Source organism: Dermacoccus nishinomiyaensis (genome assembly GCF_900447535.1).
GTDB classification, from domain to species: domain Bacteria; phylum Actinomycetota; class Actinomycetes; order Actinomycetales; family Dermatophilaceae; genus Dermacoccus; species Dermacoccus nishinomiyaensis.
Map to the genome: position 1 here is coordinate 56,238 of NZ_UFXX01000002.1, position 57,671 is coordinate 113,908.

Sequence of the window (57,671 nt, forward strand, 5' to 3'; positions counted from 1 at the left end):
TCGAAGTTCGTCGGGTCGGTGTTCGCCGCCGCGCGCCCTGGAGGCGGCGATGACGCATCGATCTGCGGCCGCCCGTCGCGCCCCGCGAGGAGCACACCGGCGACCCTTCATTCTTTCACGCCCCGACACCCCTGCCGCACGCGTCACGTACGACGGCCGACGCGACACGTGCATCCAGCGCACGCGAAGAGAGCCCCACTACGATGCGAGACAGATACGCGTCGATCGGGTGTCGTCGAGCACGCGTTGTCGAACCGACGACGCATCACCCACGCCATACCGGTGGACCCGACGAGCCACTCCCCACAGGAGGCCAGCCCATGGATCTCGACCACACCCTTCGCCCCGCGGCAGAGCGCGTCAAGCAATCCGCCGTCGTCTCCGCACTGATCGTCGCCGCGCTGTGGATCATCGAGGCCCTCGACGTGCTGACGCACCACGCCATCGACGCCGCCGCCTCCCTGAAGGCCTGGGAGGTGAGCGACCTGTGGTCGATCTTCACCATGCCGTTCGCACACTACGGGTGGGCTCATCTCGAGGCGAACAGTGCGTTGCTGCTGCCGCTCGGGTTCGTCCTCGCCCTCAGCGGCCTGGCCGTCCTCGCGCGTGTGACGTTCATCGTCACCTGCACGTCGGGGCTCGCCGCGTGGCTGCTCAGCCCGCCGTACACGGCCGTCGCGGGTGCCTCGGGCGTCGTCTTCGGGTGGCTGACGTACCTCATCGTCCGAGGATTCTGGACGCGCCGCTGGCCCGAGGTCGTCGTGGGGCTCGTCCTCGCCGTCGTCTACGGCAGCGTGCTGTGGGGTGTGCTTCCGCAGAGCACCCACGCTTCGTGGCAGGGTCACCTCGGTGGCGCGATCGGCGGTGTTCTCGCCGCGAAGCTCGTCAGCGATCGGACGGCGTCCTCAGGCTGATCCGCACGGCCCGAGCGTGCCCACGATGACGGCAGAGCTGGGCGAATCAGCGCGGCCCCCTCGCGCCACCAGGGGCGCGATCAGCCTACGACGGCGGCGCGGCGCGACGTCCATGCCGAGACCAGCGTGATGACGGCGCCCGCGGCTGCGAGCACGGCACCGACGCGCGAGCACCACTCGTACCCGAGCCCCGCGTCGAGGACGACGCCGCCGAGCCAGGCGCCGAGGGCGTTGGCGGCGTTGAGCGTCGCGTGGTTGAGAGCGGCCGCGAGCGACTGGCCCTCGTGGGCGACGTCCATGAGCCGCGTCTGGATCATCGGCACCATGATCGTCGGCACGCAGCCGAGCAGGAACACGAACACGACCGCGCTGACCTTGTTGTGCGCGGCGAAGCCGAAGAGCGACAGGATGATCGCGATCGTCACGAGGCAGCCGAAGATGCCGCGCATGAGCCCGCGCATGGCGACGCGTTCGGACAGGAACGCACCCGCCGTCATGCCGATGCCGTAGATGACCAGGATGACCGGCACGACGGCGTCCGAGAAGCCGGTGAGCTCCGTCATCGTCGGCGCGATGTAGCTGAACGTCGAGAACATGCCGCCGAAGCCGACGACACCGATCGCGAGCGCGAACCACACCTGCGGGCGCGTCAACGCCTTCAGTTCACCGGTGACGGACGTGACGCCCAGGGAGCCCTGGTGCGGGATCCACAACCACACCGCAACGACGGTGAGCAACGCGATGACGGCGACGAGGGCGTACGGCCACTGCCAGCCCAGATGCTGCCCGAGCCACGTCGAGACGGGCACGCCGACGATGTTCGCCACCGTCAGGCCAGCGAGCATCATCGACACGGCCCAGGTGCGCCGGTGCTTCTCGACGAGGGTGGCCGCGACGACGGCGCCGATGCCGAAGAACGCGCCGTGCGGCATGCCCGCGACGAAGCGCGCGAGCAGCAGCATCGGGTAGCTCGAGGCGAGCGCCGAGCCGATGTTGCCGACGAAGAACGCGACCATGAGTCCGAGCAGGACGTTCTTGCGCGGCACCTTCGCGAACAGCATCGCGACGAGAGGGGCACCGACGACCACGCCGAGCGCGTACGCCGACACCGCGTGGCCTGCGCTCGGGATCGAGATGCCGATGCCCCGCGCGATCTGCGGCAGCAGCCCCATCGTGACGAACTCCGTCGTGCCGATGGCGAAACCGCCGAGCGCCAGCGCCAGGATCGCCAGACCGGCTCGCGGGTAGCTGCCGTGGCGGTTCGAGCGTTCGGCGTCGACGGCCTCGTCGTCGCAGATGTCATGCAGCGCGGTTGCTTCGGTCACCGATCCATTCTTCCGCACCCGTACCCCTACCCCGAGCCGCTGAGGGGGTGCGCACGGCGTGCGTTTCATCACCCGTCGTCACCTGCGTCCGTCGTTCGTGTGAGAGCGCAACCGGGCGGCCGGCGCGTGCCCCGCGCCCGGCGCTCGCCCGGACGGGCTACGTTCGGACCATGAACCTGCGCACCGTCGCCGTCCGCCTCTCCCGCGCCCTCGCACGTGGGGGCATGAATGCGCTCCTCGACCCCGAGCGCCGTGGAACGTCGTCCACGCGGCGCCGCGCCGACGCCACGGTCGGGCCCGACGGACGCCGCGCGGGTGCACCGACGTCGCACCGTCACGACGACGCGCCCAGCGCTCGTCCGGCCGGCTCCGCGCACCCATATGGTGGCGACTGGACGGCCCCGCTACCCGCGACGGCCTATGCGCCGCATGACGACGGGAATCCCGATCCGGGTGAGGTCGTGTGGGCGTGGGTGCCGTACGAGGAGGACCACTCGCAGGGCAAGGATCGTCCGGTTCTCGTCATCGCCCGGCACCCGGAGCTGGAAGACGTCGTCCTCGCGCTTCCACTGACGAGCAAGGATCACGACCGTGACGCCGCGCAGGAAGCTCGGGCGGGGCGTCACTGGATGGACGTCGGCTCCGGCGCCTGGGACAACCGCGGACGACACAGCGAGGTGCGCCTCGACCGAGTCCTGCAACTCGACGTCACCAGGGTGCGACGCGAGGGTTCACACATCGACGAGCAGACGTTCGACGCCGTCATCGCCGCCGCCCGCACCCGCTCCGTGGGCCGCTGAGCACACCGCCGCAACGGCGAACCCGTCCACATCGGCGATTTTCGTCCACATTCGCAAACGGCGCCCACCTCCGCGATTCTCGTCCACCTCTGCGAATCTCGGTCACATTAGCGCGACGTCATCGACGCAGCGGGCGGCCGAGAGTCACAACGCCATCGACAGGTGCTGGAACGGCCCTTCGTCGCTGAAACCGGCCTTGCGGTAGAGCGCGTCGCCGCTCTCGGTGGAGAACAGCGAGACCCAGCCGGCCTCCTGCTCGCGACACCACTGCAGTGCGGCGTCGAGCAGTGCCGTGCCGCAGCCGCGGCCGCGGAACTCGGCCTCGGTGCACATGTCGCCGACGTACGCCGAGCGGCCCGAGCCGTCGGGGCCGGGCAGGTGCTGTTCGACGGTCGCCGTCACGCACGACGCGAGCGGCGAGCCGGGGCCCGCGCCCTCGACGCGGTCGACGACGAAGCACGCGTACCCGTCGGAGGCGAGCAGCTGACGCGCGACGCGGGCGCACCGTTCGCGCCACGCGTCGTCGAGTTCGATGTCGAAGGGCCACCCGTCGATCATGAGCAGCGCCTTGAGGCGCACGATCTCGGGGACGTCATCCTGGGTGGCGCGGCGAATGTTCACGATCCGCACCCTAGCGCGGCACGCCCCGGAGCGGGTCATCCTTGCCCGCACGCCAGTTCCCGGTTACCGATACCGCGCGTACCTACGTTCAGGTAACCTCGGCTTCAGCCTCGTGTCACGCCGCCTCGAACGGCGCTCGCACACCCCGACGCACCGTCACTCATGGAAAGGGCCGAGATGACTTCGACCACCAACCAGGCCTCCCTCGCCGACAAGGGCCAGGCCATCGCACTGCGCCTTCTCGCCAAGGCCGGCGGGCACGATCTGCTCAAGAACCCGGCGATCCGCTCCAAGGTCGAGCGTGCCCTCTACCAGGGCAGCAAGTCCGGTTTCAAGGCTCAGACGGTGGCCGGGCGCGCCTTCACCAAGAAGGCCGGCTCGGGCGACGCGGCACGCACCGCCCCGACGAAGCCGCGCCGCGAGTTCGACCTGACGCCCACCGAGGATCAGGAGACGATCGCCGCCGTCGCCGCCGAACTGGCCGACGAACTGCTGCGTCCCGCCGCGGCGAAGGCCGACGCGGAGCGCGCCCTGCCCGACGAGATCCGTGCGCAGGCCACCGAGATGGGCCTGACGCTCGTCGGCGTCCCGGCCGAGCTCGGCGGCATCGCCGAGGAGCGCAGCGCCGTGATGACGGCCCTCGTTCTCGAGCAGCTCGCCCGCGGCGACATGGGCCTCGCCGTTGCGATCATGGCACCGGCCGCCGTCGCGACCGCCATCGCGGGCTACGGCACGTCCGCGCAGCAGGAGACCTACCTGCCCGCCTTCACCGACGAGAAGAAGCCCGCCGTCGCCGCGCTCGCGCTCGCCGAAGCGGGCCCGCTCGCCGACCCGCGCACCCCCGCGACGACGGCCACCCGGGACGGCGCCGACCTCGTCATCACCGGCGAGAAGGCGCTCGTGCCGTGCGCCGATGCCGCCGAACTGTTCGTCATCAGCGTCATGCTCGACGGCGCCGCGCGCCTCGTCATCGTCGAAGCCGGCACCGAGGGCCTGACGACGAGCGACGAGCCGGCGATGGGCGTGCGCGCTGCGCACACCGGGCGCCTGCACCTCGCCGGGGTGCGCGTGCCCGCCGAGAACCTGCTCGGCAAGGCTGACGACACCCTCGATGCCATCCGCCGCTCGCGCCTCGCGTGGGCCGCCCTCGCGTGCGGCACCGGCCGCGCCGTGCTCGATCAGGTCAGGCAGTACGTCGTCGAGCGCAAGGCCTTCGGTGAGCCGATCGGTCACCGTCAGGCCGTCGCGTTCACCGTGTCGAACATCGCGATCGAACTCGATGGGCTGCGCCTCGTCACCCTGCGCGCCGCGGCGCGTCTCGACGCCGGCGACGACGCCGGTGCCGCCGAGACCATCGCTCACGCCCGCGCGCTCGTCGGGATGCACGCCACGCAGATCGGCTCCGACGCCGTGCAACTGCTCGGCGGACACGGCTTCGTCAAGGAGTTCGACAACGAGCGCTGGTACCGCGACCTGCGCGGCGCCGGCGTCCTCGAAGGTGGCGTCAGCGTCTGAGCTCGCCGCTCCGCTGCGCCACCAGCCCTCCTCTTTCCGCGTCTTTTCAGCAAAGGACCCAGTGATGATCGACCTCGAGATCCCGAAGAAGTTCGTCCCCCTCGTCAAGCAGGCCGGCTCGATGGCCGACGAGGTCTTCCGCCCCGTCAGCCGCAAGTACGACCTCGCCGAGCACACCTACCCCGCCGAGCTCGACCTCGTCTCCGCCCTCATCGACGGCATGACCGACTCGGGTGCGAGCAACGGCGCGGGCGCCGCCGGTTCCACGCGCGCCAAGGACGGCACCGACCAGGCCCCGGCCAGCACTGACGCCGACGAGGCGACGGGCGTGACGAAGCCCGCGTCCGGCACGAAGGCCGGCAAGGTCAACAAGAACGGCGCCAACATGAGCTCGGCGCTGTCGATCATGCAGACGTGCCGTGGTGACGTCGGGCTGACGCTGTCGATCCCGCGTCAGGGCCTCGGCAACGCCGCCATCGCCGCCGTCGCGAACGACGAGCAGAAGGAGCGCTACGGCAACCGCTGGGCTGCCATGGCGATCACCGAGCCCGACACCGGCTCGGATTCGGGCAACATCCGTACGACCGCGACGAAGGACGGCGACGAGTACGTCCTCAACGGCGAGAAGATCTTCGTCACCTCCGGTGAGCGCGCCGAACTCGTCGTCGTATGGGCGACGCTCGACCGTTCGCTCGGCAAGAAGGCGATCAAGTCGTTCGTCGTCGAGCGCTCCAACCCTGGCCTCAAGCTCGTGCGTCTCGAGCACAAGCTCGGCATCCGCGCCTCCGACACGGCGGCGTTCGTCCTCGAGGACTGCCGTGTGCCCGCGAACGATCTGCTCGGTGACCCCGAGATCCGCACCGAGGGCGGCTTCGGTGGCGCGATGCAGACGTTCGACAACACGCGCCCCCTCGTCGCGGCGATGGCCGTCGGTCTGACGCGCGCCTGCCTCGACTTCACCCGCGCCGCCCTCGAGAAGGCCGGCCACGGCCAGGACTGGGACGCGCCCGTCGCGGCCCAGACGTACGCCTCGGCGCGCCTCGTGCAGATGGAGGCCGACTACGAGTCGGCGCTGCTGCTGACGTTGCGTGCCGCGTGGATGGCCGACAACGGCAAGCCCAACTCCATGGAGGCGTCGATGGCGAAGGCGAAGGCGGGCCGCACGTGCGTCAACGTCGCGCTGCAGTGCGTCGAACTCGTCGGAGTCGACGGCTACGCCGAGAGCGAGCTGCTCGAGAAGTGGGCGCGTGACGCGAAGATCCTCGACATCTTCGAAGGCACGCAGCAGATCCAGTTGCTCGTCGTCGCTCGTCGCCTGCTGGGTCTGACGAGTGGGCAGCTGAAGTAATCTCGCTCCCCTTGTCGATCATCGCCCGGAAACGCCTCGTCCCTGACGCGTTTGCGGGCGATGATCGTTCGGCGGGGCGCACTGCGCGCGGGGCGGCGGCCTTCTCACCAGAAGCATCGCTCGTGAAGTTGAATCGTGAAGTGACCCTCGGTGTCACAGCCATATGAGACATGGGTCACATCGTGGTGTGACCACCTAATGCAGCCTCTTCGCGAACGCCGAGTTCCGCGCGCTGTTCATCTCTCGGATGCTGCTCATGGTCAGTGCCGTCATGGGGACGTTCACGCTGGGCGTCGTGATGTTCGACCAGACCCGCTCCCCCTTGTTGACCGCGCTGGTCATGTTCGGCCGGCCACTGGTCCAGCTCGTCACGTCGCGCTACCTGCTCGCCTCGAGCGACCTCCTGCACCCGCGCACCGCCATGATGATGACGGGCGTCGTCGCCGCCTGCGTCGACAGCATCCAGGTCATCCCGTCACTGCCGTGGTGGATGCGCTTCGTGCTCGTCGCCGTCATGCACTCCGCCCTCGCCGCGACCATCGCGCTGCTGTCGGACATCGTGCCCAAGGAAGCGTTCGTCCTCGGGCGCGCAACGCTCAACATGAAGGTGAGCACCGTCCAGGTCGTCGGCAACGCCCTCGGGCCATCCTGCTGAGTGGTTGGCCCCCACGAACCTGTTCCTCATCTCCGCCGGGGCGGCCGTCGTCGCCGTCATCGGCACCCGCATCGGCCTGCAGGACTACCGGCCAACGACTCCTGCTGCCGCTGCGCCTGCTGCTCGCCGCACCGTTCCTCGTGTTCGCCCCCTCCGCCCGCCGATCGTGCTCGCCGCGCTTTTGGGCGGCATCGCCGCCATCGGCTACGCGGCCGCCCTGCCCCTGCAAGAACGCCTCGTCGCATCCATCGACCTCGCCACCAAGGGCCAAGCCTTCGGCCTGCTCAGCACAGGCACCATGGTGGACCAAGCCGCCGGCGCGCTGCTCATCGGAGGCATCGCCGGTGTTGTCGCAGCCGCTGCCGCCATGACGATCGCCGCTGTGCTCGCCATCGCGACATCGCTGCTGCTCATGCCGGCGCTGCGCGGGACGATGCCTTCCGAAGACGAAGCCATGGCGCTGGCGTGACGATGGGCTCACGCGGCGTGGCGGCGAGGTTCACGCGCTTCGCGCGTCGTGGCGTGGCGGCGCGAGGTCCAAGCGCTTCGCGCGTCGTGGAGCTATGGGGACTCCGTCGGGCTCGCTAGCGCTCGCCCTCCTCCTCGAGTCACAGAGTTCAACAGAGATAGAGAAAGACCCTCACCGAACAAAAATCGTGTACGGTGAGGGTCTTTATCTGTCTCGGTGGAGCTATGGGGATTCGAACCCCAGACCTCTTCCATGCCATGGAAGCGCGCTACCAACTGCGCCATAGCCCCGTGACCCACTCACGTGAGCACTCGCAGAACGTTACCTCCTCGACGCAGCAAGTCCAACTCGAGTTCACCCCGATGCGACGACTCCTCAGGTCACGCGCTGCGTGCGTGCACAGCTGGGGCGTCGCGCGTCCCAGCGTCGCGCAGGCACACGGGCTTCGCGCGTCGGAGCTATGGGGACTCCCTCGGGCTCACTGGCGCTCGCCCTGCTCCTCGAATCACAGAGTTCGATCAAAGACAGAAACAGAGGACCACCCAGACGAAAAGCGTGTCTGGGTGCTCCTCTGTTTCTGTCTTGTGGAGCTATGGGGATTCGAACCCCAGACCTCTTCCATGCCATGGAAGCGCGCTACCAACTGCGCCATAGCCCCGCACTCACCTCGTGAGCAACCCGTGTACTTTAACCGGCCGGTCACCCACGAAGCAAATCACCCGCATGCACGCCGCGAACCTCGACCCGCGAACGGTCACGCCGCCTTCGGACGCTTCTTCCGCACGTACACGAGACGCCTCGCATGCGCGACGACCGTGCCGTCAACCAACGTCAGATCACACTCGAACCAGCGCAATACCTTCGACCCGTCAGCGGCCTGCGCACGGATCTCCTCGACGACGTCCTTGGGCATCTCGTACACGCCGTACACCGTCGATGTGCCCGGCGAACGGAACTCGATCTCACACGCCTGATCCCACACGAGATACTCCGGACCCAACTGATGCATGAGCAGCAACGGGAAGAAGGCATCCGTCATCGCGTTGATCGACCCACCGAACGCCGTGCCGTTCTGGTTGCGATTCAGCCGATTGAGCTTGAGTTCGACGCGCGCTTCGCTCCAGTCGTCCGAGAACGACTTCACCCGCAATCCCATGCCCACCAGCGGCGGGTAGAAGTTCATGAGCCGCCCGAACGTGCGCGGCGACATCCGCTTGCGCTCGCGCCCCGCGTGCCGACTCATCGCCGCACCTCGTCCCCGCGACGGGCCTCGTCCGCACGGCCCGCGACGGGCACACCCACGAGACGGTTGATCGCCGGTGAGGCCAAGCCCATCCCGACACCACCGAGGATCGGCGGCAACCACGCCCCGAACGCGTCGTCGAGGACGCTGTCAGGAAGGAGGGACCGCGCCACGAGAATGACGGCGACGAAGGCCACCAACCCGAGCGCGAGAGCCGCGAGAACGCGAAGCCACTCCGGGCGCCCCATCGGTCGAGAACCACCCTCGATCCCCAACCATCGCTCCATCGACGTGCTGCTGCCGTGCTCGCTCACTTGAGCCTCTCTCCTCGTCCGCGTGCGATCCGCCCTGATCATGCCACGCCTGACGCGGCGCCGACGGCCCCTTCACGAGGTTGCCCCACCCCCACTCCGCCGCGAGCACCAAGCCCGGAAACCGAGACATGAATGCCGATCCGCCGACACGGCAAGACGCGGCCGCACCACAGAGCCCACGAGCCCGCAGGCTCACTCCCCCGCGTTCCAGCGTTCGATGGCCCAACCACCATCGCGACGCTCGACGAGCGTCACCCAGTGGCAGTTGTCGATGCTCCGGAACGACGTGCGCACGGTCTGCGGCGTCAGCCCCGCCAACGCACCCGCCACCCCGCGGATGACGGCGCCGTGCGTCACGACGAGCACACTCTCCCCCGGGGTTGCCGACGACACGGCATCACGCACGCCCGCCTCGACGCGTGCCGTCGCCTCGGCGAGCGTCTCGCCGCCGTCACCGCGCCGGACGTCGTCGCCACGCGCGATCGCGGCCGACGCGTCGGGCCAGCTCGCAGCGACCTCGGCGTGCGTCAGACCGGCCCACGCACCCATGTCGATCTCGACGAGCCGAGCGTCCTCGGTGCGCACGAGCGGCCGACCGGCCAGGTCGAATGCACCCTTGAGCACGGACGTGGTCTGCGCCGCGCGCCGCGCCGGCGACGTCACGAGGCGCGTGATCGAACCGTCGCGCACGAGCAGCGCCGCGGCACGCTCGGCCTGGCGGAGCCCCACGTCGTCGATCGGCACGTCCAGGCGGCCCTGCCAGCGCCCCTGCTCGTTCCACGCCGTGCGCCCATGACGCAAGAGAATGACCCGCCGCAGCGGGTCATTCTCGGGGGACGTCGGCGTCACGCGTCGGCGGGCTCGTCGAGCTCGAGTTCGATGACGGGGCAGTCCTGCCACAGGCGCTCGAGGTCGTAGAACTCGCGGTCCTCCTCGTGGAAGGCCTGCAGGACGATGTCACCGAAGTCGATGAGCACCCAACGCCCGGAGGCGCGGCCCTCACGTCGCTGAGGCTTCGCGCCGAGCGGCAGCAGCGCCTCCTCGACGGCGTCGACGATGGCGTTGACCTGACGCTCGCTCTCCGCGGAGGCGATCACGAACGTGTCGGTGATGGCGAGCTGATCACTCACGTCGATCGCGGTGATCGACGTGGCGAGCTTGTCCGCGGCGGCCTGGGCGGCAGCTCGCGTCAGCTCGAGGGAACGGTCTGTTGCGGACACTCAGTCCTCCTGGAGGGAGCCCGCTCGGGGCCCGTAAAGCTGGTACTTGTGGATGTACTGCACGACGCCGTCGGGCACGAGGTACCACACGGGTTTGCTCGCACGCACCCGGTCACGGCAGTCGGTCGAGCTGATCGCCATGGCCGGGATCTCGAGCAGGGTGACGCGATCGTGCGGCAGCCCCGCGTCACTGAGCTCGTGCCCGGGGCGCGTGACGCCGATGAAGTGCGCCAGCTCCCACAGCTCGTCGACGCCCTTCCACGACAGGATCTGCGCGAGCGCGTCGGCCCCTGTGATGAAGAACAACTCCGAATCGGGACGCAGCCGCTTGAGGTCCGTCAACGTGTCGCGCGTATACGTCGGGCCCTGACGGTCGACGTCGACGCGGCTCACGCTGAAGCGCGGGTTAGACGCCGTCGCGATGACCGTCATGAGATAACGGTGCTCGGCCGGCGCGACATCTCGTCCGGCCTTCTGCCACGGCTGACCCGTGGGCACGAAGATCACCTCGTCGAGGTCGAGGAGGCTTTGAACCTCACTCGCCGCGACGAGGTGACCGTGGTGAATGGGGTCGAACGTGCCGCCCATGACCCCGATTCGTGATGTCAGTGGTTCACACCCTGGTTCTGACCCCCACCTCGCACACCGGCGGGGCCGTGGCCCTTGGGGGCACCGTAGCGGGCCGCGGTGTTGCGGAAGGCCCACAGCAGCGCGAACAACAGGCCGAAGATGCACAGGGCCATCAGACCGAAGGCCCACGGCGGCATGGCGATGTGGTTCTCCTCGAGCTCCGGAACATCCACAGCGGCGACAAGCGAAACGAACGACGTCATGAAAGCAAGGATACTGCCTCAGCACAGCCCGATGACAGCGACCCTTCCTAACGTCTCGATCGACACGGTGCCACCGCGCACGAGCCGATCCGCCGAGAAGGTAGCCATGACCTCCCACCCCAGCCTCGACACCCTCCCCAACGGCGCACCCCACCTGTCCGTCGTCGTCCCGATGTACGACGAGCAAGAGGTCCTGCCCCTGTTCGCCGAACGCCTGCGCCCCGTCCTCGACGGGCTCGAGGTGCCGTACGAGGTCGTGTGCGTCGACGACGGATCCCGCGACGCGACCGCGTCGCTCCTGCACGCGATGCGTCGGACGTGGCCGCAGGTGCGTCTCATCCAGCTGCGCGCGAACTCCGGGCACCAGGCGGCGATCAGCGCGGGCCTCGCCCGAGCCCGGGGACGCTGGATGGTGACGATCGACGCCGATCTGCAGGATCCACCCGAGGTGATCGCCCAGATGCTCGAGGTGGCCGAGCGAGAACACGTCGACGTCGTCTACGGCGTGCGCACCGACCGCAGCACCGACACCGCCTTCAAGCGCGTCACCGCCGAGGCGTTCTACGCACTCATGCATCGCCTCGGCGCGCGTGGGGCAATGAACGCCGGCGACTTCCGACTCATGTCGCGCACGACCGTCGACGCCGTCCTCGCGCTGCCGGAGACCAACCGGGTGCTGCGCCTCGTCGTGCCGGCCCTGGGCTTTCCGTCGGCCGACGTCGGCTACCGCCGCGACGAGCGGGCCGCCGGCGAGTCGAAGTACCCGTTGAGCAAGATGATCAGGCTGACGCTCGACTCCGTCACGGGCGTCTCCAGCGCTCCGCTGCGCCTCGCGACGTGGTTCGGTCTCGCCGGCTTCGTCCTCGCCTTCGCGGTGGCCGCATTCGCCGTCGTCTCGAAGCTGACGGGTCACTCGATCACCGGATGGGCGTCCACGATCGTCGTCGTCAGCGGCTTCGGCGCGCTGCAGCTGCTGTGCCTCGGCGTGCTCGGCGAGTACGTGGGCCGCCTGTTCCAAACGGCCCAGGCACGCCCGACCCACTACGTCGCCTACGACTCGTTCGAGGCCGGGGGCCAGGGCACGGGCGATGATGCTCGCTCCGGCGTCGAGACACAGAGTGGTTCCCGCGCAGACGGAACACACCCCGTCGCCGAACCCGGGTTCGAGGTGCTCGCCCAGGCGTCATGACGCTCCGGGCGCCGGGCGGTGGGCGCCGGGCCGCGACGAACGCGCTTCAGGCGCCGAGCGTCACCCCGAAACGTCGGGACCGTCGTCAGGATGCGGCGCGAGTGACGTCAGCGGATCTGGCCGTCGCCGTCGACGATCCACTTCGTCGTCGTCAGCTCCGCGAGCGCCATCGGGCCGCGTGCGTGCAGCTTCTGCGTCGAGATGCCGATCTCGGCGCCGAAGCCGAACTCGCCGCCGTCGGTGAAACGCGTCGAGGCGTTGATCATGACGACGGCCGAGTCGACCTGCGCGGCGAACGTGCGCGCTGCCGCGCGGTCCTCGGTGACGATGCAGTCGGTGTGATGCGTCGAGTAGCCATCGATGTGGGCGATCGCCCCCTCGAGGCTGTCCACGACACCGACCGACATCTCGAGGCCGTGGAACTCGGTGCCCCACGCCTCATCCGTGACGGGCTGGGTCGCGACGCCACCGGCGAGGGCAGCGGCGCGTTCGTCGGCGTGCAGGACGACACCGCGCTGGGCGAGCTCGGTGAGCACGCGGGGCAGAAACGTCTCGGCGACGTCGGCGTGCACGAGCAGACTCTCGGCCGCGTTGCACACGCTCGGCCGGTGCGTCTTGGAGTTCACGGTGATGTCGAGCGCCATGTCGAGATCCGCCGCGCGATCGACGTAGACATGGACGTTGCCCGTGCCCGTCTCGATGACCGGCACGCTCGAACCGGTGACGACCGCCTCGATGAGCGCGGCCCCACCGCGCGGGATGACGAGATCGACGAGACCGCGCGCGGTGATGAGCGCCGTCACGTCGTCGTGGCCGCCGTCGAGCAACTGCACCGCATCGGCGGGGAGTCCCTGCTGTTCGTACGAGGCGCGCAGTGCCTCGACGATCGCGGCGTTCGTCGCCGCCGCGGCCGAGCCGCCGCGCAGGATCATCGCGTTGCCGCTCTTCAATCCGAGCCCCGCTGCGTCGACGGTGACGTTGGGGCGCGCCTCGTAGATCATGCCGACGACCCCCATCGGCACGCGCACCTGCTTGATCTGCAAGCCGTTGGCGAGAGTGTTGCCGCGCGTCACCTCGCCGACGGGGTCGGGCAGCGCCGCGACGTCGCGCAGCGCCTGCGCGACCTGGGTGACGCGTTCGGGCGTCATCCGCAGCCGATCCTGCAGGCTCTCGCTCATGCCGCCCGCAGCGCCCCGCGCCAGGTCCTCCTCGTTCGCCGCGACGATCGTCGCGGACGCGGCCTCGACGGCGTCGGCGAGCGTCAGCAGCGCGGTATCCTTCTCGGCGCGCGAGAGCAGCGCGAGGCGTTTCGACGCGGCGCGCGCCGCGCGACCGGCGGTCTCGATGCGGTGACGGGTTTCTTCAGCGACGTCGCTCATGCGCCCACTGTAGGAGCGCACGCCCGCCTCGCTCCAGTCCGCCCGAGCGCTTCTTCACGGTGTGGGCACGCACCTCGCGCACCCCGCCGACCCGCGCGCGCAGCTCGTCCTCGATGCGCCGGTGCAGCGTCATCGCCGCCGCGGGGCAGCCGTCGCACGCGCCCGTGAGGCTGACGGTGACGACGCCGCGCTCGACGCCGATCAGCGTGATGTCGCCGCCGTGCGAGTGCGCCACTTGCTCGGCGACGTCCGCGACGACCACTCGGGCCTGCTCGGCGATCTCGGTGTCGTCGGCAGCGCCCTCGTCGAATTCGCCCACGGCGTCCCCGTCGGCGTTGCTCGAGGCATCGCTCGGCTCGACGCCGCCGGGCTCACGCGCAACGAATCGGCTCGACGTGTCAGCAAGCACGTCGCTCAGCGCGTCGCGCACGGCTGCTCCGTCACTCGCCCACGTGTGCGGCGCGCGCAGCCTGACGACGAGCGCGCCCGGTTCGCTGACCATGTCGCCGGCGCCCGCGCGCGTCAGCGCCTCGGGCCACGCCGCGAGCGCTCCGAGCGGGACGTCGCACCGCGCTCCGGAGAAGCGCCACCGCACGACGTCTGGATCGGGTGTTGCCTCCGGGTGCAGGGCGAGGTCGCTCATGTGAGCGCGAGCACGATGTGGCGAGCGAGGAACGCCATGCCCCATGCGAGGACGAACATGTACGCCCACGCGATCGCCGGCCAGCGCCACGTGTTCGTCTCGCGACGCATGATCGCGATGGTCGAGACGCACTGCAGGGCGTAGACGAAGAACACGAGCAGCGCGACGACCGTCGCCGTCGTGAAGACGAGCTGCCCGGCGTGCGGGCCGTCGCTGAACGTCATCTTCATGAGCGCCGCGCGCGGGTCCTCGGGGTCGGTCGCGCTCGCCACCTGCCCGAGCGTCGCGACGAAGACCTCGCGCGCACTCGTCGCGCCGAGCAGCCCGACGCAGATGTGCCAGTCGAACCCGAGCGGCGCGAAGATCGGCTCGATGAACCGCCCGATCGAGGCGGCATACGAGTGGTCGATGACGTACGCGGCCTTCTCGGTGTCGCCCATCCCGGCGGTCTCGGCGCCGCGGGCCGGGAAGTTGAGCAGCACCCACAGCGCGACCGTCGTCGTCAGGATGATGCCGCCGGCCTTGCGCAGGAACATACGCACCGAGTGCCACATCGTCGTCACGACGTTGCGGATCGACGGGAAGCGGTACGGCGGCATCTCCATGTAGAACGGCAGCGACGCATCGCGCAGCGCCGTCGCCTTGAACACGGCGACCGCGACGAGGGCCGACAGCCCGCCGAGCACGTACAACCCGAAGAGCACGAGGCCCTGCGCGTTGAACGGCCCGTACCGCTGCCCCGGTTCGACGAGCAGCGACGTCAGCAACACGTAGACAGGCAGGCGCGCCGAGCACGTCATGAGCGGCGCAGTGATGATCGTCGCGATGCGGTTGCGTGACGACGGGATGGTGCGCGTCGCCATGATGCCTGGCACCGCGCATGCGAACGAGCTGAGCATCGCGACGAACGCGCGGCCCTCCAGCCCCGTGGCGGCCATGATCCGGTCCATGAGGAACGCCGCGCGCGACAAGTACCCGACGTTCTCGAGCAGTGACAGGACGAGGAACAGCAGCATGATCTGCGGCACGAAGACGAGCGTCGCGCCGACACCACCGATGATGCCGTTGCCGACGAGTGAGGCGAGCGTGTCGTTCGGGATGTGTTGCGCCTGGGCGCCGAGCCACGCGAACCCCTGCTCGACGAGATCCTGCAGCGGCGCAGCGACGGTGAAGATGGCCTGGAAGAACAGGAACATCGTCGCGAAGAACACGGCGAGACCGGCGACCGGGTGCAGCAGCACCGCGTCGATGCGCCGCGAGCGCGTGTCCTGCCCGGCGGGCATGTACTCGGCGGCCGCGAGCACCGAACGCGACCACGGCGCGAGCTGCGCATCCTGCGTCGGCGGGCTGACGACGGGCCGCGTCCAGGCGGGGACGTCGGCGAGCAGGGCGCGGACGTCGTCGACCCCCGCGCCCGTCGCCGCCATGACGGCCCGCACCGGCACGCCGAGGGCCCGCTCGAGGGCTGCGACGTCGAGGTGGCCGCCGCGCGCGTGCAGTTCGTCGATCATCGTGAGGGCCAGCATCGTCGGCTTGCCCAACGCGATCGCGCGCGCGACGAAGGGCAGCGAGCGTCGCAACGTCGTGGCGTCGGCGACGACGATGAGCGCGTCGGGTGCCGGCACGCCGTCGAGTCGGCCGGCGAGGGCATCGACGACGACCTGCTCGTCGGGGCTCACGGCCTCGAGGCTGTAGGTGCCCGGCAGGTCCTCGAGGACGAGGTTCGTCCCGCCTGCGCGCACGTCTCCGAACGAACGCGACACCGTCACGCCCGGGTAGTTGCCCGTCTTCGCGCGCAGACCGGTGAGTCGGTTGAAGAGGCTTGACTTGCCGGCGTTCGGCGCGCCCAGCAGCGCGACGCGGGTGCTCGTCGCGGCGTCCGCTGTCGCGACGTCATCGGGGGCGTGGCAGCTCACAGGACGTCGACGCGGATGGCACCCGCGTCACGCCGACGCAGGCAGAGTTCGTAGTCGCAGACACGGAAGACTATCGGATCGCCCATCGGCGCACGGCGCACGACCTCGATCTGTTCACCCTCGCGGAAGCCGAGCTCGCGCAGGCGACACAGGACGGCGTCGGCGCACCGGGACGCATCGAATCCGACGACGGTGGCGTGGGAGCCGGGCCGCAGCAGGTCGAGAGTCGTCATGGGCCTCACCTTCGGAGCACTCGCATCGTCGCGGGACGCGGCGATCATAGGCAAGGCTAACTTTACTCCCCCGGGCCGAACAAGTGGCTCAGGGCAGCAGCACCAGATGATCGCGGTGGACGAGGCTGCGCTCGAAAGCCGGGCCGATGGCGTCGCTCAGATCGCGAGTCGTGCGCCCCATGGCACGGTGCACGTCGGCGACGTCGTAGTTGACGAGCCCGCGCGCGAACACGTGGCCGTGACGGTCGGCGAGGTCGACGGCGTCGCCTGCGAGGAATCGCCCCTGCGCCTCGATGACACCCGCGTGAAGCAGCGAGCGCCCCTTCGTCCGCACGGCCTCGACTGCGCCATCGTCGAGCACGAGGCGCCCGGCCGGGTGCGTCGCGTGCGCGAGCCACAGGCGTCGCGCGCTGCGACGACGACCTGTCGGCGCAAATGCCGTGCCCACCTGCTCGCCGAGCAGCGCGTGGCGCGCGTTCGGCATCGACGTCAGCATCGTCGGGATGCCGGCTGCGGTCGCGATGCGCGCCGCGTCGACCTTCGTCCGCATGCCCCCGGTGCCGACACCGGATCCGGTGCCGCCGATCTCGACGTCATCCATCGCGGCGACGTCCGCGACGAACGGGATCCGCGAGGTGCCCTCGCGGCTCGGCGGACCGTCATAGAGGGCGTCGACGTCCGAGAGCAGGATGAGCGCGTCGGCGTCGACGAGGTGCGCGACGAGCGCCGCGAGCCGGTCGTTGTCACCGAAGCGGATCTCCTGCGTCGCGACCGTGTCGTTCTCGTTGATGACGGGCACCGCGCCGAACTCGAGCAGCGTCTGCAGCGTCGAGCGGCCGTTGAGGTACGTGGCGCGGCGGGTGACGTCCTCCGTCGTCAGCAGCACCTGCCCCATCGTCAGCCCGAGACCCTGGAACAGCAGCGAGTACGCGGACATGAGCTGTCCCTGCCCGACGGCAGCTGCGGCCTGCGCCTGCGGCAGCTCCGTCGGGCGCGTCGGCATGCCGAGCTGGCCCATCCCCGCAGAGATGGCTCCGGAGGAGACGAGCAGCACCTCCTTGCCCGCGTGCCGACGCTCGGCCAGCACCCCGACGAGCTCCGTCAGCGCCTCGTGGTTGATGCCGCCGCTCGTGTGGGTGATCGAACTCGACCCCACCTTGACGACGACGCGCTTGGCTTCGCGGACCTGCGCGCGCACCGCGTCGCCGTCGACGGCAGGGGTCGTCGGGGGCGTCTGCGGGGCGTGCTCGGCATGATCGTGCTCGTCGCGCACATCAGCCGCACGCGTGGCGTGCTCGTCGGGCATGGTCGTCGTGGCGTCTGCGTTCATCGGGCGACTCCTTGCTGCACCGACGCGCGGGGCGCGTCACTCCTCGGTGCGGTAGCTCTCGTGCTCGGTCCAGACTCCGGCCTGACGTTCGGCCGCGAGCTCTTCGCGCGCCAGACGCTGACCGTCCTTGCGGTTGTGGAACTCGTCGCGCTTCTCGGCGCGCGACGGACGCGACGCCTCCTCGAGGCGTAGGTCGGTGCCGCGGGCGCCGAGCAGTTCGGCGCCGGCCTGCAGGGTGGGCTCCCAGTCGAAGACGACAGCGTTGTCGCCGGGACCGATGAGGACGGTCGAGCCGGGCACCGCGCCCGCCTTGAACAACTCCTCCTCGATACCGAGTCGGTTGAGACGATCGGCGAGGTAGCCGACGGCCTCGTCGTTGCTGAAGTCGGTCTGGCGCACCCAGCGCGTCGGGCGATCCCCGACGATACGGAACAGCGTGCCGTGCGTGCCACCCTCCTTCACGATGCGGAACCCGGCGTCGTCCATGGCCTTCGGACGCACGATGACGCGCGCCGGCACGGCCGACTCGACCTCCTGACGCGCCTGCTCGACGTGCTTGGCGAGCGCGAACGTCAGCTCCTTGAGGCCCTGGTGCGCAACGGCGGAGACGATGAACACCTCGAGGCCGCGTGCTTCGAGGTCGGGCTTGACCATCTCGGCGAGTTCGCGGGCGTCCGGCACGTCGGCCTTGTTGAGCACGACGATGCGGGTGCGCTCGGAAAGGGGCTTGCCGCCGAGGGATTCGTCGGCGACGTACTCGCTCAGTTCGTGCTCGATCGTGTCGAGGTCGCTCATCGGGTCACGGCCCGGCTCGAGCGTCGCGCAGTCGATGACGTGGACGAGGACCGAGCAGCGCTCGACGTGACGCAGGAACTCCAGGCCGAGGCCCTTGCCCTGGCTCGCGCCGGGGATGAGACCGGGCACGTCGGCGATCGTGAAACGCTGCGAACCAGCCGTCACGACACCGAGATTGGGCACGAGCGTCGTGAACGGGTAGTCGGCGATCTTCGGCTTCGCGGCGCTGACGACGGAAACGAGCGAGCTCTTGCCGGCGCTCGGGAAACCGATGAGGGCGACGTCGGCGAGCGTCTTCAGCTCGAGCACGATGTCGTTGCTCTCCCCCGGCTCGCCGAGCAGCGCGAAACCGGGCGCCTTGCGCCGCTGGCTCGCGAGGGCCTTGTTGCCGAGGCCGCCGCGGCCACCGGCGGCCGCGACGTAACGGCTGCCGAAACCGACGAGGTCGGCGAGGATCGTGCCGTCGCGATCCTTGACGACGGTGCCCTCCGGCACGGGCAGGACGAGGTCGTCGCCGTCGGCGCCGTTGCGTTCGTCACCGGCACCCGGCTTGCCGTTCTGCGCGCTGCGGTGCGGGCTCTTGTGGTACTCGAGCAGCGTCGTCACCTGCGGGTCGACCTCGAGGACGACGTCACCGCCGTGCCCGCCGTTGCCGCCGTCCGGGCCACCGAGCGGCTTGAACTTCTCACGATGCACGGAGGCGACGCCGTGCCCACCGTTGCCGGCCGTCACGTTGAGGACGACGCGGTCGACGAAGTTGGTTGCCATGGGTGATTCCTTTCGGCGCGCGCGAGGCGCGTGGCGCGGCCGGGCCCGTGAGGCCCGTGGTGCCGCCGTGATGCGGTGCCGCGTCGATGCGTCACCACGTTGATTCTATGAGCGTTCCGAGACGCACGTGAGGGGGTGAGCCGCGACGCGCGGGCTCACCCCCTCACGCGGGGTGATCAGATGATCGCGTGAGCGATCAGGCCGTGATCTCCGGCTCGACGACGATGTCGACGACCTTGCGGCCCTTGCGCTCGCCGAACTTGACGGCGCCCGGGGCGAGGGCGAAAAGCGTGTCGTCGCCGCCACGGCCGACGTTCTCGCCGGGGTGGAAGTGCGTGCCGCGCTGGCGGACGATGATCTCGCCCGTGCCGACGACCTGGCCGCCGAAGCGCTTCACGCCGAGTCGCTGTGCATTGGAGTCACGACCGTTGCGGGTCGAGGATGCACCCTTCTTGTGTGCCATGTCAGAGCCTCTTTCGAAATCTGTGGAAGATCAGGGGTGAGCGCGAGGCTCAGCCGATCTTGGTGACCTTGATCTGCGTCAGCGGCTGACGGTGGCCCTGGCGCTTGCGGTAACCAGTCTTGTTCTTGTACTTCATGATGGTGATCTTCGGGCCCTTGGCGGCCTTGACGACCTCGGCGGCCACCTTGACACCGGCCAGCTTGTCGGCCTCGACCGTGATGTCGGCACCGTCGACGAGCATGAGCGGCTTCAGCTCGATGCTCTCGCCCGGCTGCGCCGAGACCTTGTCGATGAGGAGGACATCGCCGACGGAGACCTTCTCCTGGCGACCACCCGCGCGAACAATCGCGTACACGTTGGACTCTCTTTCGTCATGGCACGCTCGCTCTGTCTGACCGGCCGATAGCTACCCCGGTTTCGCCGCGCACACGCACGAGGCGCAGGCTGGCGGTGACGGGACATCGGGCGCGGTGGGCGCACCAAACGTAAAGAATACCTGGCGGCGGGTGCGGGGCCCAAATCGTCCTGATGGCCCGCCGGCTGTCGGTGCCTCGCCTCGCCAGGACGCTTGAGGTCTGAAACTCCGCGGTGCCGGATTGAAGTCTTCACGACGACGGTTGGGGGCCGAAAATCCGCCATGCGGAGTTTCGGCCCCCAAGATCGTCGGGACGACGTGGTGCGCGCCCCGCGCGATCGATCAGTCGTCGCTCGCTGCCTTCGGCGCGGGTGCCCCGGCGGGCGAGCTGACGCGAGCACGCTTCTTGCGTGCCGGAGCCTTCTGCTCGCCAACGGCAGCCGACGCCGCGTCAGACGTGTTGCTCGCCGTAGCCGTGTTGTGGGCCGTGGCCGTGTCGTTCGCGGTGGTCGCGTCGCTCGTCGTGGTCGAACCCGTCGAGTTCGACGCCGAGCCGTCCTCCCCTGCGACCTTCGTCAACGGGGCCGACGACGACGCCGGCGCGCTGAGGTCGACCGGCTGCAGAGTGACGGGCGCACCCGCGCTCGAACCGGCGCGGCGACGCGGACGCTTCATCGGCGCCGGCGTCGTGCCGGCCGACGAGGTGACGACTGCCGATGACGTGGCGTTCGCCGGAGCATCCGACGTCGATGCGGCACCCAGCGTCGGGCCGTCGGTCGATGCCGTGTCCGTGCCGGAGCTCGCCAGTGCCGCCGAAGTCGACGGCGTAGCCGAGGTCGACGTGCCCGACTCAAATGCCTCGGACGGTGCGGTCGATGCCGACGCCGATGCCGCCGGCACCGTCATGACGCTCGCCTCACCGGCTCGTGCGGGCGCACCCGTCGACGCCGCCGCGCGACGCGAACCGCGACGACGCGCCGTCGGGGCCTGCGCCGTCGACGCCGTCGCAGTGGCAGCGCTGCCCGCGTCGGCAGGAGCCGAACCGCTCACCGTCGTGCCGTTCGTCGCGATGTCGGCAGCGGCACCCTCGTTCGCCGCAGGCGCGCTCGTCACGTCGCCCGCGTCCGTCGAGGCGTCGGCAGCAGCCTGGGCGACGCGCTCCGAGCGCGGCTTGACGCGACCGGAGCGGCGCGTGCCCGACTTCTTGGGCGCACTTGTCTCGGGAGCAGCCTCAGCCGAGCCAGCGCCGTCCTGCGGCGACACCGTCATGACGGCGTCGTCGTCAGACGCGGTGGAGACGGGCTTCGACGTCGCCGACTTGTCGCCCGCGGAGATCGCTGCGGCGTGCGCGGCCGCGGCGATCTGCGCGAAACCGTTGTCGCGCTCCGCCTTCGACTCGCCGGCCTCGTCCTGACGACCCTGGTGCTGACCGCCGTTCGAGCCGCCGGTCGAACCGTGCGAACCGTTGCCCGGGGTGTCACGGCCACCACGACCACCGCGCCCGCCACGACCCTTGCGGTTCGTGTCGTTGCCGTTGATGTCGCGGTTCTCGACCGGGTGGTCGTGGATGACGATGCCGCGCCCCTGGCACGACTCGCACGTCTCGGAGAAGACCTCGACGAGGCCCGCGCCGACGCGCTTGCGCGTCATCTGCACGAGGCCGAGCGAGGTGACCTCGGCGACCTGGTGCTTCGTGCGGTCGCGGCCCAGGCACTCGAGCAGGCGACGCACGACGAGCTCGCGGTTCGCCTCGAGCACCATGTCGATGAAGTCGACGACGATGATGCCGCCGATGTCGCGCAGGCGCAGCTGACGCACGATTTCCTCGGCCGCCTCGATGTTGTTCTTCGTCACGGTCTCCTCGAGGTTGCCCCCGGAGCCGACGAACTTGCCGGTGTTGACGTCGACGACCGTCATCGCCTCGGTGCGGTCGATGACGAGCGAACCGCCCGACGGCAACCACACCTTGCGGTCCATGGCCTTGGCTAGCTGCTCGTCGATGCGGTGCTCGGCGAAGACGTCTTCGTCGCCCTCCCACTTCTCGAGGCGCTCGACGAGGTCCGGCGCCACCTCGGAGATGTAGGTGTGCACCTCGTTCCAGGCACGCTCGCCGGAGACGACCATCTTCGCGAAGTCCTCGTTGAACACGTCGCGGATGACGCGGACCGTCAGATCCGGTTCGCCGTGCAGCAGCGACGGCGCGTTGGCCGTCTCGGCCTTCGCCTGGATGCGCTCCCACATCTTCATGAGGCGCTCGACGTCGGCGCGCAACTCCTCCTCGGAAGCACCCTCGGCGGCGGTGCGGACGATGACGCCCGCGTCGGCCGGCACGACCTCCTTGAGGATGCGCTTGAGGCGCGCGCGCTCGGTGTCGGGCAGCTTGCGGCTGATGCCCGTCATCGAGTTGCCCGGCACGAAGACGACGAAGCGTCCCGGTAGCGAGATCTGCGACGTCAGGCGGGCGCCCTTGTGGCCGATCGGGTCCTTCGTCACCTGGACGAGGACGCTCTCGCCCGCCTTGAGGGCGTGCTCGATGCGCTTGGGCTGGTTGTCGAGACCGGCGGCGTCCCAGTTGACCTCGCCGGCGTACAGGACGGCGTTGCGCCCGCGGCCGATGTCGACGAACGCCGCCTCCATCGACGGCAGCACGTTCTGCACCCGGCCGAGGTAGACGTTGCCCGCCATCGAGCTCGCCTGCTCCTGACGCGAGACATAGTGCTCGGCGAGCACCCCGTCCTCGAGGACGCCGATCTGAGTGCGCCCCTCCTGCTCGCGCACGACCATGACGCGCTCGACGCTCTCGCGGCGTGCGAGGAACTCGGCCTCGGTGATGACGGTGCGGCGGCGTCCCGCCTCACGGCCCTCGCGGCGGCGCTGCTTCTTCGCCTCGAGGCGCACCGAGCCCTTGATGGACGTGATCTCGTCCTTCGCGCGACGCGGCTCGCGCACCTTCGTCACGGTGTTCGCGTCGTCGCCGTCCGAGCCCTGACCCGAGCCGCTGCGACGGCGACGGCGCGTGCGCTTGCGCGACCCCGCGTCGTCCTGGGCGTCGTCGTGCTTCGAGCTGTCGTCCTGCGCGGCGTTGCCGTCGCGCTTGGAGCCGTCGCCCTGCGCCGCGTCGTCGTGCTTCGCGTTGCCACCCTTGGAACCGGAGTCGCGGTCGTCGGCGTCGTCGTGCTGAGCCTGCGAACCGTCGCGGGCGTCGTCACCCTTGTTGCCGCGACGGCCACGGCCGCCGCGTCGGCGCCGACGCGGGGTCTGCTCGTCGTCGTTCTCATCGTTCTCGTCGTTCGCGTCGTGGTTGTCGTCGGTGTCGGCCGACTGCTTCGCGCCCGCATCGTCCGCGTCCTCGCGCGAGCCGTGAGCGGCGTCGTCGGACGACGCGTCGCCATTCTCGTCGTGCTGCGCGTCATCACCGCGACGGCGGCGGCTGCGCGAACGCGCGGGGCGCGGCTGCTCGTCGGCCTCGTCGTCGCCACCTGCGCGGCCGGCGGGTGCCTCGTCACGCGGCGACTCGTCATCGGCGCGGCGCGAGCGGCGGGGCACGCGCGTCATCGGGTCGGCGGCCTGGAACACGAGGCCGAACGCGGCGCCGGCGGGCGCGCCCTGGCCCGAGTCGCCATCGGTGACGTCCTCGTCACCGTCGATGGCCTCGACCTCGACCTCGTCGCTCGTGTCAGCGTCCTGCGCGGGCTCGGCCTGCGGCGCTGTGAAGGGGCTGCCGGCCGCGAACGGGCTGGCGAAGGGGAATTCAAGATTTTCGGGGGCCACGGGGCCCTCCTTCTTCGTCGGCACGACGTGTGCCACAGAAAGACCACCTGGGCCTTGCACGCGCCGCGGCGCGGATCGTTCGTATCGCCTGCGATCGTTCGTGTCCGCAGGACGGAAGTCGTCTTCTACGTGGCCCGTCGGCTCGCGCTGCGCGCGGCACCGGACGTCACGCCGCAGAGCTTCTCGGTCGGCGGCTTCGCATGACGATGCGTCGGCCACCCTCGCGCGATTCGCGGTGCACCGGCTGCGGCTCGCGCCGCATCACCTGCGCTCCGACGGCGCGGTCGGAAGGTTCTGCGGGAGCGGCAGGCTCTGTGAGACCTGCACGTTCCATCCGCATTATCGCACAGTCATCGCACGGGTGTCGGCAGGCCGGCGGCCTCGTGTCCACATGGCGTCACAGCGCCTCCCCCACGCTGCGCCTCCCGACCGACGCCTCCCGCCCGGGGGCTGCGTTCGGATGGAGGTCTCAGGCGTCGAACGGGTCGATGACGCGGCCGCTGGCTTCGAGGACGCCTTGCGCGAGACGCGTCATGAGCGGCGAACGCGGCACCTGCAGGCCCGTCAGCTCGGTGAGACCGGTCATGACGTCGATGGGGCGCACCGCGGGCGTCGTGTGCTGGATCGTCATCGTCCAGCGCACGAGGTCACGCCCGTCGGCATCGCCGGCGCGCACGAGCACGACGTCGGAGGCGAGGATGGCCTGACGCACGTCGAACTCGCGCGCACCCGACTTCGTCATGCGGGTGACGAGCAGCTCGGCGCGATCCATGAACGTCGCCACGGCGTCGGTGATCTTCTCGAGCGTGACGCCTTCGAAATCGAGCTGCCACACGCTGGCCTGGAGCAGGTCGGCGAGCGCTCCGGGTGCGGCCTCGACGACGCGCAGCACGGCCATGTCCTGCGGCAACGATTCGTCGAGCGCTGCGCGCAGCGCCTCGAGGTCGCACTGCTGCGTCAACTGCAGCTGGAAGTACTCGGCCTCGGAGGCGGCCCCCGTCGGCGCGGCGTTCGCGTACGAGATACGCGGGTGCGGGTGGAAGCCTGCGGAGAACGCCATCGGCACCCCCGCGCGACGCACGGCACGCTCGAGGGCGCGCTGGAAGTCACGCGTCGAGGAGAAACGCAGACGTCCGCGCTTGGCGTACCTCACCGAGACCTTCTGGACGGCGGGTGCGGGGGGCGGACCTTCGGGAACTCGCTGACGTGCCACGAGCACGAGCCTACCGTCGACGCAAGGGCGCGCGGATCACCGCACCGTCACGCGGCTCGCCGGCACGACGAGGCACGCGATTCAGCGGATGCCGCGGGTGACGGCGGCCGTCGCGCCCTCAAGGGGCCCACGCGACCACGGTTCGCGCGAGACCAGCGAGCGCCACGCCATCGGCAACACGAGGGCGCCGACGCACAGGACGCCGACGTTGCCCCACGCGTCGTCGCGTTCGCTGGGATGCAGCTCACGCACGTACCAGGCGAGGTAGGCGATCTGCAGGACGTAGACACTCAACGTCATCGACCCCGCGGCGGCGAGCGCCGGCAGGCAGAAGCGCTCCGGCACGACGGCGAACCAGGCGAGCGCGAATCCCCCGACGAGCAGCGCCTCGAGCACGATCTCGAGGTGACTGCCGTCGTACGGTTCGAACGCGAGGCGCCCCGACGTCTTCGCCGCCATGAGCAACGCGGCCCCTGCGAGTGCGACGAGGCCCGCCAGGCCCGCGCTCCACGCGGGGACGGCGCGCGTCCAGCGCCACAGCACGATGCCGAGGCAGGTGAAGACGAGCAGCGTCGTCAGGCGGTAGTGCGGCCCCGCGACCACGACGTCCCACAAACGGTGGCCCACGTCGTCGCCGGCGACGAGAGCCTCGGTGCTGCGGGTGCGGCCCCAGCTCAGCAGGGCGGGTGCGGCAGCCCAGGACATCGTGGCGATCCCGAGCAGCACCGTGTCGGGCAGCCGCACCAGCAGGGGCGCGAGCAGCGTCGGCAGGGCGAGGTAGACGAGGACGACGTCGACCTGCGCACCCCACGGCTCGATCCACAACCCGAGCGCGACGAGCACGGCCGCGCGCACCCCGGCCCGGACGAACGCGACGGTCAGCCCGGCGTTGCCCCGGTCCGCGAGCATCGCGCTGATGCCGATGAGAAGCGCGAACAACGGCGCCGTCGCAAACTCGGTCAACGCCGCCAGTCGGAACGGGCCGTCGTCCGGGGCGCAGTGGGCGACGAACATCGACACGAGGGCGAGCCCGCGCAGCATGTCGACGCGCGCATCGCGCCTGTGGACGCCGCGGCGAGCACGTCGTGGGCTCATCGGCGTCTCACCGGCGCCCCGTCGAGACGAGTCGCATCGTCATGACGCCGCGCCCACGTCAGTGCGCGTGGTCAGCGGCGGCCAACTTCTTCGCACCCTCACCGAGGACGGTGAGCGGCAGCAGCGTCTTGCCCGTGGGGCCGATCTGGATGTCGGTGTCCATCTGCGGGCACACGCCGCAGTCGAAGCACGGCGTCCAGCGGCAGTCGTCGACTTCTTCCTCGGAGAGGGCATCCTGCCAGTCCTGCCACAGCCAGTCCTTGTCGAGACCGGAGTCGAGGTGATCCCAGGGCAGCACCTCGAGCTCGCCGCGCTCACGCGTCGTGTACCAGTCGACGTCGATCGGGTGCTCGGAGGCTGCGAAGACCGCGTCGGCCTGCTCCATCCAGCGCTCGTAGCTGAAGTGCTCGCTCCAGCCGTCGAAGCGGCCGCCGTCACGCCACACGGCCTCGATGACGGCGCCGACGCGGCGGTCGCCGCGGCTCAGCAGGCCCTCGACGATGCCGGGCTTGCCGTCGTGGTAGCGCATGCCGATGCTCGAACCGAACTTCTTGTCGGCTCGGATGGCGTCCTTGAGCTTCTTGAGCCGCTCGTCCGTGGCCTCGGCCGACAGCTGAGCGCACCACTGGAACGGCGTGTGCGGCTTCGGTACGAACCCGCCGATGGAGACGGTGCAGCGGATGTCCTTGCGGCCGCTCACCTGGCGCCCGGTCTCGATGACGCGGCGCGCCATGTCGGCGATCTGCAGGACGTCCTCGTCGGTCTCGGTGGGCAGGCCGCACATGAAGTACAGCTTCACCTGACGCCAGCCCGCGCCGTATGCGGCGGCAACGGTGTTGATGAGGTCGTCCTCGGAGACCATCTTGTTGATGACCTTGCGGATGCGCTCGCTGCCGCCCTCGGGCGCGAACGTCAGACCCGAGCGGCGGCCGTTGCGCGTCAGCTCGTTGGCGAGGTCGATGTTGAACGCGTCGACGCGCGTCGACGGCAGCGACAGACCCGTCTGCGTGCCCTCGTAGCGGTCGGCGAGGCCCTTGGAGATCTCGGCGATCTCGGTGTGGTCGGCGGAGCTCAGCGAGAGCAGGCCCACCTCCTCGAAGCCGGTCGCGGCGAGGCCCTTCTCGACCATCTCGCCGATGCCTGTGATCGAACGCTCGCGCACGGGGCGCGTGATCATGCCGGCCTGGCAGAAACGGCAACCACGCGTGCAGCCGCGGAAGATCTCGACGCTCATCCGCTCGTGGACGGACTCGGCCATCGGCACGAGCGGCTGCTTCGGGTAAGGCCACTCGTCGAGATCCATGACGGTGTGCTTCGCGACGCGCCACGGCACACCGTGCGCCTCCTCGCTCAGCACGACACGCTGGATGCGCCCGTCGGGCAGGTAGTCGACCTCGTACATCGACGGCACGTAGACGCTGCCCGTGCGCGCGAGTTCGAGCAGCAGCCCGCGACGCCCGCCGGGGCGCTCGGCGAGCTTCCACTCCTTGATGATGTCGGTGATGAGCAGGACGGCCTCTTCGCCGTCACCGATGACGGCGGCGTCGATGAAGTCGGCGATCGGCTCGGGGTTGAACGCCGAGTGCCCGCCCGCGAGGACGATCGGGTCGTCGATCGTGCGCTCGTCGGCGTGCAGGGGGATTCCGCCGAGGTCGAGCGCCGTCAGCATGTTCGTGTAGCCGAGCTCGGTCGAGAACGACATGCCGAGCACGTCGAAGTCGCGCACGCTGCGGTGGCCGTCGACGGTGAACTGCGGCACGCCCGCCTCACGCATCTTCGCCTCCATGTCCGGCCACATGGAGTAGGTGCGCTCGGCGAGCGCGTCGTCACGCTCGTTGAGCACTTCGTACAGGATCATGACGCCCTGGTTGGGCACGCCGACCTCGTAGGCGTCGGGGTACATGAGGGCCCAGCGCGTCGTCAGCTCCTGTCCGTCGGGGCCGTAGCCGCCGCAGTTCCAGTCCTTGACCTGGGCGTTGAGCTCGCCACCGACGTACTGGATCGGCTTGTTCACCTGCTCCAGCAGCGGCTCGAGATCGTGGAAGACAGACTCACCAGACATGTCCACCAGGGTAGTTCGGCCCAGGACGAGCGCCCAATCGTCGCCGGGGCGCCCGCTCAGGCGCTGCCCGTCTCACCTCCACGGCGTGACGCCGCCACGAGCGCGGCGACGAACGCGTCGACGTCCTCGTCGCGGGTGTCGAACGAGCACATCCAGCGCACCTCGCCGCGTGCCTCGTCCCAGTCGTAGAACCGGTAGCTCTCGCGCAGTCGGTTCGCGACGTCGGCCGGCAGCGTCGCGAAGACGGCGTTGACCTGCGTCGGCTGCGTGAACGCGACCTCACCGAGCGCACCGCGCGCCTGCTCGGCCTCGATCCCGGCCCGCAGGCGCCGCGCCGCAGCGTTGGCCTGCGTCGCGTTCTCGCGCCACAGCTCACCGTCGTAGAGCGCGAGCAACTGCGCGGAGACGAAGCGCATCTTCGACGTCAGCTGCATGAGGAACTTGCGCGAGAACCCGAGCCCCGCACACGCCTCGGGCGTCAGCGCCACGACGGCCTCGGCGAGCATCGCGCCGTTCTTCGTGCCACCGAGGCTGATGGCGTCGACGCCGGCGTCCGTCGTGATGGCGCGCAGCGGCACCTCCAGCGCGGCGGCGGCGTTCGACAACCGCGCGCCGTCGAGGTGCACCTTCAGCCCCAATCGGTGCGAGTGTTCGGCGATCGCGGCGATCTCGTCGGGCGTGTAGAGCGTACCCAGTTCGCTCGACTGCGTGATCGACACGACGCCGGCCTGGGCGCGGTGCTCGTCCCCGAAACCCCATGCCTCGCGGTCGATGAGTTCTGGGGTGAGCTTGCCGTCCTCGGTCTCGACCGTGAGCAGCTTGAGCCCGCCGGTGCGCTCCGGCGCGCCACCCTCGTCGACATGGATGTGCGCCGTCGTCGCGGCGATGACGGCGCCCCAGCGCGGCAGCATCGACTGCAGCGCGAGGACGTTCGCGCCCGTGCCGTTGAAGACCGGGTAGGCGATCGCGTCGTCACCGAAGTGGCCCCGCACGACCTCCTGCAGCCGCTGCGTGTAGTCGTCCGCACCGTAGGCGCCCTGGTGGCCGCCGTTGGCCGCGGCGAGCGCCTCGACGACGCGGGGGTGCATCCCCGCGTAGTTGTCGGACGCGAAGTCGCGCCGCGCGGTGTCGTGCAGCGCCTCGAACGGTTCGTGCTTCATCGTCGTCTCCTCAGTCATCGCGGCCCGTGATGCCTCGCGTCGAGGCGATGACGGGCGCCATCTTGCGCTCGAGCGCCTCGAAGAACATCGACAGCGGGAACTCGTCGTCGAGCACCGCGTCGGTGTAGCCCTTCGGCGGCCCCGCGAGCACCTCGTCGGGCAGCCCGCGCGCCCACACCGACGCCGGGTGCGGCGTCAGAACGGAACGGATCAGCTCGTACGCCGCGAGCCAGTGCGCGACCTTGGGGCGGTCGATCGAGCGCCAGTACAGCTCGTCGACGGCGTCGGCGAGTTCGATGATGCAGGCGGGCAGGCGCGACCACTCGACCGTGAGCTTCGAGTCCGTCCAGTTCATCACGCCACGCTGGTGCAGCCACGCGAACAGCAGCTGCCCGCCGAGACCGTCGTAGTTGCGCACACGGCCGCCGGTGAGCGCGAACCGGAAGATGCGATCGAGCAGGACGGCGTACTGCACGCCGCGCGCATGCGTCAGCGTGTCACGCTCCACGGCGGTCAGGTTCTCCCCCGCGACGACGCGCTCGCCGAGACGACGCTCGAGGTCGACGCAGTGACGGAACGCCGTGAGGTCGCAGCGCAACTCCTCGAGCGAGTAGAGGAAGTACGGCATGCGCTGCTTGATCATGAACGGGTCGAACGGGAGATCGCCGCGCATGTGGCTGCGGTCGTGGATGAGATCCCACATGATGAAGGTCGCCTCGGTGAGCGACTGATCCTCGAGCATCGCCTGCGCCCCGCTCGGCAGTTCGAGCTTCGTGATGCGCGCGGCTTCGCTGACGACGCGCCGGTAGCGCGCTGCCTCACGGTCCTGGAAGATCGCACCCCAGGTGAAGACGGGCGTCTCACGCGTCGCGACGGTCTCCGTGAACAGCACCGCCGAGTTCGTGTCGTAGCCGGAGGTGAAGTCGACGAAGCGCAGCGGCACGAACAGCGGGTTCTCGTACTCGCGCTCGAGGGTGTCGATGAACTCCGGCCAGATCACCTCGACGAGGACGGCCTCGAGGTGACGGTTCGGCGAACCGTTCTGGGTGTACATCGGGAACACGACGAGGTGGCGAACGCCGTCCTCGCGCTGGTTCTGCGGGTCGAATGCGACGAGCGAGTCGAGGAAGTCGGGCACGCCGAAACCGTGGTCGGCCCACCGGCGCAGGTCGACGACGAGCGCGTCGAGGTAGGCGGCGTCGTGCGGGAACGACGGCGCGAGCGCCTCGATCGCCGTCACGGCGCGCTCGAGCTCGGCGCCTGCGGCGCCGGCGTCAGCCTCGGGGGCGAGAGAGCCGTCCTTGACCTGCATCGCGGCGATGGCCTCGCATGCGGCCTTGAGCTCGCTCCACGCGGTGGTGTCCTCGACGACCTCGGGCTCCCCGACGACGGCCTTGACCTCACGGGTGGACGTGAGCAGCTGGGCACTGGACATGGACAACCTCCGATCGCTGAGTGCGAGCCGATGTAAGCGGCAAAGGGACTTGACGCCCCTCACACTATCGCGAGACGAAGGGTGGTGATGACCTGAGGCACACGTGACCTGCGCGGACTCGGCGCGCGTGCGGGCACGCGAACGGGGCACCCGGGCGTCATCGGCTCGAATGCCCCGTTCGTCGGCCCGCGCGGCGGGCGGGCGTCAGTCGGTGTAGAGCTCGTCGAGGTCGTCCTTGAACTTCTTGACGACGACGCGGCGCTTGATCTTCATGCTGGGGGTGATCTCACCCTCCTCGACCGACAGGTCGCGCGGCAGGATGATGAAACGCTTGATCTGCTCCCAGCGGTTGAGCCGCAGGTTCATCTCGTCGACGTAGCCCTGCACCATCTCCCGGCACGCGTCGCTCGTCACGACGTCGCGGTAGCTCTTGCCGGCCATGCCGTTCTTCTCGGCCCACTCGGCGATGGCGTCTTCGTCGAGCGTGATGATCGCGGAGACGAACTTGCGGCCATCGCCCTCGACGACGAGGTTCGAGGCGTACGGGCAGACGCCCTTGAACATCGCCTCGATGGCGCCGGGCGATACGTACTTGCCGTTCGAGGTCTTGAACAGATCCTTCTTGCGGTCGGTGATGCGGATGTGGCCCGACTCGGCGATCTCACCGATGTCACCGGTGTGGAACCAGCCGTCCGTCAGCACCTCGGCGGTCTCGCGCTCGAGGTTCCAGTAGCCCTGCATGACGCCGGGACCCTTGACGAGCAGTTCGTCGTCCTCACCGAGCTTGAACTCGGTGCCCGGCAGCGGCCAACCGACGGTGCCGACCTGGTTCGCGCCGAGGTAGGGACGGTTGACGCTCGCCGCCGCCGACGACTCCGACAGGCCGTAGCCCTCGAGGATCGGCAGACCGATCGCGGAGAACCACAGCGCGATGTCCTTGTTGAGCGCCGCCGAACCGGAGATGAAGTAGCGCACGTGACCGCCGAAGCGGGCGCGGATCTTCGACAGGATGATCTTGTCGGCCAACTTGTACTCGATCGCGAGACGCCCGGAGGGCTCGCGGCCGTCGGCGCGCTCGTTGGCCACCTGCGTGCCGACCTCCACGGCCCAGCGGTACAGCTTGAGTTTCGCGCCGCCGTCGGCCTCCATCATCGTGTTGATCTTGCCGTACACCTTCTCGAAGATGCGCGGCGCGGCGCCCATCCACGTCGGCTGCGTCTCGGGCAGGTTGTCGATGATCTTGTCGACGCGACCGTCGACGACCGTCGGGAAACCGACCTGGATCGGCAGGCACAGCAGCATCTTGCCGAACACGTGCGACAAGGGCAGCCACAGGTACTGCACGTCACCCGCGTTGAGCAGACCGGTCGAGTCGACGGCGGACGCCTCGTACGTCCAGCAGTCGTGCGACAGGCGCACACCCTTCGCCTTGCCCGTCGTGCCCGAGGTGTAGATGAGGGTCGCGAGGTGCTGCGGCTTGATGCCGGCGACGCGGTCGTCGATGACGTCGGGCGTCTCCTCGAGACGGGTGCGGCCGAGCTCGCGCAGCTCGTCGAGCGTCATGACCCACTCGCCGTCACCCTCGCCGTCGAAGACGACGACCTTGACGACGTCGGGGATCTGCTCGCGTCCGCTACGCAGCTTCTCGACCTGATCGGTGTCCTCGGCGAACACGACGCGCGAGCCCGAGTCGGTGAGGATGTGGACGACGTCGGCGAGCTGGCTCGTCGGGTACACGGTCGTCGTCGCCGCGCCAGCGAGCATGTTGCCCAGGTCCGCGAGGACCCACTCCAGGCGGGTCGAGGAGGCGATGGCGACGCGGTCCTCGGCGTCCACGCCGAGCGCGACGAGGCCCGCCGCGATCTGACGGGCGTGCGTGTCGGTCTGCGCCCACGTCATCGACTTCCAGGCGCCACCCTGCGGGAAGCGGTACGCCTCGTCCTGGCCCGACTTCGCGACGCGGTCGATGAACAGATGCGCGACGCTGCGGGCTCGGTTGTCGATGAGATCGCGCTCGAACTTCTCGTCGGCGATGTTCATGACCATGGGTAGGCGCCTCCAGTCGCAACTCGGCAGAGTGGTTACTCGCCAGTTTTCTTCGGTGTAGCCCTCACCCTAGGCGAGAGCGGCGGGTCTTTTGGATGTTTCCGACGAGCCCGATGGCGGCCCAGCACGAAAACATGCTCGATCCACCGTACGAGACGAACGGCAGCGGCACCCCCGTGACGGGCATGAGACCGAGGTTCATCCCGAGGTTCTCGAGCGTCTGGACGAGGAACCATCCGGCGAGCGCGACGCAGACGAGGCGCGCGAAATCGTCCTCCGAACGGCGCGCCACGTGCAGCATGCGGACGACGACGAACAGCTCGAGCGCGACGACGCCCACGGCCCCGACGAACCCGAGCTCCTCCCCCGCGACGGAGAATACGAAGTCGGTGTACTGGAACGGGATGAACCCGCCCTGCGTCGAGCGTCCCTCGAACAAGCCCTCACCGAACAACCCCCCGGAACCGATGGCCGTCTTGACCTGCGCCACCTGGTAGCCGATGCCACTCGGGTCGGCGGTGGGGTCGACGAACGCGAGCAGCCGGTCGCGCTGATACGGCGCGAGCACGGGGGTGAACAGGGCGACGGCGACGACTCCCGCGAGCGCGGTGCCCGCGCCGAGCAGCACCCGCCGGCGCACCCCGGGGACGAGCAGCGCCGAGACCGCGAGCAGGGTGAGAACGACGGCTGAGCCGAAGTCGGGTTGCAGCATGATGAGCGCCAGGGGCACGGCGACGACGGCGAGCGGCAACCGCAGCTGCCGCAGGCCGAGGGGGCGCGGGTCGTCGCGGTCGGCGAGGACGGACGCGAGCGTCACGGCGAGCGCGACCTTCGCCATCTCCGACGGCTGGATCGAGAAGCCGGGTAGTTCGATCCACGAGCGCGAACCGTTGATCGTGCTGCCGAGGGGTGTCAGGACGGCGACGAGGGCGAGCAACGTGAGGAGGTAGATCGCCGGGGCGAGCGCGCGCAACGTCCGCGGATCGAGGCGCATGATGAGCGCCGCGAGGCCCACTCCGATGACGGCGTTGATGACGCCGCGCACGGCGAAGGCGGTGCCGGAGACGTGTGCGGTGGCCGACCACGTCAGCAGGATGCCGATGACGGTGAGGCCGGCCGCCGCCGTCAGCAGGCCGAGGTCGAGGCGTGCGAGGTCGGCGAGGACGCGTCGCGGCTCGCGTCGCGCTGCGTTCACGCAGGCGCGAGCAGGTCGCGTGCCGCCTCGACGTCGCGCGTCATCTGCTCGATCAGTGCCTCGATCGAGTCGAATTTTACGTTGCCGCGCAGGTGCTGCACGAACTCGACGGCGACGATCTCGCCGTACAGGTCGAGGTCGGTGCGGTCGAGGACGTACGCCTCGACCGTGCGCTCGGGGATGTCGAACGTCGGGTTCGTGCCGACGCTGATGGCGGCGGGCAAGCGGTATTCGGGGTCGTCCTGGGCGAGCGAGCGACGCACGAGCCACCCCGCGTACACACCGTCAGCGGGGACGACGCCCTCGGCGTCCCGCGCGAGGTTGGCCGTCGGGAAACCGAGTTCGCGCCCGCGCTGGAAGCCCTTGACGACCTCCCCGACGACGCAGTGGTTGCGCCCAAGTACCTCGGCGGCCTCATCGACCTTGCCGCCCGCGATGAGTTCGCGCACCTGCGAGGACGACCAGCGCACGCCCGGGCCGACGTCGTCGAGGGCGATGACGTCGAAGCCGAACTCGCCCCCCAGCTCGCTCAGCGTCCTGATGTCGCCGGAGTTCTTCACGCCGAAGCGGGTGTCCTTGCCGACGACGACGCAGCGCGCATGCAGGGCGTCGACGAACGTCGCCTCTACGAACTCGCGCGGCGTCTGCGCGGCGAGCTCGCGGGTGAACGGCATGACGACGACGGCGTCGAGGCCGAGCTGTTCGAGCAGGAACAGCCGGTCCTTCATGCCCGTCAGCATCTCGGGCGCCTTGTCGGGCGCGAGGACGGCGAGGGGGTGCGGCTCGAACGTCACGGCGACGCTCTTGAGCCCACGGGCGTGAGCCTCTTGCGCGACGCGCTGCATCACGGCGGCGTGGCCGCGGTGGACGCCGTCGAAGTTTCCGAGTGTGACGACGGTGGGCCCGAAGTCGGCGGGCAGGTCGTGGGGGTCAGTCAGGCGCAGCACGACGCCACCTTATCCGCCCGTGGACAGCTCTCGCTCGTCCATGCGTGCGAGACGCCACACGGCGAGCGCGCCGGCCCACGTCAGCACGAAGAGCGCGACGATGACGTACCCGACCGAGTCGAGCGGGATCGAACCCAGCCAGGCGACCGGGCCGCTCGTGATGTTCCACTTGTCGCTCACGACGCCGGCCAGTTCGATCGTGCCGATGACGAGGGCGACGAACACCGACAGGCCCGTCACGGTCGCGTTGTAGTAGAGCCGTCGCAGCGGTTTGGCGAAGGCCCATTCGTAGGCGCGGGACATGAAGATGCCGTCGATCGAGTCGAGCAGGCTCATGCCGGCGGCGAAGATGATCGGCAGGGTGAGGATCGCGTACCACGGCAGCGCGAAGGCCGCCGCCCCGCTCGCGAGGACGAGCAGCGAGATCTCGGTGGCCGTGTCGAAGCCGAGGCCGAACAGGAACCCTGTCGGGTACATCTGCACCGGCTTCGTGATCGACTTCGTCGCGCCCCGCAGGATGCGGGCGAAGAATCCGCGGCCATCGAGATGCCCCTCGAGCGCTTGCTCGTCGAGGCGGCCTTCACGCGCCCCGCGCCAGACGCGCACGATGCCGATGAGACTCATGAGGTTGAGGATGCCGATGACCCACAGGAAGACGCCGGAGACCGTCGGGCCGAAGACGCCGAGCCACTGGTGCAGCGTCGAGTCGTCGTCCTTCACCGGCCCGGCGATGGCCTTGATCCCGAGCGCGAGAAGCAGACACATCGTGAACACGACGCTCGAGTGGCCGAGGGAGAACCAGAAACCGACCGACACGGGCTTGTTCTCGCGACGGTCGGTGAGCAGCTTGCGCGTCGTGTTGTCGATGGCCGCGATGTGGTCGGCGTCGAAGGCGTGACGCATGCCGAGGGTATAGGCGGTGAGGCCGAGGCCGATGCCGAACAGCTGCTTGTGCCCGTCCGAGGTGATCTGCAGGTTCTGCGGTTCGACGACGAACGCGAGCACCCCCCACCCGACGACGTGCAGCAGCGCGACGAAACCCGCCATGCCGAGGATCGAGCGCTTCTCGTGGGCGTTGAACCCGTGCCACCAGCCGGTCAGACGGCTCATCGCCCATCCTTCGTCTCGTCGTGCGTTGCAGCGTCACCTTACCGCCCGGTGCGACAGCTTCGCACCTGGGCGAGCGTGGCGTGCGTCGCGGGCGCTGCGGGCGCCGCGGGTGGTGACCGCGGCGCGCGCTGCCTGCAGGCTCAGGCCGGGAAGGTGACACGCGACTTCGCGGTGTCGGCTCGCTCGTCGAGGATCGCGGCGAGACGCCCGTCGGGCGCGATCGCCGCGACCGTCTCCTCCCCGCGGTGCGCCGAGGCGATCCGCTGGCCGTACCCGAGGGCTCGTTCTTCCTCGGCGTCGAGATCGTGGACGACGAAGGAATCCGCCGCGGCCTGCGCCATCGGGATGACGCGCGGGACGCCGCCGTGCCCGGCCTGCTCGGCGATCGTCTCCAGCGTCGCCGCGTCCTCGAGGGTGAACGCGCCGACGCGGGTGCGCCGCAGCGCTGTCAGGTGCCCGCCGACGCCGAGCGCGGCGCCGAGATCGCGGGCGAGGGCGCGCACGTAGGTACCCGAGGTCACCTCGACGACGACGTCGAGGTCGACCACGGGCATGCCGTCGTCCGTGCTCGCCTCACGCACGTCGAGCACCTCGAAGCGGCTGACGGTGACGGAACGCGCGGCGAGGGCGACGTCCTCTCCCCCACGCACGCGGGCGTAGGAGCGCTTACCGTCGACCTTGATCGCGCTGACGCTGCTCGGCACCTGCTCGATGTCGCCGCTGAGCGAGGCGACGGCCGCCGCGAGGGCCTCGTCGCTCAGCTCCGCGCGCGTCAACGGCGTCGAGGCCGTGACGCCGCCCTCCGCGTCGTCGGTGATCGTCGTCTGGCCGAGGCGAATCGTCGCGGTGTACTCCTTGTCGCACCCGACGAGGAACGTCAGCAGCTTCGTCGCCTTGTTGACGCCGAGCACGAGCACGCCCGTCGCCATCGGGTCGAGTGTGCCGGCGTGGCCGACGCGGCGCGTGTTCGCGAGGCGCCGCATGCGGCCGACGACGTCGTGCGAGGTCCATCCGGCGGGCTTGTCGACGAGGACGAGCCCGTCGGGCGTCTGCGGACGCGCCTCGCGGCGAGGGCGCTGCTCGGCAGCGGACTCGCTCACGCCTCGTCGGCGGGTTCGGCCGGCTTCTTGTACGGGTCCGCCTCGCCCGCGTAGGCGGCGGTAGAGCGGTTACGGGCCAGTTCCTCGTCACGGGCGCGCGTCTGGGCGAGCACGTCCTCGAGGTGTGCGGCGCCCTCGGGGATCGCGTCGGCGATGAACTCGAGCGTCGGCGTGAGACGGATGCCGAGGCCCTTGCCGACGTGGCTGCGGATGCGGCCCTTGTTGTCGGCGAGCGCTTCGGCCGTCGCGGCGCGCTCCTCGTCGCTGCCGAAGACGGTGTAGAACACGGACGCGTTCTGCAGGTCGCCGGTGACGCGCACGTCGGTGATCGTGAGGAAGCCGACGCGCTCGTCCTTGAGACGGAACTCGACGTACTCGGCGACGAGGGACTTGATGCGGTCGGCGACCTTGCGGGCGCGGGCCTGGTCGGCCATGGATGCCTCCTGATGCTGAAGTGAACTGCCCCAACCCTAGGCGATGGGCGCAGGCGGCGGCTCGACGACGCAGCCGGGCGCGGCCGTTACCGATCAGGGTGTCCCGTATGTACCGCTCAGCCCTTGCGCGCGACGACGATGTCGCGATCGATCGAGGCGTCGACGCGGTGACGGAAGGCGTCGGCGGCGACGTGCCCCTGCGTCGGGCCGTCCACGCCGTGGCCGTGCACGACGGTGAAGCCGTGAGCCTCGAGCACTTCTGCCATCGCCTCGGGCCCGGCGACGTGACGGTTGTACGCGAGGCCGATCGTGCCGCCGGTGCGCAGCGCGTCGTGCCAGCCGGGCAGCGCGCGATCGAGCAGGCGCAACGGTGAACGGGCGAGCCGCTCGCCATTGCTACCGTGGCTGCCGTGCTGCACGCCGTAGGGCAGGTCAGTGACGACGACGTCGACGCTCGCGCGGCGCATGACGTCCGGCAGCTTGGTGGTGTCCATCGACAGGTACGTCACCTGCTGGGTGCGCCCCGCCTTCCAGTCCTCCTTGCTGGGAGCCGTCTCGAGCTCGAGGGCGCGACCGTACGTGCGGCCGCTGCGACGGATCTGTGTCGCGTCGATCTCGTGCTTGAGGCGGTGCGTGCGCAGCCACGTCGTGATGAACGCCTGGTACTGCTCGAAGTCGCCCTTGTCGACCTCGATGCCGGTGATGTCGAGGCCGCGCAGCAGACACGTGTTGAGCGTTGTGCCGCGCCCGCACATGGGGTCGAGGACGTGCAGCGTGCCGTCGAGCAGCTGTGCGGGACGCTTGCTCAGCGCCGCGGTGACGTTGAGCAGCAGGTGCGTGAACTGCTCGTTCGTCTTGCCCTGGTACTTCTGGATCGTGACGACGTCATCGGTGTAGAGCCTTCGTCGCTCCAGCGGGGTCGGGCTCAGCAGCCCGTCGCGCGCGCCGAAGAGCGCGAACGCGCCGCTGGCCTCGGAGACGACGCGGTCGAGCCGGTCGTCGTCACCGGCGACGGCGAGGTAGTCGACCCCTGCCACGGTGACGGGTTCGACGCTCGCCTCGATGCCGAGCGCACCCGCGAGCAGCGTGATCTCCGCAGCGTTGAGGCGCGCCGCGTCCCCCGCGTACACGCGGTTCGACGACGGCGCGAGCAGCAGCAGGCGCCCGTCCGGCGCCACGTCGGGCGGGGGCGAGACATCGGGGTTCAGCACGGGAGCGTCGAGAGTCACGGGCCCCATTCTGCCCGATCTGCCGCGCGCGGCCGATGCCGCATGGCGCCGCGCAGCGCCGTGGCCCGGTGCCACGGCTGACTCACGACATACACGACGGCGACCCCGCCCGAACCCCGGTGTGCGGGGTTCGAGCGGGGTCGCATCCGACCATGTGTCCGAGGCGATGAGGTCATCGCCTCGGACACGGCGAGGCGTCAGGCTCGGGGGATCTCCACCATCTCGTACGTGGTGATGAGGTCGCCCGTCTGGACGTCGTTGTGCGAACCGAGGTTGATACCGCACTCGAAGCCCTCGCGGACCTCGGTGACGTCGTCCTTGAAGCGTCGCAGACCGGCGATCTCGAGGCCTTCGACGATGACGACACCGTCGCGCGTGATGCGCGCCTTGGCGCCACGCTTGATCTCGCCGCTCCTGACCATCGATCCGGCGATGTTGCCGAACTTGGACGAGCGGAAGATCTCGCGGATCTCGGCGGAGCCCGTCTCGCGCTCCTCGTACTCCGGCTTGAGCATGCCCTTGAGGGCGAGCTCGATCTCCTCGATCGCCTGGTAGATGACCGAGTAGTAGCGGATCTCGACGCCTTCCTTCTCGGCGTACTCCGCGTTCTGGCCTTCGGCGCGAACGTTGAAGCCGACGATGATGGCGTCTGAGGCGACGGCGAGGTTGATGTTGTTCATCGTGATCGCGCCGACACCACGGTCGATGATCCGCAGGTCGACGTCGTCGCCCACGTCGATCTGCAGCAACGCGTCCTCGAGGGCTTCGACCGAACCCGACACGTCACCCTTGAGGATGAGGTTGAGGGTCTCGACCTTGCCCGCCGCGAGGTGCTCGTTGAGGTCCTCGAGGCTGATGCGCTTGCGCGCCTTGGCCAGCGAGGCCTGACGGTCGGCCGCTTCACGCTTCTCGGCGATCTGACGGGCCGTGCGGTCGTCCGGAGCGACGATGAACGTGTCACCGGCGCGCGGCACCGAGGCCAGACCGGTGACGAGCACCGGGCGGCTCGGGCCCGCTTCGGCGACGTTCTGGCCGTGCTCGTCGAGCATGGCGCGAACGCGTCCGTAGGCCTGACCCGTGACGATGGCGTCACCGACGCGCAACGTACCGGACTGCACGAGAACCGTCGCGACGGCACCGCGACCACGGTCGAGGTTGGCCTCGATCGCGACACCACGGGCGTCCTTGTTCGGGTTCGCACGCAGGTCGAGCGCGGCGTCGGCGGTGAGCAGCACGGCCTCGAGCAGCGAGTCGATGTTCTGACCCTGGCGGGCCGAGACGTCGACGAACATCGTGTCGCCGCCGTACTCCTCGGCGATGAGGTTGTACTCGGTGAGCTGCTGACGCACCTTCGCCGGGTTCGCGCCGTCGACGTCGATCTTGTTGACCGCGACGACGATCGGCACGTTCGCCGCCTGGGCGTGGTTGAGCGCCTCGATCGTCTGCGGCATCACGCCGTCATCGGCGGCGACCACGAGGATCGCGATGTCGGTGACCTTCGCTCCACGGGCACGCATGGCGGTGAACGCCTCGTGACCCGGGGTGTCGATGAACGTGATCGGACGGTCGACGCCCTCGTGCTCCTTGTGGACCTGGTAGGCACCGATGTGCTGGGTGATGCCGCCGGCCTCGCCCTGCGCGACGTCCGCGTTGCGGATCGCGTCGAGCAGGCGCGTCTTTCCGTGGTCGACGTGACCCATGACGGTGACGACCGGCGGACGCTGCTCGAGCACGTCGTCGCTCTCGCCCTTGGCCTCGGCGTCGAGGTCGATGTTGAACTGGCCGAAGAGCTCGCGCTCCTCCTCCTCCGGGGAGACGACACGGATGTCGTAGCCGAGCTCGGCGCCGAGCAGCTGGAACGTGTCCTCGTCCAGCGACTGCGTCGCCGTCGCCATCTCACCGAGGTGGAACAGCACGGTGACGAGCGATGCGGGGTTCGCGTCGATCTTGTCGGCGAAGTCCGTCAGCGACGCACCGCGACGCACCTGGATGATCGTCGAACCGTTGCCGCGAGGAACGCTCACACCACCGATCGACGGCGCCTGCATCTGCTCGAACTCTTGACGCTTCGCGCGCTTGCTCTTGCGGCCGCGCACCTTGCTGCCACCGCGACCGAACGCACCCTGGGTGCCGCCGCGGCCACCGGGGCCACGACCGCCGCCACCGGGACGACCGGCGAAACCGCCGCCGCCGGGACGACCACCCGCACCGGGACGACCGCCACCGCCACCACGGGCGGGACGCTCACCGGGACGCGGCACGGCCGCCTGCGACGGCATCATGCCCGGGTTGGGGCGCGGACCACCGGGACGGGGGCCACCGGCACCGGCGGAACCGCCGGGACGCGGACCTGCCGCACCCGCGGGACGGGGGCCACCGGAGCCTGCGGGGCCACGGTTGCCGCCGGGACGCGGCATGCCCTGGCTCGGCGCGAACGGATTGTTGCCGGGGCGTGCGCCGCTCTCGCGACGCTCACCGCCGTCACGGCGCTCGGTGCGCTCGCCGCCACGACGCTCGCCACCACGGCCCATGCCCTGGTTGGAGCTGAACGGGTTGTTGCCCGGACGCGGTGCGCCGGGGCGCGGGCCGGGACGGTTGCCGGAACGCTCGGGGCGCTCCGAACGCTCGCCACGCGACGGACCCGACGTGCTCGCCGGCTTCGCGGCTGGCCCGGGCTTGGGGCCGGGGCGCGCAGCAGCGGGCTTCGGTGCCGACGGTGCGGCCGCAGCGGGCTTGGGCGCGGACGGCGTCGCCGCGGCGGGTGCTGCCGGGGCAGCGTCCGACTCGGTCTTGGCCGCAGGCTTCGGGGTGGCGCTCTCGGCCGGCTTCGACGGCGCCGCGGGTGCGGCATCGGCCGGGGCAGCCTTGGGAGCAGGCGCCTTCGGGCCCGGCTTGGGGGCGCCGGGCTTGGCGGACGAACCGCCAGCCGGCTTCGGGGAGCTCGACGGCACGTCGGCGGCGTCGCCACCGGCCTTCGTCGGCTTCGGGGGGTTCTCCTTGATCTTGCGCACGACGGGCGCTTCGATCGTCGAACTGGCGGACTTCACGAACTCGCCCTGCGCCTTGAGGTGCGCGAGCAGTTCCTTGCTCTCGACTCCGAGCTCCTTGGCGAGCTCGTGGACTCGAACCTTGGCCACGTTTCTCCTGTCAGATGGTGACGGGCGGCCAAGGCTTCGAGCAATTGCTTGCCCGGAGGATCAGCCGACCGCCGAGGGGTAGGTGTTCATCGGTGAGAACTCATCGGTTGCTCATCGCGTCAAACCCGCTTTCGGTCATGGTGTGTTCGCCGTCGGGCGACGGCAGGCGGGCGATCTCGGCCGCCACGTGTTCCTGCAGCGTCGCGGTGTGGACCGCGGTGTGCAGACGAAGTGCTCGTGCCCATGCCCGACGCTTGGTGGCCTGTTCGAGGCACGTCGTGTCGGCGTGGAGCCAGGCTCCTCGACCGGGCATCGCCTTGCGCGAGTCGAGCACCAGGGTGGCGCCGTCCTCGCTCACTGCGATGCGCAGCAAAACGGAACGGCCGCCCTTGCCCCGGCACCCGATGCAGGTTCGCTGCGGTTCTGCGGGCCGGGAGAGCTCGACGTTCGGGATCGGCACGTTCACACGCACCCCACCTTCACATCTGTCACCGTTCAAGACCTACCCTACCCCCGCACAGCTCCGCGACGAAATGCGCGCACCCCGGCCACGCTCGATGGCCGGGGTGCGCGCGAGACGTCTGAGGGCGCGCGCTCAGCGGGCCGACTCGTCGTCACGCCCGCCGTCGGCGAGCGCGGTGTCGGGCCGGATGTCGATGCGCCACCCCGTCAGCTTCGCCGCGAGACGGGCGTTCTGGCCCTCCTTGCCGATGGCGAGGCTGAGCTGGAAGTCGGGCACGACGACGCGGGCGGCTCGGGCCTTCGGGTCGACGACCTCGACCGACTCGACGCGCGACGGCGACAGCGCCGCGGCGATGAACTCATCGGGCTGGCGCGAGTAGTCGACGATGTCGATCTTCTCGCCCTGCAGCTCGCTCATGACGGCGCGCACGCGCTGACCCATCGGGCCGATACAGGCGCCCTTGGCGTTGATGCCGGGCTTCGTGGCGTGCACCGCGATCTTGGTGCGGTGACCCGCCTCGCGCGCGAGCGCGGCGATCTCGACGCTACCGTCGGCGATCTCGGGCACCTCCATCGCGAACAGCTTGCGCACGAGGTTGGGGTGGGTGCGCGACAGCGAGATCTGCGGGCCCTTCGGGCCGCGGCGCACGGACACGACGTAGCAGCGCAGACGCTCGCCGTGACGGTAGGTCTCCCCTGGCACCTGCTCCGCAGTCGGCAGGATGCCCTCCACGGTGCCGAAGTCGACCTTGACGAACCGCGAGTCGAGGCTCTGCTGGATCGTGCCGGAGACGATGTCGCCTTCCTTGCCGATGAAGTCACCGAGGATGGCCTCGTCCTCGACGTCACGCATGCGCTGCATGATGACCTGACGGGCCGTACCCGCGGCGACGCGCCCGAAGTTCTTGGGGGTGTCGTCGAACTCGGGGCCGGGCTCGCTCCAGGTGCCGTCCTCCTGCTTCTCGCCGTCCTCGCGCGCCCACACGACGACATGACCCGTGCGGCGGTCGAGCTCGACGCGCGCCCGGCGGTAGGAGCCCTCCTCCTTCTGGTACGCGAGCAGCAGCGCCTGCTCGATGGCGGGGACGATGACGTCCATCGGAATCTCGCGCTCCCGCTCCAGGGCGCGCAGTGCAGCCATGTCGATGTCCATCAGACGTCCTCTCCCACGGCGTCGGCGTCGTCGCCGCGCGTGAATTCCACCTGCACCTTGGCGCCGGTGATCGATGTGTAATTGAGTCGGGCGGGCTCGGCGTCAACGGCCGCCCCCGCCTTCTTGCCGCCCTGCTCGGGCGTCACCTGCACCGTCTGGGCGTCGGCGCGGGTGATGCGACCGGCGACCTTCGACTCGTCGTCGAGGGTGACGGTGACGAGGCGGCCGACGTTGCGCGCGAAGTGGCGCGGCAGCGTCAGCGGACGGTCGGTGCCGGGTGAGCTGACCTCGAGGACGTAGGGCTGTTCGCCCATGACGTCGCTCGCCTCGAGTTCTGCGTCGATGACGCGCGTGGCGTCCGTGACCTCGTCGAGCGTGACGGGCTCGATCGATTCCTCGACCGCCGTCTCGAGGGCGACGTCGCGGTCGACGAGCACGCGCACGAGGCGGCGCTTGCCGGCAGGCACGACGGTGACGTCCTCGACGAGGAGACCCAGTGGTTCGAGCTTCGGCAGAATCGTGTCGATGATCGTCTGTTCCGAGTTGCTCACTCGCGCCTCCTGGAGTTGTCGCCGTGCCGTGCACCCGTCGCCCGCGGCACGAGCCGTGAGGTGACGAATGCGCAGGCGTCGTGCCTGCGCATCGCCCCTGAGTCTATCGTGACGCGCGAGGAGCCGTCGTCGCCCGAGACCGGAGCGTCCCGGCTCGCCGCAGGTCAGCCCTACGACGGCGCGAGGCCCCGACGGTGCAGCATGCGCCGCTCGATCGGGGCGAAGAGCAGCACCTCCACGGCCAACCCGACGACGAGCACGAGAACGATCGCGGCCATCACGGCTGGCATGTCCGAGTTCGCCTGCCCCTGGTTGAGCATCGAACCGAGACCGAATCCGAGCTTGGGCGACTGCACGATGAGCTCGGCGGCCATGAGGGAACGCCAGGCGAACGCCCAGCCCTGCTTGATGCCGCCGAGATAGGTCGGCATGGCCGCCGGCAGGAGGACGTGACGCACGAGTTGCGTGCGACTCGCTCCGAGGGCCCGGCCGGCTCGTTCGAACAGAGGCGGGACCTGATCCAACCCGCCGATCAATCCCATGGCGATCGAGGGCACTGCGGACAGCAGGATCACGGCGTACATCGTCGTGTCGCTGAGGTAGAACATCATGACGGCGAAGGGCACCCACGCGACCGACGGCAGGGACTGCATCGCTGCGAGCAGCGGTCGGAAGGCGCGCCGCGCCAGTCTCGCGCGGCCGACGACGAGCCCGAGTGTCGTGCCGAGCACGAGAGAGAGCGCGAAGCCCACCGCGCCGCGTCGCAGGCTGACCCAGATCGCGTCGAGCGCCTCCCCCGAGGTGAGGGAGGTCCACAGGGCCCGAGCGATGTCGGTGACCGGAGGGAGCACCCAGGCCGGTTTGACGTGTGCCCACACGAGAACCTGCCAGGCGAGGACCACGATCGCGAGCGCACCCAGCGGCGCTAGCACGGACAGCGGGTCGACGCGGCGTCGGCGCTGCGCCTGAGCCTGTTCGAGCGCGTCTAGTCCGGAGGTGACGTCGTCGTCACTGATCATCGATCTCGTGGGGCCGGGCGAGCGGTGCCGTCGGGCACTGGCCTCGAACGGATCCTCCTCGCGCATGTCGAACTCAGGCGTGGGCATGACGACTGATCTCCTCTCGCAGGCGCGAGGTGATCTCGCGGGACAGCTCACCGACGCCTGCGTCCTCGATGGCACGCGGCTGTGGCAGGTCGACGTCCCACGTCTGGCTGACGCGTCCCGGGCGCGAAGAGAGCAGGACGACACGTTGGCCGAGACGCACTGCTTCACGCACGTTGTGGGTGACGAAGATGACGGCCATGCCGTCGCGATGCCACACGTCGCTAAGTTCCCCGTGGAGCAGGTCGCGCGTCATGGCGTCGAGGGCGGCGAATGGTTCGTCCATGAGCAGCAGGCGCGCGTTCTGGGCGAGTGCGCGCGCGAGGGCGACGCGTTGGCGTTGGCCTCCGGACAGTTCGTGGGGTCGTCGATCCACTGCGCCGTCGAGCCGCACCGTCGCGAGCAGCTCCTGCGCCCGCTGGCGGCGTTCGGCGGAGGGCACGCCCCTGAATCGCAGGGGAGCCTCGACGTTCTCGCCGACGCTCAGCCACGGGAAGAGCGCGGAATCCTGAAACATCAGCGCCGGTTGAGGGCCGTCGACGTGCACGTCGCCCGCGCTGGCGGGTTCGAGCCCGGCGATGATCGACAGCAGGGTCGACTTGCCGCAGCCGGAGGCGCCGAGAACGCTGACGAACTCCCCCTGTTCGACCCTCAGGTCGAGCCCGCCGATCGCCTCGACGGCGTCGTCGCCCTGGCCGAAGACCTTGTGCAGACCGCGGATGTCGACGGCGGCCGGCTGTGCCGTCGAGCGTGCGTCGCTCGGCGGGGCGATCGGGTGTCGCTCGCCTGCCGTGGTGGTGTCGAACGTCATGTCAGCCCTTTCTGTGCACGCCGAGACCGGCGTCGGTGATCGCAGGCAGGGCGCGTGCAGCAAGGACCTGCCGGAGCGGGTCGAGGTCCGCCAACCCGCGCAGGTCGGGACGGACGTCGATGCCGCCCGTTCGCCACGTGTGTTCGGCGACCTGCGCGATGTTTGCCATCAACGGATCCCAGGAGAACTGCACGTTGTCCATGGCCCGCTCGGCGACCGATCGCTTCAACTTCTTGCCGCTGAGCTTGCCGATCTCGGCGTTGAGCAGCACACTCGCGGCGCCCCGATGGCTGTTGATCCATTCCACGGTCTCGACGTGGGCCGCCAGGAGCTGCTCCACCTGAGCAGGCGCGCGTTCGAGGTACTCCTGGGTGACGAGCAGGCACGTCGTCACGAATCGGTGGTCGGGCCACTGGGTGCGCTCGTCGACGAGCACGTGCGCGCCGGCTTCGACGACGAGGCGAGAGACCCATGGCTCGGCCTGGTAGCTGGCGTCGAGGCGCCCCTGGCGGAACTGATCGAGAGTCTGTGAGTTGGCCATCCACACGGTCTCCACCTCGTCCGCTCCCGGCCCCGTCGTCAGGTGGTGCTCGGCGAGCAGTGTCTTGAGGGCTACGTCCTGGGTGCCGCCGATCTGCGGCGTGGAGACGCTGCACCCACGCAGATCGTCGATCTTCTTCACTCCGGGACGAGCAACGAGCGCAGCGCCGTTCTCCGCTGCTCCGGCGAGGAGGCGCACTCCGGCGCCCTTCGTCCGCACCCACGCCGTGATCGCCGGGTTCGGGCCGAGGTAGGCGACGTCGATCGCGCCGGCGAGCATGGCCTGGACGGCGGCGGGCCCGTTGTCGAAGACCTGCCGCTCGATGGCCGTGCCGCCCAGGTGGCGCGCGAACGTTCCGCGGGCCATGCCTGCGAGGGCCACGCCGTGGGTCAGGTTCGAGAAGTGCCCCAATCGCAGGCGATGCGGGCTCGCCTCAGCCGCCCCGCACCCCGACAGGGCCGGTGTCATGAAGGGGGTGGCGAGGCCGGCGCCGAGGAGCGTCCGGCGCCCGATCTGGGGTGATCGGGCCCGGGATCGGTGTACGGCATCGACAGGTGCGTGATCGTCGCGCATGTCAGCCAGCCAGCCAATCCTCTTCGGATTCGAGCTGCGCGGCGTCGTCGTCCGCACCCGAACCGAGCCCCGCACCCGACATGCCGGCTCCGAGCGTGGCGCCGCTCGCGGGATCGATGACGAGGAACGCGCCGGTCGCCCGGTGGCTGTCGTACGGGTCGAGCACCACGGGCTCGGCCAGACGCAGACGGACTCGTCCGATCGTGTTGAGCGTCATCACTGCTTCAGGGCCGGCTACGTGCCACGTGCTCGTCTCGACGTCCCACAGATGTGTGATGTCGTCGACGACCGCGCGCACCACCTTGGTGCCCGCCTTGACGAGGACGCGCTGACGGACACGCCCGTCCGCGGCCGCGAGCCACGCGAGCACTCCGCTCACCTCGGAGTCGGCAACCGGTTGATCGGGGTCGGCCACGAGCGACAGGACCTCACCACGAGCGACGTCAAGTTCGTCGCCCAGACGCACCGTCACTGACTCGCCCGCTACGGCCACCTCACGCGAGCCCACCGGAGTGTCGATCGCGACGACCCGGCTCGTCAGGCCCGAGGACACCGCGCGCACACGGTCACCGACGTGCAGGACGCCGGAGGCGATGCGGCCGGCGAGACCGCGATAATCCGGATGCTCGGCGGTGCGAGGCCGGATGACGAGCTGGACCGGCATGCGGAACGACTCGGCCCGCAGGTCATCGCGGACGGGTAGCGACTCGAGCAGGTCGAGCAGCGGCGGGTGGTCGTACCCGTCGGGGGCCGGAGCGACGACCCCCTCGCCCGTCAGCGCAGATAGCGCGACGACGCGGGGATCGCTGAGGCCCACCCTGTCGGCCAGGTCGATCGCCTGGGTCCGGACCTCGTCGAACCGCGAGCGCGACCACTCGAGGGCATCCATCTTGTTGACGGCGAAGATGACGTGCGGAACACGCAGCAGCGCCATCAACGCGGCGTGACGACGCGTCTGGTCGCTGACCCCGTGTCGCGCGTCCACGAGGACGACGGCTGCGTCAGCGGTGGAGGCGCCGGTGACCATGTTGCGCGTGTACTGCACATGCCCCGGGGTGTCGGCGAGGACGAAGGTGCGCCGGGGCGTGGAGAAGTACCGGTACGCCACGTCGATCGTGATGCCCTGTTCGCGCTCGGCGCGCAGCCCGTCCGTCAGGAGAGCAAGGTCGACCTGCTCGGCGCCGCGTGACGTGCTCGCGGCGACCATCGAGTCGTAGGTGTCGGCGAGGATGTTCTTCGTGTCGTGCAGCAGACGACCCACGAGGGTCGACTTGCCGTCGTCGACGCTGCCCGCCACGACGAGGCGGAGCTGGGAACCGGGCGAGGCGGTCGGTGCGTGCTCGGTGGACGAACGTGGTGCGTCGGCGGCACGGGTGGTCGTGGTCGTCATCTCTAGAAGTAGCCCTCTCGCTTGCGATCTTCCATAGCGGCCTCGGAGAGGCGGTCGTCGGCGCGGGTGGCTCCGCGCTCGGTGAGATGGCTCGCGGCGATCTCGGCGATGATGTCGGCGGTCGTGCGGGCCTCGGACTCGACGGCGCCCGTGCAGGAGCCGTCACCGACGGTGCGGTAGCGCACCGAGCGGGTGACGAGGGGTTCGTCGTCGCGCGGCCCGAACCAGGGCCCCGGCGTCAGCCACATGCCGTCACGCAGGAAGACCTGGCGCTCGTGCGCGTGGTAGATCGGCGGCAGCGCGACGTCCTCGGCCTCGATGTAGCGCCAGACGTCCAGTTCGGTCCAGTTGCTCAGCGGGAACACACGCGTGTTCTCGCCGGGGGCGTGACGGCCGTTGTAGAGGTTCCACAGCTCCGGACGCTGCCCGCGCGGGTCCCACCCTCCCATGGCGCTGCGCACCGAGAAGATGCGCTCCTTCGCGCGCGCCCGATCCTCGTCCCGGCGCGCCCCGCCGAGGAGGGCGTCGAAGCGTTCTGCCTCGATCGTGTCGACGAGGGGCACCGTCTGCAGGGGGTTGCGGGTGCCGTCGGGGCGTTCCTGCAGGCGGCCGTCGGCGATCCAGTCCTCGACCGCCGCGACGTGGAGGCGCAGGCCATGACGGGCGACGACCTCGTCCCGGAACGCGATGACCTCAGGCAGGTTGTGGCCGGTGTCGACGTGCAGCAGCGTCAGCGGCAACGGCGCGGGGGCGAGCGCCTTGAGTGCGACGTGCAGCAGCACTGCGGAGTCCTTGCCGCCGCTGAACAGCAGCGCAGGGCGTTCGAACTCGGCGATGACCTCGCGGATGATCTCGATGGCCTCGGCCTCGAGTGCCCGCAACGTCGACAGCTCGCCGGCGGGGTTCGTGGAGACGTCCGGTGGCGTCATCGTCTCGGTCATGCGGGTGTCCTCTCCTCGTCGATGAGACGCAGGATCTCGGCGAGGGATTCCTCGATCGAGCGGCCCTGGGTCTCGAGACGCAATTCGGGGTTGGTCGGAACCTCGTAGGGGTCGTCGAGGCCTGTCATTCCGGTGAATTCGCCGGCCTCGGCCCGGGCGTACAGGCCCTTGACGTCGCGTCGCGCGCACTCCTCGAGCGACGTTGCGACGAAGACCTCGAGGTAGCGACTACCGCTGCGCTCGTGGCGTGCGCGGTTCTCGGCGCGTGCATCGGCGTACGGGGCGATGACCGGCACGATCGCCCACACACCGTTGCGGGCGAGCAGGTCGGCGACGAAACCGACGCGCGTCACGTGGGTGTTCCGGTCCGCCCGGGAGAACCCGAGGCCGGCGCTGAGGGAGGTGCGCAGTTCGTCGCCGTCGAGCAGTTCGACGCGTTCGCCCCGCTCGCGCAGGGTGGCGACGAGGCGCTCGGCGAGCGTCGACTTGCCCGCTCCGGACAGGCCCGTGAGCCACACGGTCGCGGCGCTCATGTGTTGATCCCGCATTCGACCTTGTCGCGGCCCGCCCAGCGTCCGGCGCGCGCGTCCTCGCCCGGCGCCACCCGGCGGGTGCACGTGGCGCACCCGATCGAGGGGTAGCCCTGGGTGAGCAGCGGGTTCGTGACGATGGCGTGCTCGGCGATGTAGGCCTCGACGTCGGCGTCGCTCCACGCGACGATCGGCGCGACCTTGATGCGTTCGCGGCGCTCGTCGAAGCTGACGACCGGTGTGTCGCGCCGCGTGATCGCCTCGCTGCGACGCACCCCGGTGGCCCACGCCTCGTAGCCGTCGAGGGCCTCGTCGAGCGGGTGGGTCTTGCGCAGCGTGCAGCACAGATCGGGGTCGCGTTCGAAGAGGTTCGCTCCGTACGTCGCGTCCTGCTGCGCGACACTCTGGGACGGTTCGAGGGTGCGCAGCGTGACGTCGTACGTCGAGGCGACCGCGTCGCGGGTCTGCAGCGTCTCTTCGAAGTGGTACCCGGTGTCGAGGAAGAGCACGTCGACGCCGGGCAGGCTGCGCGACGCGAGATGCGTCAGCACGGCGTCCTGCATGGAGGTGGCCACGGCGAAGCGTTCCCCGAACTCCGCGGCCGCCCAATCGAGCACGGCGTCCGCCGGTGCACCGTCGAGCTGGCCAGCGGCCCGAATGGCGATCCGACGCAGCTCGTCGGGCTCGCGCACGACCTGCGTCATCGCAGCTCCTCCTCGTCGGCGCGGCGGGCCCAGTCGCCGAAGCTCTCGCCGCTCTCGCGTGCGGCTATGTACCGCGTCACGACGCGCTCGACGTAGTCGCCCAGCTCGCTCGCGGCGACCTTGTGGGCGCGCAGCTTGCGCCCGACGACGAGATCCTCGCCCAGGCCACCGCCGAGGTGGACCTGGTAGCCGGGCACCTGCTCGCCGGCGGTGTCGGTGATGATCTGGCCCTTGAGACCGATGTCCGCCACCTGGATGCGGGCGCAGCTGTTGGGGCAGCCGTTGAGATGGATCGCGATGGGGTGCTCGAGCTGGTCGTCGAGGTGAGCGAGACGCTCTTCGAGCTCGGCGACGAGGTCGTGGGCTCGCTGCTTCGTCTCGACGATGGCGAGCTTGCAGAACTCCAGGCCCGTGCACGCCATCGTCGCGCGGCGCCACGGCGACGGACGCCCGTCGAAGCCCAGCGGCCGCATCGTCTCGAGCAGCGGCTCGACGGCGTCGTCGGGCACGTCGAGGACGACGAGCTTCTGGTAGGCGGTCAGGCGCAGCCGGTCGCTGCCGGCGGCCTCCATCGCGTCGGCGACGCCCGCGAGCGCCGCGCCGCTCGTGCGCCCTGCGATCGGCGCGAACCCGACGAGGTTGCGTCCGTCCTTCTGACGATGCACACCGACGTGGTCGATCGTGTGCTTCGGCGTGGGCGCGGCGGGCCCGTCGAGCAGGGGGCGCCCGAGGTACTCGCGCTCCAGCACCTCACGCGTCTTGTCGGCGCCCCAGTCCTCGACGAGGTACTTGAGACGCGCGCGGTTGCGCAGCCGGCGGTAGCCGTGGTCGCGGAACAGCTTGACGGTCGCGAGCCAGACCTCGGGCACCTCTTCGAGCGGCACCCAGGCACCGAGGCGCAGCGCGAAGAACGCCTTCGTCGACAGCCCTCCCCCGATCTGCAGATCGAAGCCGGGGCCGTGGTCGGGGTGGACGACGCCGACGAAGCTGATGTCGTTGATCTCAGGGGCGGCGTCGGGCAGCCACGCGATCGACGACTTGAACTTGCGCGGCAGGTTCGCGAGATCCGGGTCGCCCACGTAGTTGGCCTTGATGAAGTCGATCGCGGGGGTCGCGTCGATCACCTCGTCGGGGTGCACGCCGGCCACCGGCGAACCGAGCGTGGTGCGCGTGCAGTCACCGCAGGCCTCGAGCGTGTCGAGACCGACGGCCTCGAGACGGCGCCAGATCTCCGGCACGTCCTCGATCGCGATCCAGTGGTACTGGATGTTGTTGCGGTCGGTGATGTCGGCCGTACCACGTGCGAAATCGGTGGAGATGCTCGCGAGCACCCGCAGCTGCTCGCGGGAGAGCTGCCCGCCGTCGATGCGCACGCGCATCATGAAGTACTCGTCGTCGAGCTCCTCGGGCGCCAGCGTCGCCGTCTTGCCGCCGTCGATGCCCTGCTTGCGCTGGGTGTACAGGCCCATCCAGCGCATGCGGCCGCGCAGGTCAGTGCCCGAGATGCTGTCGAAGCCCTCGCGGGCGTACTGCTCGAGGATGCGGGCGCGCACGTTGAGGGGCGCGTCCTCGGCCTTGAAGACCTCGTTCGGGTTGAGCGGGTCGAACTCGCCCTTGGCCCACTGCCCCTCGGGCTTGGCCGTGCGCTGCGTGGCGCGGGGACGTTCACTCGTCGTCGTCATCGTCCGCTCCTTCGTCGTTTCTCTCGGGCTCGAAGTACATAACCTTGTCTTCGGTTCAGCAAAACTGCAAATGATGGATAACGGGGTGTTCATCCTGTGGGAAGGCGCGGTGAGCCTGACGCGCCCACGGTGCGCCTGGCGTCACCGCCCGCCGGAACGCGCGGCCAGTGCGTGCCAGACTGTGCCCATGCCCGATGCTCGTCTCACCCGCCGCACCGCGCTCGCCGCCGTCGTCCTCACCACCACGAGCGCATGCAGGCTGCGCGTGGAGAAGGACGCGCCCCTGCCGGGGCCGACGGCGGCACCGGCGCCCGATTCGGGCCCCCTCGAGGCTGTGCGTCGTCACCTCGTGGTCGCGATGAGCGCGGCGAGCCAGGAGACGAACCACCGCCGGGAGGCCGCCGACGCGCAGGGCGCCCACGTCGCCGAACTCAAACGACTCGACGCGACGCTGCGCGGCATCGGCGCGACGTCGCTGCCCAGCGTCAGCGCCACTGCGGCGCCCAGCGTGTCGGCGTCAGCGTCTGCGTCGCCATGGGCGTCGGCGTCCGGAAAGAGCTCCCGCGCGAGCGCCCCGGCGTCGTCGCCCTCGGCGAGCAGCAGCCCCGCCGCGACGGCGTGGACCCGCGCCGAGAGCGACTGGGTCTCCCCCGCGCTGTGCGCGAGCCTGCAGAAGGTTTCGGCGACATCGAGGCCTCTCGCCCTGTCGATCGCCGCGCGCGGGCTCAGCTCGCTGCCGGGTGGCGTCTCCGTGCCGTGGTCCGCGACGGCGTCGGTGCCCTCGTCGTCGGCGCTTCTCGACGCGAACGCGGTGACGATCCACGCGCTCGAGTGGTGGGCGGCGCGCACCGATCCCGATGATCGCGGCGACGTCCCCGACCTGCTCGACGACCTCTACGCCGTGCGCTCGCTCGCGGAATCGTCGGCGTCATCGGGGTCGCCGTCGTCGTCATCGTCTGCTTCCGCGAGCCCCGCTGCGCCCGCGCGCCGCTACGACTCGCTCGCCGCGGCCCGCGCCGATGCGGGCAAGGCGGCCGCGGCTGTGATGTCGGCGTGCGCCGTCGCGGCGACGGGCACGCGCAGCGCCGATGATGTCAACGGGCTGCTGCTCGCGTGGTCGAGCGCGGCCCGCACGGTGCGCTTCGGTGGGGGCAGCGTCTCGCCGTTCCCGGGCCTCGCGACCTGAGCACGCCCGCCGGGAATAAACTCGTCCGCATGCGTATTCGGGGACGCGCGGCCGCCGCCGCACCACTGATCTCACTGCTCGCTCTCACGGCCTGTTCGGGCAGCTCGCACGACACGGGCGGCGCTTCGAGCTCCGGGGCGTCATCGAAGGCCGGCGCGTCGAGCAGTTCCGGTGGGAGTGCGAGTCCCTCGGCCAGCTCTTCGGTCGCTCCCCCGGAGCCGGTCAAAAACAAGCCGGGCAGCATCACGATCGGCGCGTCGGGCGACCTCATCGTCCACCCGTCGGTCACGCAGATGGCCCGTCGTGCCGCAGGCGGCACGGGGTACCGCTTCGACCAGTTCTTCGGCCAGATCTCCCCCGTCACGAAGGCGGGCGATCTACGCATCTGCCAGATGGAGAACCCGCTGTCGCGTGACGACACGAACCTGGCGCGCGAGCTGAGCTTCAACGCGCCCCACGAGTTCGCGACGACGGTGAAGTCCATTGGGTTCGACGGGTGTTCGACGGCCAACAACCACGCCTACGACCGCGGCCTCTCCGGGCTGGCGAGCACGCGCAGCGTCATGGCCGCGAACGGTCTGCAGGCGGCCGGCCCGGCCGCGTCTGCCGGCGAGAAGGGCCAGCCCGTGTTCTACGAGGCCAAGGGGTTCAAGGTCGCGCAACTGTCGTACAGCTACACGCTCGACAACCGCATCAACGGCGACCAGACGGGCACTCCCAAGGACGCGCCCTGGGTCGCGGACAACCTGTACGCGGTGCGCACCCCGGAAGGCATCGAGGCCGATGCCGCCGAAGCACGCAAGCAGGGCGCCGACATCGTCGTCGTGTCGATGCACTGGGGACGTGAGTACAAGCCGGTCTCGGCGGAGCAGAAGAAGTACGCGGACGCGTTGCTGCGCTCCGGGCAGGTCGACTGGATCATCGGCAACCATCCGCACATCGTGCAGCCGTGCCAGAAGATCGACGGACGATACGTCTCCTACGCCCTCGGCAACCTGTTCTCCGGCCAGCAGGCCGCATATCTGCCGGGCACGGCGGACGGCGCGTACGCGAGCGTCACCTTCACGCGCGACGCGGGCGGCAAGATCAGCCAATCTATGACGTACCAGCCCACCTATCAGGACCAGAAGACGCGCGTCGTCGAGCTGGCCACCCCGTCGCAGAACCCAGCATCCTACGCCAAGACGACCGCGACGATGGGTGCGTTCGGCTGCGACGCCAAGCCGGCGTCCTGACGGGTGACGGCACCCGCCGCCGTCGCCGGACGCTCGAGCCGTGGTAGCCGGTGAGGCGCCGGGCGCGGCTGAGCATCAGAGCAGGCCGAACTGCGCGGCGGTGTCGTAGCTGAGCTTGACGACGAAGGCCCCCACGACGACGACGAACACGGCGCGCACGAACCCGGCCCCCTTCGAGACGGCGGTCCGGGCGCCGAGATAGCCGCCCGCGAGGTTCGCGACGCCGAGCACGAGGCCGACACGCCAGGCCACCGCACCTGCCGGGATGAACACGACGAGGGCGGCGAGGTTCGTCGCGAAGTTGGCGAGCTTGGCCTTGGCGGAGGCCTCGAGGAAGCGGTAGCCGAGCAGGCTGACGAGCGCGAAGACGAAGAACGAGCCCGTCCCCGGGCCGAGCGCGCCGTCGTACAGGCCGACGCCCAGGCCGACGGCGCCCGCCGTCGCGTAATGGCGCCGGCTGCCGGCGTGCCGCAGGTTCTCGAGCTGCCCCATCGACGGCTTGAACAGCGTGTACGCGCCGACGGCGACGAGGACGACGAGGATGATCGGGTTGAACGCGCTGCGCGGGATGTGACTGGCGAGCGCCGCACCCGCCATCGAGCCGGCGAACGCCATCACGGCGAGCGGCAGCGCGGTGCGCAGATCGGGACGCACCCGCCGAAGGTACGTCGCCGAGCTCACCGATGTGCCACAGATCGAACCCAGCTTGTTCGTCGCGAGCAGTTGGGCCGGCGCGGCGTGCGGGAACGCGACCATGAGGGCCGGCAACTGCACGAGCCCGCCTCCGCCGACGACGGCGTCGATCCATCCCGCGCAGGCCGCCGCGAGCGCCAGCAGGGTGAGCGTCAGGGTTCCCGGGTCGTTCACCCCGTCATCCTGGGCCGCGCGCCGCGTGCCCGCAAACGTCTCTCAGTCCGTGACCGCCGCGCCCGCGCCGCTCGTGACCGGGGCGGCGGCCGTTCGACGCGCGAGAGCCACCACGTCGGGCCGTGGTGGCTCTCGTGACGCAGGGTGGGATCAGGCGCCGCGCACCTCGGAGAGCACCTCGGCCGCCACCTCGTCGACGCCGACGTCACGCGAGGTGCCCGAGCGGCGGTCCTTGACTTCGATCGTGCCGTCGGAGAGGCCGCGCCCGAGCACGACGATCGTCGGGACGCCGATGAGCTCGGCGTCCTTGAACTTCACGCCGGGGCTGACCTTCGGACGGTCGTCGAACAGGACGCCGAGCCCGGCCGACTCGAGGTCGGCGACGACCTGCTCCGCCTTCTCGAAGACCGCGGCGTCCTTGCCCGTGGCGACGACGTGGACGTCGAACGGCGCGATGTGACGCGGCCAGATGAGGCCCTTGTCGTCGAGGTTGTCCTCAGCGATGGCGGCGACGGCGCGGGAGACGCCGATGCCGTAGGAGCCCATCGTCACCGTCACGAGCTTGCCGTTCTCGTCGAGCACCTTGAGCCCGAGCGCCTCGGCATACTTCGTGCCGAGCTGGAAGATGTGACCCATCTCGATGCCGCGCGCGAGCGTCAGGGGGCCCGAACCGTCGGGGGCCGGGTCGCCCTCCTTGATCTGCGCCGCCTGGATCGTGCCGTCGGCGGTGAAATCGCGGCCGTGGACGAGGTCGATGACGTGCTTGCCGCTGACGTCGGCGCCCGTCACCCACGCCGAGCCCTCGGCGATGCTGGGGTCGAGCAGGTAACGGATGCCGGAGGCCTTTTCCTCGCCGAGCACGCCCGGGCCGATGTAGCCCTTCGCGAGCATCGGGTAGGCGGCGAAGTCCTTCTCCTCGAACGCCTCGACGTCGGCCGGAGCGACCTGAGCCTCGAGGCGCTTGGCGTCGACCTCGCGATCGCCGGGCACGCCGATCGCGAGCGGTTCGCGCGTGCCGTCGGGGTGGACGAGCATGACGATGACGTTCTTCAGTGTGTCGGCAGCCGTCCACTCGCGTCCGTCGTCGCGCGGGTGATTCGCGTTGAGGGCCGCGACGAGCGTCTCGATGGTCGGGGTCTCGGGGGTGTCCTCGATGTGTGCGGGGCCGACGCTCACCTCGACGGGCTCGGCCTGCGGCACGACGACGGCCTCGACGTTCGCGGCGAAACCGCCGGGCGAGCGGACGAACGTGTCCTCACCGTGGCGGCTGACGGCGAGGAACTCCTCCGACGCCGAACCGCCCATCGCACCCGAGTCGGCGTGGACGACGACGTACTCGAAGCCGAGGCGGTCGAAGATCTTGACGTACGCGCCGCGGTGCTTGGCGTAGCTCTCCTCGAGGCCCTGCTTCGTGTGATCGAAGGAGTACGAGTCCTTCATGATGAACTCGCGCCCGCGCAGCAGGCCGGCGCGCGGGCGGGCCTCGTCGCGGTACTTCGTCTGGATCTGGAACAGCGTCGTCGGCAGGTCCTTGTAGCTCGAGAACATGTCCTTCACCGTGATGGTGAACATCTCCTCGTGCGTCGGGCCGAGGAGCATGTCGACGCCCTTGCGGTCCTGCAGGCGGAACAGGTTGGGGCCGTACTCGTCCCAGCGGTTCGTCGCCTCATAGGGTTCGCG

52 protein-coding genes and 2 tRNA genes (1 of these 54 only partly in view) are annotated in these 57,671 nt (G+C 69.9%); 9 read left to right on the forward strand and 45 right to left on the reverse strand.

Translation table 11 applies throughout. From position 1 onward, the window contains the following. Window positions 1-320 precede the first annotated feature (320 nt). Window positions 321-914, forward strand: coding sequence for a rhomboid family intramembrane serine protease (locus DYE07_RS12090; RefSeq protein WP_170957140.1), 594 nt, complete (start codon window positions 321-323; stop codon window positions 912-914). An 80-nt stretch (window positions 915-994) separates the two neighbouring features. Here DYE07_RS12090 and DYE07_RS12095 read toward each other — a convergent pair whose 3' ends face one another. After that, entirely contained in the window at window positions 995-2,239 is a 1,245-nt protein-coding gene (locus DYE07_RS12095) for an MFS transporter (RefSeq protein ID WP_115297177.1), read from the reverse strand. Between the two features lie 170 nt (window positions 2,240-2,409). Between DYE07_RS12095 and DYE07_RS12100 the strand changes: the two genes are divergently transcribed. After that, complete coding sequence (locus DYE07_RS12100) at window positions 2,410-3,039, forward strand: type II toxin-antitoxin system PemK/MazF family toxin (protein WP_115297178.1); 630 nt, start codon at window positions 2,410-2,412, stop codon at window positions 3,037-3,039. Window positions 3,040-3,183: 144 nt separating this feature from the next. Here DYE07_RS12100 and DYE07_RS12105 read toward each other — a convergent pair whose 3' ends face one another. Next, on the reverse strand, window positions 3,184-3,660 hold the full coding sequence (locus DYE07_RS12105) for a GNAT family N-acetyltransferase (protein WP_172463017.1): 477 nt from the start codon (window positions 3,658-3,660) through the stop codon (window positions 3,184-3,186). A gap of 177 nt (window positions 3,661-3,837) precedes the next feature. On the opposite strand from DYE07_RS12105, the gene DYE07_RS12110 reads away from it, so the two are divergent. From DYE07_RS12110 to DYE07_RS12125, 4 genes are all read left to right on the forward strand, one after another. Further along, a complete protein-coding gene (locus DYE07_RS12110) occupies window positions 3,838-5,175 on the forward strand; it encodes an acyl-CoA dehydrogenase family protein (RefSeq protein WP_083607193.1) in 1,338 nt (445 codons plus the stop codon). A 64-nt stretch (window positions 5,176-5,239) separates the two neighbouring features. Then, the gene (locus tag DYE07_RS12115; protein WP_074045582.1) at window positions 5,240-6,523 is read left to right on the forward strand and encodes an acyl-CoA dehydrogenase family protein; all 1,284 of its coding nucleotides are present in this window, start codon (window positions 5,240-5,242) and stop codon (window positions 6,521-6,523) included. Between the two features lie 247 nt (window positions 6,524-6,770). Beyond that, a complete protein-coding gene (locus tag DYE07_RS12120; protein ID WP_062257767.1) occupies window positions 6,771-7,178 on the forward strand; it encodes a hypothetical protein in 408 nt (135 codons plus the stop codon). A gap of 4 nt (window positions 7,179-7,182) precedes the next feature. Then, window positions 7,183-7,647: a hypothetical protein gene (locus DYE07_RS12125; protein ID WP_062257765.1), complete on the forward strand. Its 465-nt coding sequence runs from the start codon at window positions 7,183-7,185 to the stop codon at window positions 7,645-7,647. Window positions 7,648-7,864: 217 nt separating this feature from the next. Here the strand turns inward: DYE07_RS12125 and DYE07_RS12130 are convergent. From DYE07_RS12130 to DYE07_RS12165, 8 genes are all read right to left on the reverse strand, one after another. Further along, window positions 7,865-7,937 (reverse strand) — tRNA-Ala (locus DYE07_RS12130). A gap of 295 nt (window positions 7,938-8,232) precedes the next feature. Continuing rightward, window positions 8,233-8,305 (reverse strand) — tRNA-Ala (locus DYE07_RS12135). A 96-nt stretch (window positions 8,306-8,401) separates the two neighbouring features. Continuing rightward, window positions 8,402-8,890: a DUF4442 domain-containing protein gene (locus DYE07_RS12140; RefSeq protein ID WP_083607192.1), complete on the reverse strand. Its 489-nt coding sequence runs from the start codon at window positions 8,888-8,890 to the stop codon at window positions 8,402-8,404. Further along, entirely contained in the window at window positions 8,887-9,204 is a 318-nt protein-coding gene (locus DYE07_RS12145; protein ID WP_131941200.1) for a hypothetical protein, read from the reverse strand. Before DYE07_RS12145 ends, DYE07_RS12140 begins: the two co-directional genes overlap by 4 nt. A gap of 192 nt (window positions 9,205-9,396) precedes the next feature. Further along, window positions 9,397-10,053: a histidine phosphatase family protein gene (locus tag DYE07_RS12150; protein WP_006944190.1), complete on the reverse strand. Its 657-nt coding sequence runs from the start codon at window positions 10,051-10,053 to the stop codon at window positions 9,397-9,399. Then, window positions 10,050-10,424, reverse strand: a complete 375-nt coding sequence (gene rsfS, locus DYE07_RS12155) for a ribosome silencing factor (protein WP_006944260.1) — start codon at window positions 10,422-10,424, stop codon at window positions 10,050-10,052. Before rsfS ends, DYE07_RS12150 begins: the two co-directional genes overlap by 4 nt. Then, the gene (gene nadD / locus DYE07_RS12160) at window positions 10,425-11,012 is read right to left on the reverse strand and encodes a nicotinate-nucleotide adenylyltransferase (RefSeq protein ID WP_006944269.1); all 588 of its coding nucleotides are present in this window, start codon (window positions 11,010-11,012) and stop codon (window positions 10,425-10,427) included. A gap of 17 nt (window positions 11,013-11,029) precedes the next feature. After that, window positions 11,030-11,257: a hypothetical protein gene (locus tag DYE07_RS12165; RefSeq protein ID WP_006944208.1), complete on the reverse strand. Its 228-nt coding sequence runs from the start codon at window positions 11,255-11,257 to the stop codon at window positions 11,030-11,032. Window positions 11,258-11,363: 106 nt separating this feature from the next. On the opposite strand from DYE07_RS12165, the gene DYE07_RS12170 reads away from it, so the two are divergent. Then, on the forward strand, window positions 11,364-12,446 hold the full coding sequence (locus DYE07_RS12170) for a glycosyltransferase family 2 protein (protein ID WP_074045627.1): 1,083 nt from the start codon (window positions 11,364-11,366) through the stop codon (window positions 12,444-12,446). 107 nt (window positions 12,447-12,553) lie between these two features. On the opposite strand, the gene DYE07_RS12175 is transcribed toward DYE07_RS12170, so the two are convergent. From DYE07_RS12175 to DYE07_RS12335, 33 genes are all read right to left on the reverse strand, one after another. Continuing rightward, window positions 12,554-13,825 carry a glutamate-5-semialdehyde dehydrogenase gene (locus tag DYE07_RS12175; protein WP_040014386.1) on the reverse strand — a complete coding sequence of 424 codons (1,272 nt, stop codon included), beginning with the start codon at window positions 13,823-13,825 and terminating at the stop codon, window positions 12,554-12,556. Next, on the reverse strand, window positions 13,809-14,468 hold the full coding sequence (locus tag DYE07_RS12180) for a NifU family protein (protein ID WP_038568714.1): 660 nt from the start codon (window positions 14,466-14,468) through the stop codon (window positions 13,809-13,811). Before DYE07_RS12180 ends, DYE07_RS12175 begins: the two co-directional genes overlap by 17 nt. Beyond that, window positions 14,465-16,384, reverse strand: a complete 1,920-nt coding sequence (feoB, locus tag DYE07_RS12185) for a ferrous iron transport protein B (protein ID WP_115297180.1) — start codon at window positions 16,382-16,384, stop codon at window positions 14,465-14,467. Before feoB ends, DYE07_RS12180 begins: the two co-directional genes overlap by 4 nt. Next, window positions 16,381-16,617 carry a FeoA family protein gene (locus tag DYE07_RS12190; protein ID WP_237723739.1) on the reverse strand — a complete coding sequence of 79 codons (237 nt, stop codon included), beginning with the start codon at window positions 16,615-16,617 and terminating at the stop codon, window positions 16,381-16,383. Before DYE07_RS12190 ends, feoB begins: the two co-directional genes overlap by 4 nt. 88 nt (window positions 16,618-16,705) lie before the next feature. Continuing rightward, entirely contained in the window at window positions 16,706-17,947 is a 1,242-nt protein-coding gene (gene proB / locus DYE07_RS12195) for a glutamate 5-kinase (protein ID WP_170957143.1), read from the reverse strand. A 36-nt stretch (window positions 17,948-17,983) separates the two neighbouring features. Next, window positions 17,984-19,510 (reverse strand): GTPase ObgE, encoded by a 1,527-nt coding sequence (gene obgE, locus DYE07_RS12200; protein WP_062257584.1) that lies wholly within the window; start codon window positions 19,508-19,510, stop codon window positions 17,984-17,986. Between the two features lie 196 nt (window positions 19,511-19,706). Beyond that, the gene (rpmA, locus tag DYE07_RS12205; RefSeq protein WP_006944241.1) at window positions 19,707-19,973 is read right to left on the reverse strand and encodes a 50S ribosomal protein L27; all 267 of its coding nucleotides are present in this window, start codon (window positions 19,971-19,973) and stop codon (window positions 19,707-19,709) included. Between the two features lie 49 nt (window positions 19,974-20,022). After that, on the reverse strand, window positions 20,023-20,328 hold the full coding sequence (rplU, locus tag DYE07_RS12210) for a 50S ribosomal protein L21 (protein WP_006944318.1): 306 nt from the start codon (window positions 20,326-20,328) through the stop codon (window positions 20,023-20,025). Window positions 20,329-20,670: 342 nt separating this feature from the next. After that, complete coding sequence (locus DYE07_RS12215; RefSeq protein ID WP_370448851.1) at window positions 20,671-23,976, reverse strand: Rne/Rng family ribonuclease; 3,306 nt, start codon at window positions 23,974-23,976, stop codon at window positions 20,671-20,673. 592 nt (window positions 23,977-24,568) lie between these two features. After that, window positions 24,569-25,318 (reverse strand): TIGR03936 family radical SAM-associated protein, encoded by a 750-nt coding sequence (locus DYE07_RS12220; RefSeq protein WP_115297182.1) that lies wholly within the window; start codon window positions 25,316-25,318, stop codon window positions 24,569-24,571. A 75-nt stretch (window positions 25,319-25,393) separates the two neighbouring features. Beyond that, window positions 25,394-26,407 (reverse strand): OpgC domain-containing protein, encoded by a 1,014-nt coding sequence (locus DYE07_RS12225; RefSeq protein ID WP_115297183.1) that lies wholly within the window; start codon window positions 26,405-26,407, stop codon window positions 25,394-25,396. A gap of 58 nt (window positions 26,408-26,465) precedes the next feature. Then, window positions 26,466-28,469 carry a TIGR03960 family B12-binding radical SAM protein gene (locus DYE07_RS12230; RefSeq protein WP_038571155.1) on the reverse strand — a complete coding sequence of 668 codons (2,004 nt, stop codon included), beginning with the start codon at window positions 28,467-28,469 and terminating at the stop codon, window positions 26,466-26,468. Window positions 28,470-28,525: 56 nt separating this feature from the next. After that, a complete protein-coding gene (locus DYE07_RS12235) occupies window positions 28,526-29,629 on the reverse strand; it encodes a threonine aldolase family protein (protein WP_062257591.1) in 1,104 nt (367 codons plus the stop codon). A 10-nt stretch (window positions 29,630-29,639) separates the two neighbouring features. Next, window positions 29,640-31,064 carry a DUF6421 family protein gene (locus DYE07_RS12240; protein ID WP_062257576.1) on the reverse strand — a complete coding sequence of 475 codons (1,425 nt, stop codon included), beginning with the start codon at window positions 31,062-31,064 and terminating at the stop codon, window positions 29,640-29,642. Window positions 31,065-31,268: 204 nt separating this feature from the next. Then, entirely contained in the window at window positions 31,269-33,110 is a 1,842-nt protein-coding gene (locus tag DYE07_RS12245) for an AMP-dependent synthetase/ligase (protein WP_115297184.1), read from the reverse strand. 64 nt (window positions 33,111-33,174) lie between these two features. After that, a complete protein-coding gene (gene rodA, locus DYE07_RS12250) occupies window positions 33,175-34,305 on the reverse strand; it encodes a rod shape-determining protein RodA (RefSeq protein WP_062257572.1) in 1,131 nt (376 codons plus the stop codon). Continuing rightward, window positions 34,302-35,252 carry a bifunctional riboflavin kinase/FAD synthetase gene (locus DYE07_RS12255; protein ID WP_062257570.1) on the reverse strand — a complete coding sequence of 317 codons (951 nt, stop codon included), beginning with the start codon at window positions 35,250-35,252 and terminating at the stop codon, window positions 34,302-34,304. The genes rodA and DYE07_RS12255 overlap by 4 nt, the downstream gene beginning before the upstream one ends. Window positions 35,253-35,261: 9 nt before the next feature. After that, a complete protein-coding gene (gene nicT / locus DYE07_RS12260) occupies window positions 35,262-36,362 on the reverse strand; it encodes a Nickel transporter NicT (protein WP_006943463.1) in 1,101 nt (366 codons plus the stop codon). A gap of 140 nt (window positions 36,363-36,502) precedes the next feature. Then, window positions 36,503-37,462 (reverse strand): tRNA pseudouridine(55) synthase TruB, encoded by a 960-nt coding sequence (gene truB / locus DYE07_RS12265; protein ID WP_006943467.1) that lies wholly within the window; start codon window positions 37,460-37,462, stop codon window positions 36,503-36,505. Next, on the reverse strand, window positions 37,459-37,896 hold the full coding sequence (rbfA, locus tag DYE07_RS12270) for a 30S ribosome-binding factor RbfA (protein ID WP_006943469.1): 438 nt from the start codon (window positions 37,894-37,896) through the stop codon (window positions 37,459-37,461). The genes truB and rbfA overlap by 4 nt, the downstream gene beginning before the upstream one ends. Window positions 37,897-38,012: 116 nt before the next feature. Then, window positions 38,013-39,125 (reverse strand): TRM11 family SAM-dependent methyltransferase, encoded by a 1,113-nt coding sequence (locus DYE07_RS12275; RefSeq protein ID WP_006943459.1) that lies wholly within the window; start codon window positions 39,123-39,125, stop codon window positions 38,013-38,015. 197 nt (window positions 39,126-39,322) lie between these two features. Next, the gene (gene infB, locus DYE07_RS12280; RefSeq protein WP_115297185.1) at window positions 39,323-42,262 is read right to left on the reverse strand and encodes a translation initiation factor IF-2; all 2,940 of its coding nucleotides are present in this window, start codon (window positions 42,260-42,262) and stop codon (window positions 39,323-39,325) included. Window positions 42,263-42,362: 100 nt separating this feature from the next. Continuing rightward, window positions 42,363-42,728, reverse strand: a complete 366-nt coding sequence (locus DYE07_RS12285; protein WP_050786491.1) for a YlxR family protein — start codon at window positions 42,726-42,728, stop codon at window positions 42,363-42,365. Window positions 42,729-42,857: 129 nt separating this feature from the next. Then, a complete protein-coding gene (gene nusA, locus DYE07_RS12290) occupies window positions 42,858-43,877 on the reverse strand; it encodes a transcription termination factor NusA (protein ID WP_006944857.1) in 1,020 nt (339 codons plus the stop codon). Continuing rightward, on the reverse strand, window positions 43,877-44,428 hold the full coding sequence (gene rimP, locus DYE07_RS12295) for a ribosome maturation factor RimP (protein WP_062257565.1): 552 nt from the start codon (window positions 44,426-44,428) through the stop codon (window positions 43,877-43,879). The genes nusA and rimP overlap by 1 nt, the downstream gene beginning before the upstream one ends. Window positions 44,429-44,598: 170 nt before the next feature. Then, window positions 44,599-45,534 carry an ABC transporter permease gene (locus DYE07_RS12300; RefSeq protein WP_083607188.1) on the reverse strand — a complete coding sequence of 312 codons (936 nt, stop codon included), beginning with the start codon at window positions 45,532-45,534 and terminating at the stop codon, window positions 44,599-44,601. Next, window positions 45,521-46,342: an ABC transporter ATP-binding protein gene (locus DYE07_RS12305; protein WP_006944904.1), complete on the reverse strand. Its 822-nt coding sequence runs from the start codon at window positions 46,340-46,342 to the stop codon at window positions 45,521-45,523. Before DYE07_RS12305 ends, DYE07_RS12300 begins: the two co-directional genes overlap by 14 nt. Window position 46,343: 1 nt before the next feature. Next, the gene (locus tag DYE07_RS12310; protein WP_074045571.1) at window positions 46,344-47,456 is read right to left on the reverse strand and encodes an ABC transporter substrate-binding protein; all 1,113 of its coding nucleotides are present in this window, start codon (window positions 47,454-47,456) and stop codon (window positions 46,344-46,346) included. A 1-nt stretch (window position 47,457) separates the two neighbouring features. Then, window positions 47,458-48,846, reverse strand: coding sequence for a sulfate adenylyltransferase subunit 1 (locus DYE07_RS12315; protein ID WP_062258543.1), 1,389 nt, complete (start codon window positions 48,844-48,846; stop codon window positions 47,458-47,460). A 2-nt stretch (window positions 48,847-48,848) separates the two neighbouring features. Further along, window positions 48,849-49,787 carry a sulfate adenylyltransferase subunit CysD gene (gene cysD, locus DYE07_RS12320; RefSeq protein WP_006944913.1) on the reverse strand — a complete coding sequence of 313 codons (939 nt, stop codon included), beginning with the start codon at window positions 49,785-49,787 and terminating at the stop codon, window positions 48,849-48,851. After that, window positions 49,784-50,320 carry an adenylyl-sulfate kinase gene (gene cysC, locus DYE07_RS12325; protein WP_050786489.1) on the reverse strand — a complete coding sequence of 179 codons (537 nt, stop codon included), beginning with the start codon at window positions 50,318-50,320 and terminating at the stop codon, window positions 49,784-49,786. Before cysC ends, cysD begins: the two co-directional genes overlap by 4 nt. Then, window positions 50,317-51,021, reverse strand: coding sequence for a phosphoadenylyl-sulfate reductase (locus DYE07_RS12330; protein ID WP_006944887.1), 705 nt, complete (start codon window positions 51,019-51,021; stop codon window positions 50,317-50,319). Before DYE07_RS12330 ends, cysC begins: the two co-directional genes overlap by 4 nt. Beyond that, window positions 51,018-52,703 (reverse strand): nitrite/sulfite reductase, encoded by a 1,686-nt coding sequence (locus DYE07_RS12335; RefSeq protein ID WP_006944918.1) that lies wholly within the window; start codon window positions 52,701-52,703, stop codon window positions 51,018-51,020. The genes DYE07_RS12330 and DYE07_RS12335 overlap by 4 nt, the downstream gene beginning before the upstream one ends. A 187-nt stretch (window positions 52,704-52,890) precedes the next feature. On the opposite strand from DYE07_RS12335, the gene DYE07_RS12340 reads away from it, so the two are divergent. Further along, window positions 52,891-53,889, forward strand: coding sequence for a hypothetical protein (locus DYE07_RS12340; RefSeq protein WP_115297186.1), 999 nt, complete (start codon window positions 52,891-52,893; stop codon window positions 53,887-53,889). Window positions 53,890-53,918: 29 nt separating this feature from the next. Then, complete coding sequence (locus DYE07_RS12345) at window positions 53,919-55,124, forward strand: CapA family protein (RefSeq protein WP_006944868.1); 1,206 nt, start codon at window positions 53,919-53,921, stop codon at window positions 55,122-55,124. Between the two features lie 75 nt (window positions 55,125-55,199). Here the strand turns inward: DYE07_RS12345 and DYE07_RS12350 are convergent, their stop codons facing one another. Continuing rightward, window positions 55,200-55,991 carry a TSUP family transporter gene (locus tag DYE07_RS12350; protein ID WP_006944901.1) on the reverse strand — a complete coding sequence of 264 codons (792 nt, stop codon included), beginning with the start codon at window positions 55,989-55,991 and terminating at the stop codon, window positions 55,200-55,202. Between the two features lie 150 nt (window positions 55,992-56,141). Beyond that, window positions 56,142-57,671, reverse strand: partial view of a proline--tRNA ligase gene (locus DYE07_RS12355; RefSeq protein WP_115297187.1) — the 3' portion only. It continues 234 nt past the right edge of the window; 1,530 of the gene's 1,764 nt are visible here — the last part of the coding sequence; the start codon falls outside the window, past its right edge; its stop codon occupies window positions 56,142-56,144.

Coding starts and splice junctions, on each gene's coding strand:
- DYE07_RS12090 (WP_170957140.1), top strand. CDS start 321: ATGGATCTCGACCACACCCTTCGCCCCGCGGCAGAGCGCGTCAAGCAA.
- DYE07_RS12100 (WP_115297178.1), top strand. CDS start 2,410: ATGAACCTGCGCACCGTCGCCGTCCGCCTCTCCCGCGCCCTCGCACGT.
- DYE07_RS12110 (WP_083607193.1), top strand. CDS start 3,838: ATGACTTCGACCACCAACCAGGCCTCCCTCGCCGACAAGGGCCAGGCC.
- DYE07_RS12115 (WP_074045582.1), top strand. CDS start 5,240: ATGATCGACCTCGAGATCCCGAAGAAGTTCGTCCCCCTCGTCAAGCAG.
- DYE07_RS12120 (WP_062257767.1), top strand. CDS start 6,771: ATGCTGCTCATGGTCAGTGCCGTCATGGGGACGTTCACGCTGGGCGTC.
- DYE07_RS12140 (WP_083607192.1), bottom strand. CDS start 8,890: ATGAGTCGGCACGCGGGGCGCGAGCGCAAGCGGATGTCGCCGCGCACG.
- nadD (WP_006944269.1), bottom strand. CDS start 11,012: ATGGGCGGCACGTTCGACCCCATTCACCACGGTCACCTCGTCGCGGCG.
- DYE07_RS12165 (WP_006944208.1), bottom strand. CDS start 11,257: ATGACGTCGTTCGTTTCGCTTGTCGCCGCTGTGGATGTTCCGGAGCTC.
- DYE07_RS12170 (WP_074045627.1), top strand. CDS start 11,364: ATGACCTCCCACCCCAGCCTCGACACCCTCCCCAACGGCGCACCCCAC.
- DYE07_RS12175 (WP_040014386.1), bottom strand. CDS start 13,825: ATGAGCGACGTCGCTGAAGAAACCCGTCACCGCATCGAGACCGCCGGT.
- DYE07_RS12180 (WP_038568714.1), bottom strand. CDS start 14,468: ATGAGCGACCTCGCCCTGCACCCGGAGGCAACACCCGATCCAGACGTC.
- DYE07_RS12190 (WP_237723739.1), bottom strand. CDS start 16,617: ATGACGACTCTCGACCTGCTGCGGCCCGGCTCCCACGCCACCGTCGTC.
- proB (WP_170957143.1), bottom strand. CDS start 17,947: ATGAACGCAGACGCCACGACGACCATGCCCGACGAGCACGCCACGCGT.
- obgE (WP_062257584.1), bottom strand. CDS start 19,510: ATGGCAACCAACTTCGTCGACCGCGTCGTCCTCAACGTGACGGCCGGC.
- rpmA (WP_006944241.1), bottom strand. CDS start 19,973: ATGGCACACAAGAAGGGTGCATCCTCGACCCGCAACGGTCGTGACTCC.
- DYE07_RS12225 (WP_115297183.1), bottom strand. CDS start 26,407: ATGAGCCCACGACGTGCTCGCCGCGGCGTCCACAGGCGCGATGCGCGC.
- DYE07_RS12230 (WP_038571155.1), bottom strand. CDS start 28,469: ATGTCTGGTGAGTCTGTCTTCCACGATCTCGAGCCGCTGCTGGAGCAG.
- DYE07_RS12235 (WP_062257591.1), bottom strand. CDS start 29,629: ATGAAGCACGAACCGTTCGAGGCGCTGCACGACACCGCGCGGCGCGAC.
- DYE07_RS12240 (WP_062257576.1), bottom strand. CDS start 31,064: ATGTCCAGTGCCCAGCTGCTCACGTCCACCCGTGAGGTCAAGGCCGTC.
- DYE07_RS12245 (WP_115297184.1), bottom strand. CDS start 33,110: ATGGTCATGAACATCGCCGACGAGAAGTTCGAGCGCGATCTCATCGAC.
- nicT (WP_006943463.1), bottom strand. CDS start 36,362: ATGAGCCGTCTGACCGGCTGGTGGCACGGGTTCAACGCCCACGAGAAG.
- rbfA (WP_006943469.1), bottom strand. CDS start 37,896: ATGGCCGACCAGGCCCGCGCCCGCAAGGTCGCCGACCGCATCAAGTCC.
- nusA (WP_006944857.1), bottom strand. CDS start 43,877: ATGGACATCGACATGGCTGCACTGCGCGCCCTGGAGCGGGAGCGCGAG.
- DYE07_RS12300 (WP_083607188.1), bottom strand. CDS start 45,534: ATGCCCACGCCTGAGTTCGACATGCGCGAGGAGGATCCGTTCGAGGCC.
- DYE07_RS12305 (WP_006944904.1), bottom strand. CDS start 46,342: ATGACGTTCGACACCACCACGGCAGGCGAGCGACACCCGATCGCCCCG.
- DYE07_RS12310 (WP_074045571.1), bottom strand. CDS start 47,456: ATGCGCGACGATCACGCACCTGTCGATGCCGTACACCGATCCCGGGCC.
- DYE07_RS12315 (WP_062258543.1), bottom strand. CDS start 48,846: ATGACGACCACGACCACCCGTGCCGCCGACGCACCACGTTCGTCCACC.
- cysD (WP_006944913.1), bottom strand. CDS start 49,787: ATGACCGAGACGATGACGCCACCGGACGTCTCCACGAACCCCGCCGGC.
- cysC (WP_050786489.1), bottom strand. CDS start 50,320: ATGAGCGCCGCGACCGTGTGGCTCACGGGCCTGTCCGGAGCGGGCAAG.
- DYE07_RS12330 (WP_006944887.1), bottom strand. CDS start 51,021: ATGACGCAGGTCGTGCGCGAGCCCGACGAGCTGCGTCGGATCGCCATT.
- DYE07_RS12335 (WP_006944918.1), bottom strand. CDS start 52,703: ATGACGACGACGAGTGAACGTCCCCGCGCCACGCAGCGCACGGCCAAG.
- DYE07_RS12340 (WP_115297186.1), top strand. CDS start 52,891: ATGCCCGATGCTCGTCTCACCCGCCGCACCGCGCTCGCCGCCGTCGTC.
- DYE07_RS12345 (WP_006944868.1), top strand. CDS start 53,919: ATGCGTATTCGGGGACGCGCGGCCGCCGCCGCACCACTGATCTCACTG.